Genomic DNA, 57,671 nt, shown 5'->3' on the forward strand with positions numbered 1-57,671 from the left:
GCACATCGCCAGGAGAGAGCACTTGACAGTTAAAATAGTAAACTCCGCCGAAGGATGGGTTTTTCACGTTAGATAACACTACCTCGACTGCGCTACCTGCTGGCACTGGCTCTTGAGGAAAAATATTAATCAGTTTACCTTCTTTGTCCCACTTCACCTCAGAAAGCGGAACTGCTTTGCCTTTGACTCGGACTTCAATTTTTTTCTGGTCAAAAGTTCCTTTGTAATAATCAGGGTAGGTAATGGCAAATTGACCAACTGCCAATTTCATTCTTTTGGCTGGAATCCTTAATATGTATCTATCCCAACCATTTGCTTGTCCACCAAAATCTAACCTAAAGGGCAGCTGATTTTCGGATTTTACGCCGCTAAACAGCGTAAATCCAGGTAAGCTTTGTGCCAAAGTCAAGGCTGGTAATCCAGTAACCAAAAAGCTAGTCACGGCTAAAGCAGAAAGTAAACGTCGCATAATCGGGCTTCCTCTACCAAAATATAAATCTGTTATCTAAAATAACTGTGTGTTAGTATTCTTTACTAAACTTTACTATTGGCTTCCTGACAATGGACGTTTAATTTCCAAAAAAAGTGCCATTCTATCTGAATTTTAGGCAACAGTAAAATTACTTAGTGTAAAAAAAACGGATATTGAATTTACTTCATTACCCTTATATAGCCATGATTTGATTACTAAGTTGGTCAAATTTGAACTAGATATAAACACAGTTGGGGGTTGGATTGTGTTTCCAAATATGTATAAGTGTATCTAAATTTGAGAATTTTGTTATAAAAATTGATCCATGTCATTAGCGATCGCCAGTTAAGTTGGGCTAAATTGATTAAAATAAGTTGGATTGGAATCGAAGTTGTAATCATTAAAATTTGATTGGGAAATTATCAAGGTTTCAAAATTCGGTCAATATTACTCTATAAGAAAGGAATACCAAAATTTCTCAATCCCGAAAACAAGCTAAAGATAAAGATGCAAAATTTGGGAATCAATTTAGGATGTGCAATACGTAACCCTGTTTGCAACTATCTGAAAATATGACATCTGCGAGCGGCAAAGTGAGGCTTTGCCTGGAGAGCTAAGAGTGGGAGAGGAAAGATTCAAGGTTCAATCTACAAGTAAAATTCATGGCTGATGTTCCTGCCTAAGTACTATAAGTGCGGGACACGCATCATCTGGACAATCGCTTACTTGGCAGAACATTAGGTATTTATCTTCAGGAGATTTCATGAGAATAGCAGTTGCTAAAGAAATTGAAGTTTGTGAACGTCGTGTGGCATTAATTCCTGACACAGTTGCTCGATTGGTAAAACAAGGTTTGGAAGTTTGGGTAGAAGCAGGTGCAGGAGAGCGATCTTTTTTCAGTGATCCTGACTATGAAGCAGCAGGAGCCACAATAATCAGCGATACTGCCAAATTATGGGGTGAAACAGATATTCTACTGAAAGTCAGTCCACCGCAAGAACGAGAAGATGGACGCTCAGAAATTGACTTGTTAAAGGAAGGGGCTGTTTTAGTCAGTTTCCTCAATCCCTTGGGAAATCCCGTTGTAGCCCAGCAACTAGCAAATCGGAAAGTCACAGCTTTGAGTATGGAGATGATCCCCCGTACCACCAGAGCGCAAAGTATGGATGCTTTGTCCTCGCAAGCTTCATTAGCAGGTTACAAAGCAGTATTAATTGCGGCAGCTGCATTACCGAAATACTTCCCGATGTTAACCACAGCCGCAGGTACGATCGCTCCAGCGAAAGTATTTATTATGGGCGCTGGGGTCGCCGGATTGCAAGCGATCGCCACCGCCAGACGTTTGGGAGCAGTGGTAGAAGCCTTTGATATTCGTCCCGCCGTCAAAGAAGAAGTGCAAAGCTTAGGGGCAAAATTCGTTGAAGTCAAATTAGACGAAGAAACCGTTGCTGCTGGCGGTTACGCCAAGGAAATTTCTGAGGCTAGCAAACAACGTACCCAAGAAGTTGTCGCTGAACACATTAAGAATTCTGATGTAGTGATCACTACAGCCCAAGTGCCTGGGAGACAAGCACCACGGCTCGTTACAGAAGAAATGGTGGCACAAATGAAACCAGGTTCAGTGATTGTGGATTTAGCTGCTGAACAGGGTGGTAACTGCGCCTGTACCGAACCAGGTAAAGATATTGTGTGGAATGGCGTAACAATTATCGGTCCCATCAATCTCCCATCATCAATGCCAATTCACGCCAGCCAATTGTATGCCAAGAACGTAACGTCGTTGATGCAACTGCTAATTAAAGACAAAGCTTTGCAGGTAGACTTTGGCGACGACATCGTTGATGCAGCTTGCGTTACCCATGCGGGTGAAATTCGCAATCAACGAGTGCGGGATGCGCTACAAGCATCGAATACTCAACAACCGGCGGTTAATTAGGGAATGGGAGATGAGGGGGTAAGGGGACAAAGAGAATAACCAATGCCCCATGCCCAATGCCCAATGCCCCATTCCCATTTACACAAGGAGTTTTGATTTCATGACAGAGGCATTACTTGCTGCTTTGTTTGTATTTGTATTGGCATCTTTTATTGGCTTTGAAGTCATCAATAAAATTCCACCGACTCTACACACACCTTTGATGTCAGGCTCAAACGCGATTTCTGGGATTGCAGTACTGGGAGCAATAGTTGCTGCTGGTGCGAGAGACACGAGTGTGTCAGTAATTCTCGGCTTGATTGCTGTAGTATTAGCAACAGTCAACGTTGTGGGTGGTTTTTTAGTGACAGACAGAATGTTGCAAATGTTCAAGAAGAAGGAGATTAAGGCGTGAGCGACTTTTTACCAACTGGCATTCAGCTGACGTACTTAGTCGCTGCATCGTTATTCATTCTGGGCTTGAAAAAGCTGGGATCGCCCGCTACAGCGCGGAACGGTAATCTCGTAGCGGCTGTGGGTATGCTACTAGCAATTGTGGCGACAATGCTCGATCAGCATGTGTTGAACTACGAGATGATATTGTTGGGCTTGGCGATTGGATCGGGAATTGGTGCGATCGTTGCCTACAAAGTCCAAATGACGGAAATGCCCCAAATGGTGGGTTTACTCAACGGTTTGGGCGGTGCGGCTTCGGCATTAGTCGCGGTTGCTGAATTCTGGCGGTTATTAGATAGCTCTCAGACGATACCGCTAGATGTCAACATTTCCATGCTATTGGACGTGTTAATTGGTGGCGTTACCTTCACAGGTAGTTTTCTTGCCTTTGCCAAATTGCAAGGTTTAATTAGCGGTTCCCCGATTACATTTCCATTCCAGCAACCATTTAACCTCTTGCTTCTGGGTGCTTATTTGGTAGGTAGTGCCTATTTAATCATCACACCAGATAGCTTACCCATATTCTTGGGAGTGGTTGGGGTTTCATTGGTGCTGGGTGTGATGTTCGTCATCCCCATTGGTGGCGGCGATATGCCAGTAGTAATCTCACTGTTGAACTCGTTGTCAGGTGTGGCGGCGGCGGCGGCTGGGTTCGTGGTGATGAACAATATGTTAATCATCGCTGGTGCTTTGGTAGGAGCATCTGGCTTAATCCTTACTGAGATTATGTGTAAGGCGATGAACCGCTCCTTATTTAGTGTGCTATTCAGCGCTTTTGGCACAGGTTCTAGTTCTGGTGGTGCTGCTGCTAGTGGTGGTGCAACTGATCAAACTGTCCGCAGCATTGATCCTGAAGAAGGGGCGATGATGTTGGGTTATGCCCGTTCTGTGGTAATTGTACCTGGTTATGGTATGGCAGTTGCCCAAGCGCAACACAGTGTGCGGGAATTGTCAGATCAGTTAGAAAAAATGGGCGTTGATGTCAAGTATGCCATTCACCCTGTTGCTGGGAGAATGCCGGGGCACATGAATGTGTTGCTGGCGGAGGCAAATGTGCCTTATACCCAGTTGTACGACATGGATGATATAAATCCCCAGTTTGAACAAGCTGATGTGGCTTTAGTAATTGGGGCAAATGATGTGGTAAATCCTGCGGCGCGGAGTGATGCAAATAGCCCGATTTATGGTATGCCGATTTTGGAAGTAGATCGGGCGAAGCAGACGATTGTAATTAAGCGCGGGATGAGTACGGGTTTTGCCGGTGTAGATAATGAGTTGTTCTACAAGGATAAAACTACGATGCTTTTTGGTGGCGCTAAGGATATGGTGTCGAAGTTGGTTTCGGAAGTGAAGCAACTGTAAGAGAAACGAACGGCAGAGGCACAGAGAACGCAAAAAGTAGAGACGTGAAATTTCGCGTCTCTACTTTTTTAAGAATGTCAAGCTATCCCACTTTTCCACTGTTGGCTTATACAACCAATAATCCAGCTTGACATCATCAACAAGCCCTCTAAGTTCGGGATCGGGCCAAATGTGAAGCCGATCCTCACATCCAACCTCTCTTGCGGCTGTTTCAATGTCATTCCATTGCCTTTTAAAGTATTCAGCCCATGACTTTTTATGCCTTATGGAATCCGTAAAATCCAAGCCTGCCGCTATCATACGTTTTCCATTACTTCCGCGAGCATTAATAGGCTCCCAAAATATAACTTCTGGATTGATACACATTATTTTTTCCAAATGTCTTTTGAAATCATCTAAAGTCATATTTGGAGGAGTAGGAGCAACTGCAACATACATTCTACACCCAGCTTTATGACCTGCCAGCATTGCTTTATAACGTTCTGAAGGAGGAGGAGCTTGAGGTTCAATCTGCCGACTGAGTTCATCATTTAGGTATGGTAAACTCATGCCAACGATCACATTGGTACGATTAAGAATATCAATATCATTTACCCATAACAGACCACGAGTAAGAATTCGGATTTTTTTCTTATATCTCGATAAAGCCTCAACAACACCCCGCGTAACATTTGCAGTCTGTTTAGTTTGATAAGGATCAGTACCAGAACAGACTAATACTACACCTTTTCCTGCTGGTGTTTCACGCCAAGACCTTTTACGACTAAGGATTTTTTCTAGTTGCTCAGGTATCTCTTCTCGAACAAATAAATACTGTCCCCAATCCATTTGAGGATCGCTTACTCCTTTTGAATGCAATTGTGCTTGTTTTGTCCTAATTGCAGGCGTAGAAGGTACATAACAGAATGTACATCCATGCAAACACCCTGATGCTACATTAACCACATAGTCACATAGCCCTTTTTTGTTAAGAGCGCTCTGTTGCAGAGGATTAACAATTTTTTCAACGCCTTTAACAATAGACATAGCACACACTTTTATTTATATAGTTTATTATTAGTATTAGAAATCCTCACATCCTTAGTTTGGTTATTTAAGATATGATAAAAAATATTTTAAAAAATTGAAAGCTGTTTATATTTAGTTAATTTGATTATATCACTTTTTCGTAAATCAACTTTACGCTCTTTTACTATTTCACCTTTTCTCCAAATCTCTATTTCTTTTTCATTTCTAAGTAGATTTATATAAATTGTATAATGCTCTTTACTAGCTGGGTTCCGTTCCATAGTTTGATGACAAAGCTCACGGAAAATAATTCCGTCTTGACTATTACGTATAATATTGCCGAGATGAGTATCCAACTTCTCTAAACAGAATTCCTCACTATTTTTGGTAATATCAAATTTCAATTCCAGTTGGTTTTCTTCATAAAAATCTACTGTTCTGAACCCATGTCCATACAATTCAAAATAATATTGATAATCTAAGTTATTTTCTTGCCAAAAACTTTCTTTCATTACTTCTAAAGCCCTAATGTTTTGAGAAAGATGCATGAGATAATATAAAACGCTAACATTACCTCTAGGAATCATTGAAAAAGTAAATACATATTCAGCCTTCCCTTTGTTTCTAAATAACCTCATGGATTCATTTCTAAGAGAACACTTACCTCCTGTTGTCTCAAAACTATTAAAATTATCAAATTTATAGTATTCTTCTGCCTCTAGCATTCTGTTAAATGTATCTTTTTCTTTTCCAGACTTACCAATAACAAATCTTTTGATAAAATCAATCATATACGTGTATAGTATTTCCGATCCTCTTAAATCATTAATTTTCCTAATACTTTGCATAGAAACATCAGTCCATCCAAAGGGATCTAGAAAAAAGAACGAGTGTCCTTTGCGAATATCGATTTTGAATATAATTTCATTTACCAAATTCTCAAATTCGCCACATATAAATTCACATTCTTCTACTAACTTTCCAACTTCACCTTTAAATTCATGTGCTTGCCCATTAACTAACTCGCCTAGACCAGCTTTTGGCATGGAATAATTTTTAAGACAAGCTAAATGTTCTCGATTATTATCTATAAAAATAAATTTAACATTTAAATCATACTGGCGTTTTGATTTTTTATAGCCTGCGCGAATAGCTTCTATAATTCTAATAGGTGAGCCTTGCCACTCTGTTTTATTATCCTGGTCATAATACATACCACCTCCACAAAATCCATCAACAAAAGTAAACGTTCTTTCTCCATATCTACCTTTGCCATAAAGTGTGTAAATAAGATTTTCAAGATATGTTTCAATAATTTGATGCTTGGCTTTGGTATGAGGATTTATATCAGGAACATGCTTTCCATCAGCACTCCAAGTTGCTTGTGATTCGCTCATGTTGATTGTCTCCACAGTAATATTCAATACTAATCTAAAATAAGTAGATTGAAAAGCGATCACACACGCCAAGTTCTCTAAAAAAAGTGATCGCCTGCAAAATCTCCAGCGTGCGATCGCCCTCTTCTTCCTCTGTTTTCTCTGCGCCTCTGTGGTTCGTTAAAAAAAAGCGATCACTAACTTTTTATTGAAATGCGATCGCTCTCTTCTGTTCCTCTGTTTTCTCTGCACCTCTGTGGTTCGTTAAAAAGAGCGTAGGCGAAGTCCGCCGAAGGCATCGCTAAATCTCACAGTGCGATCGCTCTACAATATTATTAAGACTGCGGTGTAACACTACACGGATCAACAACTACAATCGCAGAAAAAGGTTTAAAATCATCAATATTAAATGTAAGTAGATGCGTAATCTGGTGTGTTATCATGGCCGCAACTAAACGTGCATCATGCACCTGTTTTCCCATGACTTGGTATTTAACAATTAGAGATTCCCACTCACCAAAAATAGCACGTGTATCAAGGTGTAGTATAAATATATTATTGAGTTTATCAGTTTCTTCTAATGCTTGAGCCGTGGATAACCCTAAACCATTACTATTAATTGGTCTTGTAGCAACAGCCTAAAATCCAATGAGATTCTGTGGAATTATATATAATAATTCCCCTTGTCTCTTGAGCATCAATATCGCTCTTTGAGTATCAAAGTGCATTGGGCTATTCTTCTGCACCAAACGCACCAAAATATTAGTATCTACCAAATAGCTCATAACATTTCATCTTCTCTGGTGTAAATACTCTCTCGACTAATCGCGTCATCTGAAAGTGCTGGTGCCAAAGAAAAAGCAGGACTATTTATTAAATCTGTTAATATAGCCTCCCATTCTTCCTGATAAAAAAGCACAGTCATCGCCTGCAAAATCTCCACAGTGCGTTGGCGTAGCCTCTCGTAGCGTCTTGTAGAGAATGCATCGCCTATCTTTTCCTAACTAATTGTCCGTTTTATCGGTATTTCTATCCAGAACTCACAGCCATTCTCAGGTTCAGAAATACACTTGATATTACCGCCGTGTTTTTCCACAATAATTTGGTAGCTAATAGATAACCCTAAGCCAGTACCTTGTCCAGGTTGTTTAGTGGTAAAGAAAGGTTCAAAGATGCGCGATCGCACAATCTCTGGAATCCCACAACCATTGTCAGCAATCCAAATCAGAACAGTATTCCCTTGTATGGCTTCTGTACGTATCCAAATTTTAGGATTGTCAATTATTTTTCCACTAGTTGCTGAGTTTTCCAGTGCATCGATCGCGTTGTTGAGAATATTCATAAACACCTGATTCATCTGGGCTGCATAGCAGACTACTAGGGGCAATTCACCATATTGCTTAACTACCTCAATAGTAAAAGAATTAGTTTGTGGTTGCAGTCTATGTTGTAAAATTAGCAAAGTACTGTCGATACCTTCATGAAGATCAACGGGCTTCATTCCTGCTTCGTCAAGTCGAGAAAAACTTCGTAACGACAAGACTAATTGAGAGATCCGATCTGCCCCCATCTTCATCGAAGTAAGAATTTTGGGCAAGTCATCATTAATAAAATCTAAATCTAGTGCTGCTACTTGCTTTTTAATTTCCTCTGTTGTCTTAGGATACTGTTTCTGATAAAGGCGCAGTAATTTAAATAAATTTTCGGTATGTTCAGTAACATAAGTGATGTTGCCATAAATGAAACTAATCGGGTTATTAATTTCATGTGCTACACCAGCAACTAACTGCCCTAAGCCTGCCATTTTCTCACTTTGAATTAACTGGCTCTGAGTGTGCTGTAATTCTTTAAGAGTCTGGGTGATTTCTTCTTTTTGACGTTGAGTTTGTTCCAGTAATTCTGCTTGCTGAAGTCCTACGCCTAACTGAGTACCAATTTGCATCAACAAATCTACCTCATCTTCTTGCCAATCACGGGGTTTGATATTTTGATAAGCTGCTAGCAATCCCCAAAGTTTCTCACCCTGAAAAATCGGCACAATCATATATGCCCTAGCCTCCATTAGTTCAATCAGGGCAATATAAGAAATAGAATCATCGGTGCTGTAAATATCCTTAATCACAAGAGTTTTGCCATTAGCAAAATCCCCGCCTTGGGTTTCTTGCAAGTAATTACTTGCATAGGTGTAGCCCGTCGCAGACATTGCAGGTACAATTTCCTTTACTGGTGTCCAACCTTGGGCTAAAGACTCAGCAACAAATTCGCCACTCCAATCAGTCCCGAATCGATAGATTGTCACTCGGTCAACTTCCAATAGCCGTCGGACTTCTTCTGTACTGGTCGCAAAAATGGTGTCAATATCAAGAGAGTGGCGGATTTTCTCCACTGTTGCAGCTAAAGCCTTCTGTCTTTCGGTTGCTTTCCGTTCTCGTTGGGCGGCTTTAGCCAGTTTTTGGGCTTGCACCTGCATCTGTGTCAAGGATTCAGCTTGCTGTAATGCTACCCCCAATTGAACGCCAACTTGTGCTAGCAAGTTGATTTCTTCATCTTGCCAATAACGAGGCTGAGAGTTTTGATAAGCTACTAGTAATCCCCACAGCTTTTCACCCTGAGAAATTGGTACAAAAACTTCATTACGTGCATACTTACCCGCTTGTTTTCGTTGCACAAGAACGCGTTCTGTCACAGGCTGCGGCTTAACCATTGGTGTCCAGCCATCAACAATGGAATCAGCCACAAATTCTCCACTCCAATCAGGATAGAAGCGATAAATTGCGACTCGTTCCACTTCTAATAGCCGACGAACTTCTTGAGTAGTGGTTTTAAATATGGCTTCAATTTCAAGAGACTGACGAATTTTTTCTACTGTGTGCGCCAACGCCCTTTGCCTTTCAGCAGCTTTGCTGATATCTGCTGCTTGGATTTGCATTTGTTGGATAAATTCTGCTTGCTGCAAAGCCACACCTAGTTGGGTGCCCACTTGAGTAAGCAAGTAAACCTCATCTTTTTGCCAATCACGAGATCCAGCATTTTGGTACGCTGCTAGCAAGCCCCAAAGCTTCTGACCGTGGTAAATGGCAACGATCGCATAAGCTCTTGCTTGATATATCTCTAAAATTTTAATGTAGCAGTCACTAAAGCCTGAATTGTAAATATCATTACAAATTCGGTACACTTCACACTGAGTGAAGCTCCCACCCTCTGTATCTTGTAAATAGGTATCAGCGACTGGAGGTTTAGCTAAATCTTTGGCGCTACATTCGCTGACGTTCTCTTTCAATTCCGGCCGTTGCGACTGTTGATGTATGAGGGAAACCCAACCCTCTGCCACTGATTCAAACACGAATTCACCACTCCAATCGGGATTGAAGCGATAAATAGCCACGCGGTCAGCATTTAGCAGCTGTCTAAGTTCTGCAGTGGTTGTGTGGAAAATGCTTTCCAAATCTAGGGACTGGCGAATTTTCTCAATGGTGATGGCTATGGTTTTCTGCCATTGGGCTGCTTTTTCTCTGGCTTTTGCTTGAGCTAGTTCTGCTGATTGTAGTTTTACTTGTTCCAGGTAATCTGCTTGTTGTAAAGCAACTCCTAGATGTTCGGCGATTAATTGCACAAACTCAATTTCTGATGCTTCCCATTTTCGAGGACTACCACACTGATGAATACACAACAATCCCCATAAATCTTTACCTTTAATCAAGGGGGCAGTTATATTGGCACGTACTTGGAATTTTTCTAGAATTTGGATGTAGCAATCACTGGCATTAACTTGATAAATATCAGCTATTGCTCTAATTCGACCTTGCTGATAAAGTCCTGCGAACTCCTCATTAAAGCAATGGTCGCGCAGTTTGACTGCTAGTGCCGAATCCCATTCTGTTGCCACATCTTCATAGATAAATTCCCCTTCCCATGCCAAATCAGGATAAAAACGAAACACGCCAACCCGATCGCTTTTGAGAAGTTGGCGGACTTCAGTGACTGTAATTTTGAAGATAGTTTCTATGTCTAGAGACTCCCGAATACGGGCAATAACTCCAGATAAGGCTTTTTGTTGCTCATTCTGACGCAAGGAGCATGTTACATCTGAATGAGATTCTTGCCGTTCTGAATTTGGTTGTATGGGTTGAGTAGTAGAGGAGTTTTCCATTCCCAGTGGGACTTTAAATATTGAAAGTCTTCTATTTCATGATTCCCGTTGCGATCGCAAAGGTAACAGTTATTTCCTGGGCTATCATACAAAATAGTGTAGGGACACGATAGTATCGCGTCCCTACAAAAAGATTTTTCAATTACAAGAAAATTATCGCCGCTTGGGAGTGGCGCTGCGGGTGGTACGTTTTTCTTCATCTCGGCGACGGCGATCGCGCCAATCTGCCAGGGTCAAATAACCAATACCACCAGTGACTACTACGAGCAGCACTACAGCAAATAAAGCCAAAATATTCAAGAATGGACTTTCCACAATGCCTCTACAGTCCGTTACGTCCCCACACTACCATTGCAATTGACCAAGTGAACACAACTAACAGCGATACCCAACCTAGTGTCAAAATCTCCATAGTCCCATTTTTCAAATAATTACAAAAGGTTTCTAATATTTATCATACAGGGATTGGGCAGGCTGAGATTTTTTTATCAATGACATTGTAAGTTTTGCGTGCGAGCACAAAAAAGACACCAAACAAATTTTCTTGATACGCTAGTATTTTAAGCAACGATAAAGACGAATGTAAAAAAGTAGCGATCGCGCTTTCTGACTTAATGATTTGGGAATACTAGGGCTATGCGTATATATTTACAATCGAGCAACCCCTAATATCATGCCGACATTTTTCAACTATTCTTTTCACTCCAGCGGTTTTATTCCTCACGGACATTGTTATCTCTGGCAAACTGGATTAGTTTGGCTCCACATTATTTCTGATGCCACGATCGCTCTAGCCTATTATTCTATTCCCTTCTTACTGATTTACTTTATTTCCAAGCGTAAAGACGTTCCTTTCAATGGAGTCTTTTTGTTATTTGGTGCTTTTATTATTGCCTGCGGTACTGGACACTTGATGGATATTTGGACACTTTGGCATCCAGACTATTGGGTTGCAGGTAGTTTAAAAGCTTTAACTGCCATTATTTCGATATATACGGCATTTGCGTTATTTTATCTCATGCCTCAAGCTCTGACACTACCCAGTCCAGCCCAGTTAGAAGTTATTAATCGAGCGCTTTCAACTGAAATTGTCGAGCGCAAGCGCATCGAAAAAGAATTACGCTTTGCAGAAGAAGTTGCTCAAAACTCCAGCCAAGCCAAGAGTGAATTTCTTGCCAATATGAGTCATGAACTACGCACACCTCTTAACGGTATTCTGGGCTATACACAAATTCTCCAACGCACAGAGTCTTTGAGTGAAAAAGGACGCAAAGGAGTCAGCATCATTTATCAATGTGGTTCTCATCTTTTAACCCTAATTAATGATGTCCTGGATCTCTCCAAAATAGAAGCCCGGAAACTAGAATTGTATCCTGTTGATTTCTACTTGCCTGCCTTTATAGATAGCGTGACTGAAATTTGTCGCATCCGGGCAGAGCAAAAGGTGATCGCATTTCACGTCCAACTCGATTCTGATTTGCCAACGGGCATTCATACTGATGAAAAACGCTTGCGGCAAGTACTGATTAACTTGCTTAGTAATGCGATTAAATTTACTAATGAAGGCAGTGTCACCTTCATAGTTAAGGTCATTGCTCAACAATTAAATACTAATGGAAAAATTAACTACAAAATTCGCTTTGAGGTAATAGATACTGGTGCAGGGATAATCCCTGAACAAGCCCAGAAAATCTTCCAACCCTTTGAACAAGTGGGAAATCAAAAACGACAATCTGAAGGTACAGGCTTAGGATTAGCAATCAGCCAAAACATTGTTTTGTTGATGGGTGGTCAAATTCAAGTGCAAAGTACCTTATGCAAAGGTAGTACTTTCTGGTTTGAGGCAGAATTCCCGGAATCTAAAGACTGGGCAAAGGTTTCTAGAGTAGTTGAGCAAGGAACAATTATTGGTTATCAAGGACAAAGCCGCACCATTTTGATTGCGGATGACAAATGGGAAAATCGATCGGTAATTGTAAATTTACTAGAGCCAGTTGGGTTTACTGTTGTAGAAGCTAGTCAGGGTCAGGAAGGATGGGAAAAGGCTTTAGCCCACAAACCAGACTTGATTATCACTGACCTCGTGATGCCTATATTGAATGGATTTGAGTTGATCGAACGTTTGCGTCAATCTGAGCAATTTAAAGAGATTGCTGTCATCGCTTCCTCAGCCAGTGTGTTTGCAGCTGACCAGTACAAGAGTATTGATGTCGGTGCAAATGCATTTCTACCAAAGCCTGTAGAAGCTGAAACACTGCTAGAAATGCTACGACAATTTTTGCAACTAGAATGGATTTTTGACGGCAAGGTAAATGAAATCAAAAAAACCGATACAGATGCTTTGGATCGACCAAATGAGATGATTTATCCTGGCAAAGAGGTTTTACAAGAATTACTCGAGCTAACACAAGACGGCGATATTCAAAAAATTTTGGAACTAGCCGAGGAACTTTCTAAATCTGATGAGCATTTAAGCATTTTTACCCAGCAGATCGTCCAGCTTGCTAGTAATTTCCAACTTAAACGTTTGGAAACTTTTATTCAACAATATATCAATTAATTTGAGTTAAATTTCAATTGTTAATTCATCATGCCCAAGACCTCAGATGCTGGATTTATTTTGATTGTGGATGATAATCCAACAAATTTATCTGTGCTGTGTGAAGCGCTTAATAGTGAGGGTTTTCGTTTTCGGGTTGCAGTCGATGGAGAAAGTGCGATCGCTCAAGCTGAACGCAATCAACCAGAGTTGATTTTGCTGGATGTACAAATGCCCGGTATTGACGGATTTGAAACTTGTCGCCGCCTCAAAGCCAATCCTGTTACCCAAAACATTCCGATTATTTTCACCACTGCTTTAGCAGATACAGAGAGCAAAACGAAGGGATTTTCCCTTGGTGCAGTTGACTATATCCCTAAACCGTTTGCACAAGAGGAAGTCATTGCGAGAGTGCGCGTACATTTACAACTCAAACAATTGACTGAATCTTTGGAACAACAAGTTAGCGATCGCACCAAGGCTTTGCAAAAAGCTCAAGTCCAACTAGTGCAGCAAGAGAAACTATCAACACTCGGAGAGCTAATCGCTGGTATTGGCCATGAAATCAATAACCCTATCAACTTTATTTCCAGCAATATTCCACCCTTGCAAGAACATATTACAGCAGTAACCGAGTTGCTTCTACTATATGAACAAGAGTATCCAAACCCAACAGCCCAAATTACCAATACTATTAAAAACTTGGATCTAAACTTTGTTCTCGAAGATATGGGAAAAATCTTGAACTCACTCCAGATAGGAAGCGAAAGAATTCAAAACCTTTCTAATTCACTCCGCAACTTCTCTCGTTCAGATAGTGATGCCAAAATACCTGCTGATTTGCACCAAGGAATAGATAGTACACTGGTGATTTTACAACACCGCCTCAAGGCTAATGGCGATCGTCCTGGCATTGAAGTTATTAAAACTTATGGAATATTACCAGAGGTAAACTGCTATCTAGGGCAGATGAATCAAGTATTTATGAACATTTTAGCAAATGCAATTGATGCCCTTGATGAAGCTATAATAGAAGGCAAAATGAGCAATCTAATTCCTCAGATTAAAATTGCAACAGAAATAGATTCTGAACAATTGGTTATAATTCGGATTGCTGACAATGGGATTGGTATTCCTGAACGGCTTAAAAAACGCTTGTTTGAGCCGTTGTTTACCACAAAAACTGTTGGAAAAGGTACTGGACTTGGCTTGTCGATCGCATATCAAATAGTTGTAGAAAAACACAAAGGTGTTTTAGAAGTGAGTTCTCAACCTGGTATGGGAACCGAGTTTATCATCAAAATTCATACATGAGAACAATATTTAATTGATTACACAACTGCTTTAGCATTTATCATATTGGAGACTGGGAAAGAATTTTCCTAATACCCAATACTTAATTTATATATAGGGTGAACCCAACTTTAGATCCTCAATTAATGGCAGAACGCATAGAATCCCTCAAGGCTGGAATAATTGGGGGTTTATCTGTGTGTTTTAGCTTCGTGATCGCTAGTCTGTTGAATACTTTAGTACTGGCAAAGTATTTTCAGATACTCGCAAGTCTGCAAAGCGATCTTAACTGGCACTTGTGGGTAAGTGGTGCAGTTGCAACTTTTACTGGTTTCCTATTTGGTGTCACCTACCGCTATATCATCCGCTCCGATCCAAATCCTCAACTCAAAGCTGGTGGCGTGTTAGCCTTTGGCTTGGTGCGCGGATTAACTCAGATAGAACTTGGGTGGAATTCTCACAGCACAATTTGGCCTTTTTTGGTGTTGGCTTTTGAAAGTGTGTTGTGGTTTGGAATAGCTGCGATCGCTCTTGATCTCGCTATTCAATTCCGTTGGGTTAAACCTTTTTCATCAATCTAAATTCCCTTTCTCTAAGTTGTGAAGTTGTAGTCTTACAGCTAGCTGTAGTTCAAATAAATCAAAAAGGCTGTAAGCATCACATTTTTGTAATATAATAAATACAATGTGCTTACATAATTAATTGTTTTAGGAGGCAGGAGGCTCAGTTGGAACCCACGTTTAAAAACGTGGGATTGATGCAAGGACTGCTTTGTATCTCGTGGCACTTTCGGCTCGATACAATTCTTCTTTTAAACTGGGCTTTATACCCTGCATAAGCGAATTTTCATTCATACTTCTTTCCTCCTGCCTCCTGCCCTCTGCCTTCTGCCTTTTATTCTAATTGCTCAAAAAAATGTATAAATAATTACTAATTTTCATTATCATTACTCTATTACATAATATGAATACTAAAATATCCCACTATTATCTGATAGTCGATTTGGAAGCTACGTGCTGTGACAGTGGGACTATTCCCCGTCACGAAATGGAAATCATTGAAATCGGTGCTGTGATGCTCAATCGAACAACGTGGGAAATTGATTCAGAGTTTCAGCAATTCATCCAACCTGTGAGACATCCGCAACTGACAGTTTTTTGCACCGAATTGACTAGCATTCGGCAGCAAGATGTTAACGAAGCGCCAAAATTTTTAGAGGCAATTTCTCGCTTCAAAGAATGGATTAGTTTATTTCCCAACTATATTTTTTGTTCTTGGGGTAATTACGACAAAAAGCAATTTATTCAAGATTGCGCGTTTCATAAATTCCCTTATCCTTTTACTTCAGAACACATAAATATCAAAGATGAATTTTCAAAATATCTTGGCGTATCTAAAAAATTTGGCATGGCACAGGCTCTCAATGAGTTGGGGATAGAATTAAAAGGTATACACCATCGTGGTATTGATGATGCTCACAACATTGCAGCTATTTACAGACAGATGAAAAACAAAAAACTAAGCTGAATAATAGAAAACTTGTAGTAGCATAGCCCAGCTAAAACAGTGGATACAATCTAGCTATTATGGTGTAAACAAGATGTTCACACGGTCATACGAAACACCCATAGCACAATAAAAATTAAGAGTTGGATTGATAATTATTCTTCTTGGTCAAAGAGATTTTTTGGTTACATAGTTTGAATTATAGGTTTAAAAAATAAAACTTTAGCTATATCTATTTTTGCTTGAATTAACTGACAACTAAGGTAATATATATAAATAATATTTGGCTTAGTGTAACTGCAAAATAACAGTCTACGATCGGGTTAGAAGCTAATAATATTGATTTTGAGGCTACAATTTATGATCGGATTTTGGCGAAAAAAAATAGTTTTTTTCTTCACAACAATTGTGTTGACAATTCTGCTAATTTCTCATGAACCAGTACCAATAGCTGAGGCACAAACTTCTACACCAACAGTTGCTAGACCGTTTGCCACCGTAGCTTATCCTAATAGATCATTAAGTGCTTCTCCCGCACAGCTACCACCATTGCCTTATGCTTATGGGGCACTAGGAAAAGCGATAGATGCTGAAACGATGAAATTGCATCACGACGCACATCATGCTAGCTACGTCAAGAACTTAAATGATGCATTGAAGCAGTATCCAGATTTGCAAAAAAGAAGTGTTGAAGGTTTACTAGTGAATTTGAACAGCGTACCTGAAGATATTCGGACAAAGGTACGTAATAACGCTGGTGGTCATCTCAACCACACGATTTTTTGGCAACTGATGAGTCCCCAAGGTGGAGGACAACCATCAGGAGCGATCGCTCAAGAAATTAACCAAACTTTTGGCAGTTTTGATGCCTTTAAACAACAGTTTAACGCAGCGGGCGCAGCTCGTTTCGGTAGTGGTTGGGTTTGGTTAGTACGCAATCCTCAAAAGCAACTCCAGATTGTCACCACAGCAAATCAGGATAACCCGATTATGGAAGGTTCATATCCGATTATGGGTAACGATCTATGGGAACACGCTTATTACCTGAAATATCGCAACCGTCGAGCTGAGTATTTGGATAATTGGTGGAATGTGGTGAATTGGCCGCAGATTAACAGGCGATACCTTTCTTTCTCTATGGGACGCTCCCCGAACTGAACGCTACGCAAAGGGCTGGTAAACTACCCTATTTTCATCAGGTTTTACATACTATGCACATTATCCAGTCTAAATAGGTAGGCGTAAATCTTTATCGTTGGGATAAGGCAGGAGGTCACTGAGCAAAATGGCACTAAGAAAAGCCGAAACACTTGCGGTTTAAGTAGTTTGCAATTGCTTGCTTAATTTTCACTCAAACACGAATACATCATCCCGAATGATGCCCCACGTCCGACCTATGCTAGTCAGTGCAAAGCGTTGACTGCTGCCAAAAAAGACTTTCCTGAACTAAAAAAGGTACAATCTCAAGTTTTGCAACAAACCCTAAAACGTCTTGAGGTTGCATTTGTGGCAATGTGGGAACGCAATCACGGCTTTCCCAGATAAATTCATTGGAATCCCCGAATTTCTAATTCGGGGAGTGTCAATCCTCCACTTTTCAAGAGACTTAAAAGCTGTAGTGCTTATTCCGCATAGTTTAGAGCTTTTCTTAGTGCCATTCGCCTCTGGCTGGAAATGCACATCATTGCGGCAGAACCGCAAATCTTGAGGCGGAGCCTCAACGACGGGCATTCCCAGTCTCCGACTGGAAACGAGACAATATCTAAAAGCTCATTTCTAGGATGACTTTCACATTAAGTTGACACCAATGCTTTTCTACGAGACGCTTTGCGTAGCTTGCTTCCACGTTCGCGTAGCGTCCCGTAGGGAAGTGGTACGGCAAGCTCAGGGCATCGTAGTGAACATCGTAGACATTGCTGGAAACTAGCGCTCTAACTTTTCGCTAAATCCCCTTATGTAACATAATTACGAATGACGGATTTTTAAAGATCGGTGTTTGTTACGGACTATCCATAGTAGAACAATTAGCAATACAAGCGCTTTGATCGTTGATGGCTCCATTACCTTTTTCACTTCGGTGGGGGTTTGAGGAGTAACATTACACGGAACTTCAATGATCTGTGTGTGATCGGAACCATTACCACTAGGAGTGAGATCGCATTCGCCTTTACTGGTCAGAGACAAAGGTGCATTTTCTGGAGAAACAGGTGTAGGTGGTTGAGCTGGAGAAACAGGTGGTTGAGCTGAAGAAACAGATGGTTGAGCTGAAGAACTATCGCCACTCAGTAGTAGAAGCAGAATTAAACCAAGACCCCCAACGCCGATTATTGGCCAAAGTGGAAAGGAATTAGAACTGTCTGGTACCAAGACATCTCCCGTAGAGCCAGGGAAAGCATCAAAAGCTATTGTTTCTCCATCCAAGGCTAGTGGATTGTCACTCAGCAAAGTATCTCCCGCGATATCTTCTCCTAATATCTGATTAAATTCCGCTGGAATCGCATTGTTGGGGCGTCCGAGTTCCCCACCTTCTTCGGAGTATGGAAAGGATAGTACTTCAAAAATCTTCTGTTGGAGTTGGTTCTGATCTCCAGAACTCAACGCATCCAAGCCTGTAGAGATTTTATCTAAATAAAAATTTGTCATCTCTGGCGATAGACCTAGAGACTGAATCTGCTCTTGAATGTTAGAAATTTTTGAGGCTTCTTCAAACAGCAATCGTCCGTATGACAATTTTAGGTCTAGTAATCCATTACGAAGGCTAACAGAGTCATTGACTCCTGAATATGGCGCCCAGTAAAACTGTTTGGTTACAAGTCCAAGTCCTTCTACTGGATTGCGACCAAAAGGTTGTCCAAGAAGATATTGAGATCCATCCATGATTGCGGGAGATGCGTTTCTCCAAAATGAAGCGTAAGGCACCGCAGAGAGATTAGGATTATTGCCGTAGAAGCTAGCGAAATTCTGGAAGTTTTTCTCCCCACCGGCTGCTCGGATCAGAAGGTTTTGATAACTAGTCCCATTGTTTAACTCCACTAATCGTTGGATTACCGATCCAGTCTTATTGCAGGTCAGACCAAATCCCACATCACATCCAGGAATGACTCGCATCTTGCTCAAATTCTGGTTATTAATTTGGTACTGGAGATACTCAGACTCCAGTCCTTGTTGGATGCCATAGCGTCCAACATTTAGCTGTGCAAAAGCAGACTGACACGTAGTGAGTACTACTGCAACAGATGAAAATGCGATCGCTGCAAAGCGAACTACCTTCGGCATCGCAATTCTTTGAACAATTGATTTAGACAAGATGCACCTCCACTAAACGACAGCAATTTAATTGGGCATGGGGCATTGGGGATTGGGCATTGAGAAGAGACAAGGTAGACAAGGAAGAGGGGGGAGACAAGGGAGAGGCTTGTTCAATAATTCCCCCTTGTCCCCTTGTCTCCCCATTCCCCAGTCCCCATTCCCCAATTCAACTCTTAGGTAAATAAATGTTGATCGTGATTCCCGTTCCTTTAAGGTTTCCTGATGAGAGTGTGTGATATAAAACCATCGCCCGGTTTGGTTGGTCAAAAAGATACCCACGACGTGTAGGTTTGATCTTCCCTTCCTTGACTAAGGAAACGAAGGCTTGTAGATATCTACGTATACCTTGACGGTTCTCTTTGGTAGTATTCGTATGATGCTCAATCAGCATCATAAAGAAGTCCAAGCTACGATTTTCCTGCCCTTGAATCAGACTGCCCTCATCTAGGAAAGAACTTGCTATAAGCCTGCTATTAACTTGTTTGACCTTAAATAAAGTAAAGTAACGTCCTTCTTTTTTAGGATCGTTCGCATAACAGACCCAGGAACCCTCTTTATTTTGTGTAAAACCCTGTTCAGCAAGGTAAGAAAGCAAAGAATTACTTGCTTTAGTTTGTGGTGGAGGTAATAAATCTTCAATGGGATCTAAAGAGCAAATCCTCTGTGTTGTTTTCCGTGGATAAACAGCAGGAGTCTGCTGGGTATTGACGCGAAAGGGCTTGTCATCAGACATTGCCATGCTAGACATTGCAGCCAACGCAGATACTTGGAGAACGATCGCTCCAAACAAACGAACTATGATATTCATGTTTTTCCTGTTACTCTTACTGACTTTGTGAATAATCGAATTTTCACTAGATCGAGATTGATCTAGCAGTCCTAAATTATTTGTTAAATTTAAGTGTTTGCCTGATTTGATCGAGGGTAGCTTAAGTTTTCACTAATCAAATAGGACTTTTATATATAGGTAACTAAGCACAAAGAGAATCAATATCTAAATAAAACACACAATGTTAATGTCTTCTTGACAAGACAAATTCGGCTTTTTGATATTTTTACATATACAAAAAACTATTGACATTGTGTCAAAACTTTTCTATTTCCTCTTGTCTAATTTTTTGCCATCCTAAGAGGGTTGTATGCCTTTCTCGCTGGCTATGATGATTCCTAAAAAAGAGCTTTAGTTAGCTCTTTAGTACCTTATATAAGCAGAGTTTCAAAAGCTCTGTGCTTTGCACATTAGGGCTTTTGTTGATTTCCTGGATAGGTTGAATAATTTTTTGTTTTTTGGAGGTAGCACACCTAACTAGCTGTTTCAGCATGGTTACAAATTGATGTATAAAATAATATCTCCCTGACAGTAAGATAATATTACCATGAGCTTGATACATGCAACAGTATTGTGGACAGTTGTCAAAGTTGTACACTGGGAATCGTAACTACCTCTTCATTAAATTTCATAGCAAATAGGTGAGAGGCAAGCTTAATCTATTTACACACTATTAGTATTTAAGAACTTAATACTATTGTTAGTAAAGCACTAATGGTATGTCTTAAATATAACTTTAATTGAAATAAAACACGTATAACTAATAGATTGCGATCGCTAACCCAAGTTTTTAATTATCCTGTCAGACGATGTCTATAATGGGCTACGCCTATGCCCCAAACAAAGTTAAGTTAGATTACAAGTATAAAATTTGCGATTTAGCATGCTGTTACTATTGTTGCCACAGACCTTATAAGCCTGTAAGACAGAGATTTACGACTTCTCTAATACCAATTCAAAAAATATTTGCGACAGATAGGGCATCCAAAATAAAATCATAGCCTCAACATTATCAACCTGAATAATGTTGAGGCTATCAGCATGACAAGCGACAAATTCTGTCAAGAATTGTTGATAAACAGAACTTACGCATTGACAGGTAAGACAAAAAGTGCGTAAGTTCTAAATTAGTTAATTCAATTTAATTTATTACAAAGCACTGCGGCTAGTTAACGCATTCCACAAGAAGACTGCAACAATTGCACCCAGAACTGCCACTGCAATACCCGGAATACTCAAAGAGGGAGCCGCTAGAGCAAAGCTTCCTGTACTGAAGAATACACCCAAACTACCACCAATAAAAGCACCAACGATTCCTAATAAAATTGTTGCTAAAATTCCGCCGCCTTGATGACCGGGGTAGATAGCCTTTGCGATCGCACCAGCAATTAGACCTAAAACAATCCAAGCAAGAATATTCATTGTTTTTATTTGATAAACATTTTTTAGTGACAAATACACAATAGCAATCCAAATATTGACATTCAATCTACCAACAGAAGCAATGATCAATAGCCTTGAGGATGAACGCTATTACTTCTCGTGATGAACTCCCTTTATTGAGATGGATAATAAAAAAAGCTCCTAGTAGGTCTGAAACCAGGAGCTAATAAATTCATTGCTTGATAATTGCAGTACATGCATTTTTAATAATTGTTCTCATCTACTTGAAGAATTAAGCTCAGGTTTGAAAGCAGATACTTTTGTAGGTTCGCACTTAAGTTTACTCAACTTGTAGAATTCTGGTGCTGTAAGAGGTTTGCGCTTAGGGATTGGCGTAGCATTTGTCGTAAAGGGCAATTACCTGTACTTGCATTAATGTTAAACAATAAAACCAACTGCTTTACCAATTTATCGTTCTTGCATTTCTTGCTGACGCATGGGCATAGCGTCAATTTGCTCAAAAATTGCTGTCGCTTGCACTGGTGTCGTTTCTTGGCGCTTAACACCACCATCTTTGCCGATCAAGATGACGCGAAAATTTTCTTTATCAACCCCAAAGCGATTTCGCAAATTGGCAGCAGAAGACTCATCTATTAACTGTCCGTTGGCATAGCTTTTATCTGTTGCCAAAACTTGAACGAGAACTAAATCTCGGTCTTTAAAATCGTTTTGGTGCTGGTTAAATACCTGCATCTGTTGCTGATAGCGATGATTATCAACAGATGGTGCAAAGATTAGTAGCACACGGTTTTGCCATTTTTGGGAACTGAGGTTAAATGAAGACATTTTGATAGTATGGGTTGAACCTTGGACAGTACCAGCAATGATAACGGGCGATAGGGCTATAGATGCGGTGATCGTCAGGGCGATTAATACTGAGTTATTCACTTTGGGGCTTGTTAGGCTCATAATATAGACTATGACATGAACGAGGTTTGATGAAATGTCAGAAGCTTTTCCAGACTCTTCTCAACTGCAACAGTGGCATGAAGGTATTGAAATGGCTAACCACAATAACATTTTCTGTCATTGTCGTAGTTGTAGCTATGAATGGGTGGACTCTGTGATTAATGCAGTCTGTAGTAAATGCGGCAGCAAAGATATTGAACATATCTCGTGCTGGCAGTTTCCAGATGATTGAATGAGATCCAGATATGTAGCTGATAAAATAGCGATCGCTACTTTTGACATTTCCTCTGAGAATTCTGGGTGATTACTTTGTTAAGCTGCGGTAATATCTGCTTGTGCATCTAAAGCGGAATTTGAAAAAATACTCCAGTACTCAGAGGGATCAACGGTTAACAGTACTCATGTCAGGATAGCGTTCACCTGCTGCGACATTTTTTGGTGCAACTGTTTCCAGTCGATTCAAATCTTGTTTAGTCAGGATAATTTCGGTAGCTGCAATATTCTCCTCCAAGTAAGTACGGCGTTTTGTACCAGGTATTGGGACAATATCTTCTCCTTGAGCGAATAGCCATGCTAAAGCAAGCTGACTAGAAGTTACTCCTTTTTCGCTAGCGATCGCTTTGACTTGCTCTACTAATTGCAAGTTTTTATAAAAATTCTCACCTTGAAAGCGAGGAGAATTTCTTCGATAGTCATCAGGTGCAAGATCGTCAGGGCTAGCGATCGCACCTGATAAAAATCCTCTTCCTAATGGGCTATAGGGAACAAACCCAATTCCTAATTCCCGCACAGTAGGTAAAATTTCATCCTCTGGCTCTCGACTCCAAAGAGAGTATTCTGTTTGCAGTGCGGTAATCGGGTGAACTGCTACAGCCCGTCGAATTGTCGCCGGAGCAGCTTCCGAAAGCCCCAAATAACGCACTTTTCCCAGCTTTACTAACTCTGCCATTGCCCCGACAGTATCTTCAATGGGGACAGTTGGATCTACGCGATGTTGATAATAGAGGTCAATCACTTCCACTCCCAGACGTTTTAGCGAGGCATCACAAGCTTGATGTACATATTCTGGTCTGCCATTAACCCCTTTAAAACCACCATCTTCAGTACGGACATTGCCAAATTTAGTTGCTAAAACTACTCGATCTCGGCGATCTTTAATTGCTCTGCCTACTAGTTGCTCGTTGGTAAAGGGCCCATACATATCAGCAGTATCAAGAAAATTCACTCCAAGTTCTAATGCTCGATGAATTGTCGCGATCGCTTCAATTTCATCACGACCACTATAGAACTCAGACATTCCCATACAACCAAGTCCGATAGTTGAAACTTCTAACCCTTGTTTGCCTAGCTTTCTGGTTCTCATAAAATAATTTCCTACTCAGTAATTGGTCTTAGAATATTACCCCTTTCAGCATTATCCCTTTCCCTTCCACCAAGTCATCTATTATTAGAAGTATTTACTGATATACAGCAGAATTGAGAGTTCAGAATGGGCTACGCCTTGCTGCGCTAACAGGAGTAAAACACGCTTTATTCTTGGGTAACAGACGAATCGTTGTGTACCTCACCAACTTGAAATCTGCTGTAAATACATTTTTACTATGTGTTTTCTAGTGAATTACTAGCCAGTTGTAGCGTTCGCGCAGCGTCTCGTAGAGAAGCGATGACCAAGCGCTGTGAATTGGCTGCTGAGTTATTTTACAGCGTTGGGTCAACAACTGGCGATTTGTCGTTGTTCTGTTCTGTTGATATCTCATTTAAACTGCAAAATACAGAGTTGTAATGCCAAATTGCCAGAACCTTTGAATATGGTATCGTCACTTCAACTTGTTCTTAGAGGAGAAGTGGATAGAGTTGATGGCAGTTTGGTCAAATACCTCCACCAATTCAAGAGATAACTTTTAGCGAAAGTTCGTTAAGCACGCACAATAATGGTCGGTTGTTACATACACCAGTCTGATTGTTATTCGTCAGAATGTAATGGTGCAATGTATTGCACTCTTACAAAAGCTAAATTTAGAGGTAAACTATGTTTCCTTTTTGGGGTAATCCATGTTATGGAAGCGAACCCATTTCGCACAAAGCTAGCTTAGAGCGGAAATTAAAATTCTTGATTTGGCTGCGAGATGATTTAGAGTCCAGACTGGCTGGTATTAATGCTTCTATTGATACCATTCGTCAGCAAATAGAACGTTCAAACTCATCTACTTAGAACTTAGCTGATACAGCAATTCATCTCATCGCCTCCTTATTGGCTAGGTGATGAGATGAATTGCAACTGAGTTGACGACTATTAAGGTGATTTCTGATGAAAAAAATACCTATGTTGACGAGTTTCGACACTTCGACTACGGCTCCATCGAGCAAAGTCGAAGTAGTCGAAACCAAGAGCTATGGTAAATTTCTTATTAGAATTCACCTAACCAGTCAACTTAATAACACCTTGGCTCACTAGAGATTCAAGCTGAGAATGATGCTGTGTTTGGTCTCGTAGCAACTTGAGTTGCTCGTAACTGAGAATGTGTAATCCTGGCCGGACAACATAACCTTCAATGGTAATGCTTTGTGGCTGCTGGCTGTCGGTGCGGTTGTAGTTAATTGAAGGCATATTTACAAAGGGCAAGTCAGAACTGATTAGTAGAAGAGAGTTTGATTCTTCACTCTCTTACAGCTTCACACAAGTTTCTCTTAAAGGGTGACTAAGGGTTGCGTTTGGCTTCCTGTATTGAAAGAAACTATGGAAGTTATCGCCAAAAATATATAAAAAACTTTAGTTAATTAATCAGTCCGTTATAACTAATAATTGATTGCTGACTTGATTAGAAGGGGTTTCCTTTTTCTTTTCTTTGTCGTTGCAATGCTTCTTCGTACCACTCTAATTCATCCAAAAATTGACTGACTCTTTTGGTTAAAGCAGCTTCCTGTGAAACACCTGCTTTATTCAGTGAGTCTCCAATTTTAGAAATAGCAAAAATGCTGGAAATAGTGGGCATTCCCATCTCTGACAGAAAAGCGCGTAACTGGATGGCTGCCCGCACTCCTCCAAAGCTACCAGCCGAGTAGCAAACAATACCAGCAGGACGGAAAAAATATTCTTCTAGATAGTGATCCATTAGATTGCTCAATCCTGGTTGAATCGAATGGTTGTACTCTCCTGCAACAATTACAAAACCGTCTGCGGTTCGGATATGCTCTGCCAGCTCTTCCATCTTTGCAGGAGCCTGACCTTTGCCATATTCTTTATACATCCGATCTAAGATGGCAAAGTCATACTCCTTTGCATCCGCAAAAATCACCTGATGGTTTCTTTGGTTAAGCTGGTCAATCATGAATCTAGCAGCTTTGATGCCTTGGCGATCGCTCCTGTAGGAACCATAGAAGACTATTGTTTTGAATTTCACGATCAATGATTTTTAACAACTAAATAGTTTTCAGCCTAGCGATACCACCAGCAACTAATCACACACCACAGATTCGCACCCGCCTCCAATTCTTTTAGCCTTGAGCAGCACCAGTTTTTACAACCTTTTGCAATTTTTGGGGAATGTCTTGTGTGGTGATATCAATGACTGGTGTATATACATCATTATTATCGGTGATTGATACCCAATCAGCGAACAGTGAAAAGTTTACAGTCAACACAAAGTCTCAAACTCCGACTCTCCACTTATAACTGATAACTGATTTACCCACTGTCCCAAAATTAACTCACGACGATCCTGTGGGTCAACAAACCGATAGACACACTTCCTTCCGGTTTTCCTTCGATCCAACCCAAAAAGTCCAGCTTCAAATCGACTTTTCTCAATAATTTTTGTGCGATGCCTACAACGGGCTAAGCTTACGCTTTAGCTATTTTACTGTCAAGTCAATCTCTGTGATTAATAGGCGTGAGCTTTGTCAGGCCATATAGCGCTTCTCGTTTGTATGCAATAGATTTTGACCTCTCTCCTAAAAGGAGAGAGGCTTTGAGGCTTACTCCCCTTCCCTGCAAGGGAAGGGGCTGGCGGTTAGGTCGGTATTTTACGCAGTTGAGAACCGCTATAATCTACACCGCTAACAGCCAATCTAGACACCACAGACATACACCTTCAAAGTTAACCTAGACCAGACCTGCCACAGACCTAGGACTCATTTGCAGTAAGGCTCACCATCAAAAATTGGGATATTTTACAAAAATATTTTTCAACGGTGATTTAAGTACAACATTTGGGAACAATTTATGGAACTCAGATTTTTGTGGGTACTTAGGTGATTTCTAAGTATCTACAAAAAGAAGATAAACCTGTTTAAAACGCAGCCTGAGTTTCCCCAAAAGAGAATAAATCACCAAACTTGCAATATCTATAAAAATGCTTAATTCTGAAATTAAAAAAGACCTTCGCCATAATTTTACTGTCAATGTTATTGAAAGTGGATTTTTTGGTTTTGGGAGTGGTTTTGCTTCATTTTTCACGATTCTTCCGCTATTTGTTAGTACTCTTACTGATTCTGCATTACTCATCGGTCTGATCCCAGCTATTCCACGCTTAGGCTGGCAACTACCTCAGCTATTAACAGCTAATAAAGTAGCTCGTCTACAGTGTTACAAACCAACTGTAATGTCGTCGACAATTCATCAGAAGCTTCCTTTTTTGGGATTAGCACTAGTGGCTCTATTACAACTACAACTCAATCACCAAACTATTTTACTGTTGACATTTGCCATACTCATTTGGCAAGGACTAGGTAGCGGGTTTAGCGCTACTGCTTGGCAAAGTATGGTTGCTAAAATTGTTCCCTCCAGAAAGCTTGGTATTTTTTACGGTACTTTAGCAGCATCTGGTAATCTAATGAGTATTTGTGGTGCTGCGATCGCTGGTTTACTGCTTAAAGAAATTGCTCAACCATTTAACTTTGCTCTGTGTTTTTTGTGTGCCAGTTTGGCAATGGCTCTATCTTGGTTTTTTATGTCTAGGACGCGAGAGCCAGTAAGCATCACATCATCAGCCTTTGAAACTAGACGTGAATTTTGGGACAGTCTGATTGTGATTCTCCGCTGTGATGAGAATTTCCGTTGCTTTGTGACTGCACGTATGATCTCACAGTTAGGACTGATGCCACTTCCTTTCTATACACTCTATGCAGTACATCAATATGGAATGGGAGAAGCATCTGTTGGGTTAATTACGACTCTATTGATGGTTACACAAACTATTGCTGGATTGGTTTTGGGTTGGTTTGGCGATCGCACAGGTTACAAGTTGATTTTACAAATTGGTTGTGTCGCCTGTGCGTTCAGTTCGGTTTTAGCTTGTTTGGCATCAAATGCCAACTGGTTTTACTTGGTATTTATAGGAGAGGGAATAGGTATGATAGCTCTGCAAAATATTGCTGCGGTAATGACCTTAGAGTTTGGCAACCAACACCAACGACCAGCCTATATTGGTCTTGGTAATACCCTTATTGCCCCTGCTAGTATCCTTGCTCCCCTACTAGGTGGATGGATAGTGGAGAATATTGACTATAGAACTACCTTCTTGGTAGCAGCTATCGGTGCATTATTTACAGCACTGCTTTTGCACGTAGGAGTAAGCGATCCACGCTATCTTGAACAAGATTTTAGTAACGATTCAGTTAATGTTTTGCCTGAGTAGTAAGCATTTGATATTAATTTGTAATCCCTAATGTGAATGCGCTAGGTTGCTGTAGGCTCATGTACCTGTCACTAACACACCCCTACCGAAGAGTTGTTAATTAATAAAAAGCAGGAGGCAGAGGGAATATTTTTTATTAATAGTTATTTTTGCCAATCTACATTGTTTACCAACTAACCCAGCATTTTTTTACCCCCATAAGACTGTCTAAATCATTCTTGGGAGTGAAAGATGGATGATTCTAACTATGGTATGAAGCTAAAAGCAGTTAACAAAGCATTGCAAGGTTTAGGCTCATGATATTCATGCCTCATAATTTTCTACTTGTATGGCTGTTTCAACTGCTGTCCGTTGGGGTACTTGGCGGGGGGATCTACATTCTCTATGAGTGGTATGAACGAGAACTTGTAGGAACGCCCTACTTAGTAGCTGGATTAGTAATGTTTCTGTGGTCTTTTGGCGGTCGTTTTATCAGTTTGCCATTGCTGCGCCGTCCTGGAGCCGAGGAACCCAAGTTTATGCGTAGCAAAACCGTGCAGCGCTTGCCACGTCCAGATGGGAGCGTGTTGCAGGTAGAGTTTTTTGGCCCTGAAGATGGTCAACCAATTATCTTGTCACACGGTTGGGGGCCAAACAGTACTGTATGGTATTATGCCAAACGACAACTAAGCGATCGCTTCCGAGTAATTGTTTGGGATCTACCAGGGTTAGGAAAATCTGCTAAACCGAAAAACAACGATCACTCTATAGAAAAATATGCCCGTGACTTGGAAGCTGTTGTCGCCATAGCAGGGAATAAACCTGTTATCTTGTTGGGACACAGCATGGGCGGCATGATTAACCTGACATTCTGTCGCCTGTTTCCAGAGCAATTGGGGAGTCGAGTGGCTGGCTTAATTCTTGTAGATACTACTTACACCAATCCGGTAAAAACTTGTATCTTTAGCAATCTGGTACGTAAATTGCAGAAACCCCTACTCGAACCTGTGTTGTACCTGACTATCGTGCTGTGGCCGATTTTTTGGTTGATGACTTGGCTCTCGTATTTGAATGGTTCGCTGTACATCACCGTCGAACTATCTGGATTTACAGGTACTGAAACACGGGGTCAACTAAGTTTTGCAGGTCTATTATCAGCATTGGGTTCGCCTGGTGTTCTGGCTCGTGGCACACTGGCAATGTTCAACTTTGACGAAACAGACACACTTGTAACTATTAATGTTCCTGTGTTGGTTGTTTGCGGCGGTTCAGATATAGCGACAAAACCTGTGGCGAGCGATCGCATGAAAGCAGAATTACCTTACTCTGAAAGAGTCACCCTAAAACCAGGTGGACACATGGCATTGATGGAACAAAACCAGCAGTTTTCTGAGGTTGTCAGGAGCTTTTCTGCTAGCTGCTTATAGCTGGGTCATCCTTTGCTTGTTCACGAACCTTGTTATATCATTTCCAAAAAAAATTTGCAACAAATGAAATCGCCTGTTGGGGCGTACAGCTAACTGTACGCCCCCACTAGCAACCTGTTTAAGAGCTAAGTGTACTTAGTAACTTTTGGTTGGTTCCAAAGTAGAGTTCGCTCAATTCTTCCAAAGAAACATCGGTCTGCGATTCTGGATTATGGAAGTAGGGGTGGATAGGAAGGAGTTCAGCACGAGGGCGAGTTTCCGGTGAAGACAGAATTTGCTCAAGCAAAGACAGGTAGTTTTCAGCAGTAGATTCCCAAGTGTACGTTTTCAACACCCGTTGCTGACCAGCTTGGGCAAAATACTCCCACTCCTGAGCATCACATAGCAACCGCTCCAAGCCCCGTGCAATATCAGCAGGATCTTCTGGATCGACGAGTACGCCATATTCCCGATCTCCCTGTCGCAAGCTCTCGCTAGGACCACCGTTCTTGGTTGCTACCACTGGTAAACCTGCTACTGCTGCTTCTAAGGGAGCAAGCCCAAAGGGTTCGTAGAGTGCGGTCAGCGCAAATACTGAGCGGCGTTTAACCATAAACCTATAGGTTGCTGCCAGTGACTCTTGAGACTGATGTAACAAGCCAAATGCACTGATTTTGCCCCACAAGTCGTTTTCTTTGACCGCTTCCCGAATAGGGGCTAATACTTCTTCAGTCATTTCGTCGCTAGCCTCTTCTCGTAAAGGATTGTCCAGTGCCCCTGTAATTAGCACCAAGTTAGCTCGTTCCTGAAGTGTTGGACTGATTGCGAAGGCTTGCACTAGCCCCAATATGTTTTTTTTCAGTTCTAATCGACTGGATGCTAAGATGACGGGCAAATCTCGACGGTTTTCTGCAATGTCCCGTGCCAATTGCTCCTGAACGAATTGGTAGCTAGCCTCCTCATTTTCAGAACGCGCCTTTGCACCGAAAATTGAGAAATCTGCTCCCGGTGGAATCACTGCAAAGCGGTTATCTTTGTCTACATCCACTGCACTAGTATATACTCGATGAGAATACTGTTCAAAGCGTTCTTGTCGTGTACTGGTGATATTAATGGCCGAGCGATTCATGCTCAGGCGTTCGGCTAAAATGCGATATCTGAAATTAAATTGCTCGTCTATTCCTGTGAGATTTTCTGGGGTGGCTTCGAGTTTGTCCATCTTTTGAGCGCCGAGAGAATGAGCAGTAAAGGTAAAAGGTATGCCTGTCTTCTCTTCAATTAGAACGCCACACAGCCCTCCATCAGCGTAGTGAGCAGTCATAGCATCGGGTAAGCTACCTTCCTGTTGATAAAATTTCAAGATGTTAGATACCCAATTAGCTACCAGATGAGGCCATAACAACTCTTTAGAGAGAAATTCTTTTGGCCCAGCTGGTAAGCGGATAATGCGGACGTTATCGATCCCTGAATAAGTGTCAATCGCTTGGGCAAACTCTGGCCACTCCGGGTCAATAATTTGACGGGTGATAATATCAACTTTATGACCCATTTGAGCTATGGCTATAGCGACTTGCTTAACGTAAATTAGCTGACCCCCAAAATCTGGGTGTTTCGTTATGTGACTATTGCCTGAATCAAAATTGCCTTGAGGGTTGAGAAATCCAATGTGCATTGCCCACTTCCTAAATACAGGTTGATTTCTACTAGAGATTTTGCCTGAAGATGGCAGCATAACAGCTTAGTGAGCTTGTTAAAAACTCTCAAGGCTGAAAAATGCAGGCAGTGAGACTGTAGATAAATACCATCAAAAAGTAAGTCAAAGGGCTTTTATTGATTCCCTTTAGCTTAAACTCAACCAATACAGTCATTTTCCTAATGCTTAAGTTAATCACTACTGCGGTTCGCGCACATATACCGAATGACATAAATGGTAATGTGATGTTTTTCCTTAAATGATTTATCAAACTACCTGGTCGTAATCCATTAGACTTACGGAGAATAGTTTGACGAATAGCTCAAAGCAAAACATTGTCATAAATCTTACAAATCTGTTACTGTATGTCAGTATAAAAGCTAAGATGCTCTGCATATCTGAGGTTGACTACTTAGAATTAGCAACTGAGAGTCAGACGAGGCGGCAGAATGAAAAGCTTGAAACCCTGATAGACTATATACTTTTAAAACTAATCCCTCTGGGAAAATTACATGAAGTTTCTAAGTATTCCTAAATATTGGATCAACTTTTGTCTGGTTTGGGCTGTGATTGTTCATCTGTTTTTCCTAGTAGCTGAGATGTTTTTGTGGCAAACCTCTTTCGTGCAAGAAACATTGCTTGGAGGTTTCACAATCGCGCAGAAAGCCGAAATCCTTGCCCACAATGTAGGTCTCTACAATGGCTTTCTCAGTGCTGGTGCGCTCTGGGGATTACTAGCGATGAATCCTAAGATACCAAAAGTCAAGCCTGCGGTCTTTATTCTGGTGTGTGCATTTGTCGCGGGAATCTACGGCAGCATTAGTTTAGGACGCTCAACAGCTTTTCTACTTCAGTCATTGCCTGGCATTATTGCTCTACCCCTCATCTGGTTGGATAACCATGAAGAACAGCAATGAATTACCTCAGTGAAATCAGCCAGCTTGAAATTTGAAGTGTCAAGATGAATCTGACTCGCTAGGATGGCATTAGAATTTTCTAGCATTTGAGTATGACCAAGCAAGATACTCCACTTACGGGAGAGGCGCTGATTAAAGAAGTCTGTCGGCGGATTCGAGTAGCCCGCAGCTATTGGGATGCTCACAACAATGCTGCTTGTCGGGGCGAACGCGATCGCGCCTTAGCCCTTTACAACACCCTGACTAAGGAACAAAAAGACCAGATTCCGCAAGTGTTGCGGGTATGGTTGCGTTATCGGAGTGAGAAATATTTTGGCGCACATAGAACGCCGCCAAAGTCAGCACGAAAATCAAAATATATCTAATTTATAGTTACCCACCTGAAGACCAGCGTATAGGCAACAGTGTGCCCACGCTAAAAACCACAGCTAACCCACCCATACAAAACATTCCCCAAGTTACTAAACCTTCCAACGGATTTACGACACGCGCAGTGCTTATGGGTTGTTTAGGATTGTAACGTATCACCACCATGTGACCGTTGCTGGAGTGGTAGGACTCATAATTGCCTATAAAGCAAGTGCGTTTACTGTTGGCTAGAAACTCGATAACTGGCGCATAGGTTTCTTTTTGCTCATTGTTGTTCGTACTGGTGCGATCGCGGCGACTGATGCTGTCTACCACCGTACCACGTGTTTCGTTTAGCGTTGCACCTTCGTGGGCGATTATGTTACGTACCCAAAAACCGCCCCCAATCAACAGCAATCCAATGACCAGACCAATACTTGCGCTTAGTTTGTCGTCAAAAGTATTTTGGTGAGGTTTGAAATTCATGGGTTTGAGGATGGCACAACAATAAATTTCATCACAGCATCTCGACTACAGCTTACATTTGAAACATTTCTATTTGGCACTACTAACCTTATAACTACGTCAACTATCTTGCAGCTAAATTACTGCATCAGTTTTTCTGATGTAGTAATTTAACGTTTATATGGTATTAAATATAACCAATTAACCTCATTTAGTAAGCAGAAGTAATGATAACTCAGTTTTGGGAAAAAAGTAGAAAAATTAATGCAACTCTAACTAACTTACTATTTAAGCCTGTACACAGACGAGTACTACTCGGTCAGCTACACGTAGCGAGTCAAGAGACATCGCCGTGGCTTTTAAGAAAGCGTCTGTTGCCATTATTATGTCTGATATCATTCTTTCTGGTATTGTTACTAAACAGCTTTGCCCCTGCCGTTGCCCAACTACCTCCTCAACCTCGTCAGGAAATTCGGGGAGTGTGGTTAAGTGGTAACGATTTTAGCGTTTTTAGAAATCGTTCACAGGTGCAAGCAGCTATGAGCCAACTGCGGCAGTTAAACTTTAATACTGTTTATCCCGTAGTTTGGAATGATGGTTATACACAATATCCCAGCGCCATCATGCAGAAAATGGATATTCCCTTTTTCTTCAAGGGAATAGATGGACAAGATGTAATTGCAGACATTATCACTCAAGCCCGCAGACAAGGATTACTAGCAATACCGTGGTTTGAATTTGGTTTCATGGTTCCTCTAACTTCGGAACTCGCATCACAGCATCCAGATTGGCTAACACAAAAAGGGGATGGAACTCAAACTTCAATTAGTGCCGCGGGTGAAGTAGCGTGGTTGAATCCCTTTCACCCCGAAGTGCAAAATTTTATCAGGGAACTTGTCGTGGAAGTTATCACTAAATACGATGCTGATGGCGTTCAATTTGACGACCATACGAGTTTACCTGTGGATTTTGGTTACGATAAGTACACGATAAGTCTATATACTCAAGAAACTGGCAATCCTCCTCCACCCAATCCCCAAGCCCAAGCATGGATAAAATGGCGGGCAGATAAAATTACTGCCTTTATGGTAGACCTTTACCAAACCGTGAAAGCCAGAAAACCGAATGCTATTTTTTCAGTTGCTCCTAATTACTATAATTTCGCCTATAAAATGCAACTGCAAGATTGGCTCAACTGGGTACGGTTGGGTATTGTCGATGAGTTGGTGATGCAGGTGTACCGTAATGATGTGGAAAGTTTTATCGCTCAAATTACCCGCCCAGAAATTTTAGAAACCCAACAAATCATCCCAACTGGTATTGGTATTATGGCGGGGTTACGAAATCGCCCAGTTGCCATACCACAAATCCAATCTCAGGTAGAAGCAGCGCAACAACGCGGTTTAGGTATCGGCTTTTTCTACTACGAAAGCCTTTGGGATATTGCCCCTGAACCAGCAGCGCAACGCCAGTCTGCATTTGCGGCTCTTTTCCCAAATTCAGCATTGCGCGATATTTCGCAAAATACACCCCGCAAGCCAACTTTTAACACCATAAGCTTACCTTTATATCCAAAACCTTCCCTTGGGCAACGTGTTCGCGGCTATTTTTTAGAAGTTGCGATCGCAAATGGTCAACCAAAACGTATTTTATTAGATACAGGGTCAGCAGGGCTAAGAGTTCCCAAAGAGTTTTTAGGTAATTCTCCGATCCAAAGAACAGGTCAAAATATCAAGGAAGTATTAAGTGATGGTACTATCCTGGAAGGAGAATTAGTTTACACTAATGTCCGGTTTGGTTTGATTCCCACTGCCGAACCTATTCCCGTACAGGTTGTTACTAGTCGCCAATGTACTGCCCAAAAACCTAAATGTTCAGCAAATAGTGGTGTACCATTTTCTGGAATTATCGGTGTTAACTATTTTGAAAAATCACTTCCCTATAACCCGTTGAGAAAATTACCAGGTAATCTGAGTAATGGATTTATCGTCGTTGGCAATGGTGGTAGTAACAACAATAGCAGCCTAATTCTCGGTTTAACTGCTGAGAATCAAGCAGGTTTCAAAATGGCTTCTTGGAGTCAGCAACCCGAAATTAATGGTGTACCCGGTAAAAGATGGGATTCTCGACTAAGCAAAGTTTGTTTAACTCTTGCTGGGAGTTCGGCGAAAAATTCGTGTAATAGCAGAGCGATCGCTGATACTGGAACTATTAATGGTTTGACTGAATTCAAGTCAGCTTCTACAGCAGGTAAACTCAAACCAGGAGTATTAGGGTCAGCAAATGCTGTGAAAGTAGGAATTAATGGCATTTTTGATTACAGTTTGACACCAGGAACCCGTGATGGATTTAATCGCTGGAATTTGAGTATCTCACCACAAGCAGAACTGACTATATTTGTAAATCCTGGAATTGCCTTGTTTGATAAATACGATGTACTCTTTGACCAAGTTAATGGTAAACAGGGTTTTCGCAGTCGGCGGTAAGAAGAATCCCCAGATGCTTAAAATTGGTGACTTCGTTAAACGGAATAGTAGGTATGAGGGGTACTGTTACCGAAGAGAGTAAAAAAGGCAAGATAAGCACTTTTTTAAATCTACTTTTCTGAGCGATCGCATAGTGAAAAAGCAGGGGAGCAGGGAGCAGGGGAGAAAAACCACCCACAAGGGGTGGGGCTTCAACCTCGGCATATTTGGAGCTGGGGTGCTTTCGCCTACGAGGGGCGAGGTTTGTACCTTTCCCCCTGCCCCCTGCCTCTTCATAAAACCCTCTGGGGATAAAGTAATTCTGTCTATTAAGATAGTTTAAATAGAAAATCCCAGTAGAAATCTGTAGACTAAATGATCTCTATCATCTACTCCGAAAAATTCCTTCAGCATGAAACAGGGTATATGCACCCTGAGCAGCCAGAACGACTAACTGCAATTGTAGATAGGTTAAGCAGCTCAACAATAGCAGACCAAATCCAATGGTTAAATCCTTCCACTTCTAGAAATGTAATCAAAGAGATTGAACGAGTTCATTCCACCAAATACATTGAGCAAGTTCGCTCCTATTCTGCAAGAGGTTGGGGTTGTTTTGAGTCAACACAGATTTCTCCCCAAAGCTTTGAAGTTGCCTGCCTTGCTGTGAATGCTTGGTTGGATGCGGTTGATACTGTTTTGCAGGTGGGAAAACCGAGCTTTGTTCTGGCCAGACCACCAGGACACCACGCACTTAAAGATGAAGGGATGGGATTTTGCATTTTCTGTAATGCCGCGATCGCTGCTCTTTACGCTTTAGAAATAGGACAAATCAAGCGAGTTGGAATTCTTGATTGGGATGTACATCACGGTAACGGAACACAAGCAGCCGTGGAAAATATGCCCAACATTGCTTTTTGTTCAATTCATCAATCACCAGGCTATCCACACACAGGAAAATCTGATGAACATGGTAAATTTAACAACGTATTGAATTTTCCAATAGCTCCAGCTAGTTTAATACAAGACTACTGTAATTTATTTGAACAAAGGGTTGTTCCCTTTTTCAAAGATTTCCATCCAGATATGTTGATTGTTAGTGCAGGATATGATGCCAACCAGGTGGATTTACTTTCTAAAATAAATTTACAGCCCCATGATTACGCCATCTTGACTGATTATTGCTTAGAGATTACACCGCGAATTATTTTTGGTTTAGAGGGAGGTTATGAACTAGAAAGTCTTTCTATCTCTGTTCTTGAGACAGTCAAACAGTGTTTAAACTTTTTCCTTTTAGATGCATAAAAATTTGACTGACACAAGCATGTATTATTGTGGATTTTAGTTAATTGAAAAAGTGAGATACTCTCCTTACAATATTACAATTATTATCAGCTAACCACAACTTCTAAATAATCATGTTTTATTTTCCAACCATAGGACTGTTACAATACCTATTGCATAAGCAATGATATCCTTCCAATCAAATACACTTCCCAAGGCAACAGCCAGAATCTTGTATTTTTGCAATTTTAAGTTATTTACAAAATTAAAATATTGAAAAATCTCGATAGTACAAGAAAAGGCAAAAACTGATAAAGCGACGAGGGATGAATGTATATTCCAAAAAGCTTTGATAAAGCAATAAATTAGTATAACTACTAAAGCATCACCAATAAAAGGACGAATGAAACTATCATTGACAAAAACAGCAATACATACTTCTATTAAAAATAATATAATTGTCAGGTAAAAATATCTTTTGTTGAAGATAAACATGGCAATCAATAACGCTCAAAAAATACCTGCTTTGACTATCAACCTCTTTAATTTTTGATAGACTTTGTTGAAAATTATATTATTACTGAGTAAGTTTCTAAATGACAATGGGATATAAAACTCTTTGTATACCAATAAACTTCTCTGTTTTGCCTTTCCTTTAGCAATTTCTGTCTTCACGTTTCCGTGTTTTGCGCAGCCTGTAGCAACTTCCGTCTTCCCTGTAAGAGCTTCTGTCTTCACGTTTCCGTGTTTTGCGCAGCCTGTAGCAACTTCCGTCTTCCCTGTAAGAGCTTCTGTCTTCACGTTTCCGTGTTTTGCGCAGCCTGTAGCAACTTCCGTCTTCCCTGTAAGAGCTTCTGCCTTCACGTTTCCGTGTTTTGCGCAGCCTGTAACAACTTCTGCCTTCACGTTATCAGAAACAGATTTGTGTTATGTGACAATACGCTTGGGTTAAGGGTTATTGGTGTAGATAATTGGTCTTTCAAGACGCGATAAATCGCATCTCTACATCTGGATTTTGGGCTATTCCTGATAGACATTTACTTGCACTGTAAGATTTAATCGGATAATCTGAGCAATCGAGATTGTTTTTCAAAAAAAACCAATGAACAAATTCATACTGAGTTTGCTTTCTTCTCCTGTCCTGATTAGCTCTCTTCTCTCTATGGGAGTAATGCTGAATCACGCACAAGCTATGGAGCCAGAACCAGGAGCCAAAACCACAGACCGTCTATCTTGTATACGCAATAAACATAAAGTGGGTTTAGTATGTGCCAGGGCTTCCGTATTGGCTCAAATTCCTAACTATCAGCGTGAAATAGAGTTTTCTCAAGAAGATGCTCCCATGCTGGAGTTCAATGATGAAGAAAGCAATGTGGCAATCGACTTATTTGGCTGTGATTGTCCTGCTTGTATAAATTCTTTACGTCAGATGCGCGGGGCGATACCCTTGGTATATTAGTAAATCATTGATCTTTGAAGAGGCGATAAATCGCGTCTCTACATCAGGGTTTTGGGTTTATATTAACTGTATTGGTTTATAAACAACATCCGCAAACTTTTCTAAGGACATAAGATTGTTATGCCCTCACTGCGTGTTTTATTCAAAATCAAACTAACCTAAATTGCTAGTTAATGCTCCTAACTGATGATTAACTCGATTTTTCGACTCGCAAACCAAAGTATGTCAAAACAAGTTCGCTTGAGCCACTATTGATAACTTCGTGTACTTCTCCCGGTTCGATGGCTACGCAGTTTCCTGGAAGCAGAGGGTATTCTGTACCATCAATATGAATTACTCCCGAACCAGCTTCTACAAAAAATACCTCGCACATATCTTGATGCGCGTGTGCTACTGCGGTTTGTCCAGGAGCAAAACGTGCTTGAGAAAAGTTAGTTAGGTGAGGTAAATCGCCGAAGCGTAACATCACCTTTTTCTTGATTTCGGCATTGTGAGAAACTGACTCTTCAGGCAAGTCTTTAAGGGAAGTGGTAATCATTCGGGTCTTAAATCGTTAGATAATTCCACAATACCCCTAGACCCATCAATCCTGACTCGTTGACCATCTTGCAGCAGCCATGTAGCACCACGAACATCCATTACTGCGGGAATTCCATACTCCCGAGCAACGATCGCACCGTGAGAAAGCCTTCCTCCAGCTTCGGCAATTAATCCTCCAGCCCTTAATAACAAAGGGGCCCAGCCGGAATCTGTGTAAGGCACTACCAGAATCGTATCTCGATCGATATCTGGAATGTCTTGTAAATTTCGCAACACTTTCACTCTACCTTCGGCTTGCCCATGACTGGCTCCAATACCTTGTAAAATTTGGTCAGAGTAGAGTTCAGAGGGAGCTAACGGGTGAGGAGGTGTATGGCCGTAGACTAAAAGAGGTATTTGAATAATTTCGCTATCTTGCAGAAATTGCGATCGCCTAAATTCCACTAACTCATCTAACTGCTCTATGAAGCTGGAATCTTCATCCACAATTAGACGCCGCACTTCATCAAAGTTGAGAAAAAAGATATCGCCTGTTTTTCTGAGTAAACCAGACTTTAACCAAATCTTCTCTAAAGCCACAAAACTCCAACGTAATTCAGCTAAAAGCCGGGAATAAACTTCGGTGACTCGTCCTTTGATATCTACACGCCGTTGCACAAAAGAGCGTTTGCGCTTACCAGCAAAGATACTATTAATTGCGTCTTTAGCACCTGCTTGTGGTTCGTTCCCCTGCATTAGCTGCACAAACATCTGCTGAATCATCTGGGGATTTTCCCGCCAAGTGGGAACGGAGATATCGGTTCCTACTTCACTTAAGTAGCCGTAATCCTGAAGCAATTCGTTAAATTCTTGGAGGATCTTCTCTCCTTCGGGGGTTTGCTTTAATTGTTCAAAAACTTGCTGTGGCTCAAACTCAACCAATACCTGCTTGGCATCTGTAGCGATCGCACTGAGCGATCGCAATGCCGCTACCTCTGGAGTGACGCTATGATCGATTTGCCCATCCTTTACCCGAAAAATCGCCTGTCTCAGGGCAGCACTCAAGGGAGCTAAAATGCTGTAATACGTCCCATGACGCAGCAACTCCAGAATAAAATCAATTCTTGTCAACAGCTTCGGTGCTTCCAAGTTATCTATATCTTCCTGCGCCAACTGCGACAACCCAGGAATGAACCGTTTGTGATAATCTTCCTTGAAGTCCTTTTCTAAACTTAATTCCCGCTTTAGCAACTTCCCTAGTCCTGGCAAATTTTCCCAAGTTGACTGCAAGGAGGGTTTGCTTAATTTAGCTCCTCTAGTTAAAAATTCCAGACTTTCTGGCGGCAGTCCCATACGGATAAAAATATCTCCTAAGAGGGACGCATTAAAGTAGGCTCTGGAATAGTGCAGAGTTGCCGTTTTGGCGAAATCTAACCCCAAAGCGCGATCGCCTAAAACTAAAGTAAAAAATTCTCCCCAAACTCCACAAGTTAAGGGACGATTGATTGACCATGTTAAGGGGTGAATTACTCCGGGAATCACTTCAGCAGCGATTTTACGTGTCCACATGGGCAACAGAGTGGTGATCGGTCGAGATTGCAACACCCAAAGCGTTTGCCCATCGTAACTCCACTCGATATCTTGAGGAGTGCCATGATAACGTTTTTCAAGTCGATAAGCTAAGTATGCAACTTGCTTAATTAATGATTGTGGTACCCGTCCTTGACCCTCTAATTGTACAGAGTAAGAATTTTCTGTTTCAACGACAAAAGCGCGATATTGTTCTGGTGTGACTTTTCCCGAAACGACTTGCGTCGGGCTGCCTGGAAGGGCTTCAATAATGATCGCATCGCCTTGCTGGGTAATGGGATCGCGGCTGAAAGCGACGCCAGAATATACACTCTGGACTTGTTGTTGAATCAAAACAGCCATTGCTGTATCATTTAAGCCGCGATCGCGCCGATATTGGATAGCAGATGGATGATTGTAGGAAGCTTGAACTTGAGCGATCGCTGACTGTAATGCCTCTGGACTAGTAACATTTACAACTGTTTCATACTGTCCAGCAGCAGAAGCGTGTTCTGAGTCTTCTCCAATAGCGGAGGAACGCACCACCAAGGGAGATAATTCTGATGGCTGGAGAAATTCTGTTAACCCTTCTGGATTGTCGATAGGTGCTAGTACCCATCCCTTCGGGACTGGATAGCCCCAGCGCTTAATTTGAGATAATGTTGCCGCCTTTTCACCGACTATGGCAGCATTCAACTCTTCATCTAGAGAAACCATTGTGCGATCGCCGCGTAAAAATTCCAACATCGCTTGCGATTCTGTTTGTGCCTCTTGGGCTGGCAGTTTCATATCATCAGGAATTTTGGTGTAAATCCAACCCATTAAACCAGCTAAGGCCACAGCAGCAAATATTCTGGGAATATCGCTCAGGTGCAGAAGTGCCACAAACAAAGGAAAAAGCAGCAAAACCCCAAATTTGACTACCTTTCTTGATTGCAGAATTGTAAAAGTAATACCTGCAAAGAAAGATACAAATATCGCTACCAGGGGATCGTGTACGACAAATCCCCAGACAACATTTGTCGTACCTGCTCCTCTGCCTATCCAGTATCTACCGATTACCAGAGCGATCAGGGCAACCAATTCCCAAAACGATCCATCTGGGAAGAAAATGCGGGTGAGTAAGACTGCCGCAATTCCTTTAAAAGCTTCTGACAAGACTGCCAGAATTCCAACAATTTTACCGCCATGATAAAAGGCAGCTGATACACTAATGTTTCCTGTACCAACTTGTGATAACTGCTTCCGCTTCAGGGCGTAAGTTATCCATGCAATCAGGGGTAATCCGCCCAAAAGGGGGCAGATAATTAAAATAACGAAAACACCCCAAGGTTCAAACATTCTGGATTTTGGATTTTAGATTTAAATTTTCCATCTAAAACCTCAAATCTAAAATCTAAAGTTTTTCTGAAATTTTTGATGGTTATAAAGGGGGCTTTTATCAAAGAGAATTCAGGAGTCAGGAGTCAGGAGTCAGGAGTCAGAATGATGGCTAGGAAATGAACACAGGGGTTTAAAAACAATCCAAATTATAGATTTTAGAGGTCTACAATCAGCTAGTGGTTTGAATCGCCCAAGGAAAAGCATTCTGAATTCTGGATTCTGGATTCTGTATTCTTCTTCAATTACTAGTTGCTAAATGGACACTTGGCTAAGACGGAAACCGTTTTTGCCAGTGTCCTTCTAGACTACTAATGGTTTTAGTTTAGCGCATAGGCAGCTTGTAGCGCCCAGATGACGAGAGCAGCGATCGATCCCAGAAGCAACACGGTAGAGATAGTGACTACTTTTGGGGAATCTGCTCCCTTAAATTTCATAATTCCGCGATTTAAGTCGGACACAGCTTTGTAATCCTCTGTTGTTGGAGCATGAAATATTTGTCCGTTTTGATTGTAGTCCTTCTCTTTGCGGATGATGTTAAATTCACTTTAAAAATTTAGGAGCAGGAAGAAGCAGGGAGCAGGGGGCAAGGGGGACAAGGGAACAATGAAAATAACCTTGCCCAATGCCCAATCCCCAATGCCCAATCCCCCAGTATCATTGAAAAGCAACTCAGTATAAGAGGGTGTGAGTAGGTGAAAATAGCACTGAGCGTAATTTTGGCGGTGGTTGTGGGATTGTTTGTGGTAATCGAGATCGGACTGCGATCGCTGTTTGGTTTTGGTAATCCTCTAATTTATATTGGCGATGAGCAGATTGGTTATTTGTTGGCTCCGAACCAACGTACCCGTCGTTTTGGTAATCGCATTGAAATTAATGAATATTCTATGCGAGGTAGTCCGATAAAAAAGCTACCTGCACCTACTGGGCTGCGAATTCTCCTCTTAGGTGATTCTATTGCTAATGGTGGCTGGTGGACAGATCAGACTAATACAATATCTAGTTTGATGATGCGTTCTCTACCATCATCCACTAATAGTAATTATTCTGAAGTAGAAGTGCTAAATGCTTCAGCTAACTCTTGGGGGCCAAGGAATGAATTAGCTTATTTAGAGAAATTTGGCACTTTTAACGCGCAAGCAGTGGTGTTATTAATTAATACCGATGATTTGTTTGCAACTCCTCCTACTTCTTTACCAGTAGGACGCGATCGCAATTATCCCGATCGTAAACCTCCTCTGGCATTAGTGGAAGTGTGGCAGCGTTATATCGTCAAGCAAAAGCCAATTCCTGAACTACAAGCTGTACAAAATGAACCAGGCGATCGCGTGGGGATTAATTTGGAGGCGATCGCTAAAATTCAAGCCTTGACTCGCCAAACCAACAGCAAATTTCTGCTTGTGATGACTCCCTTACTACGAGAAATTGGTGAACCAGGCCCCCGCGATTACGAAATCAAAGCACGTCAGCGCTTGAGCGATTTTACCAAAGCACAGCAAATTAACTATATAGACTTTTTACCGAGCTTCAATTCAACTACCAACCCCCAAGGTTTGTTTCACGATCACATTCACCTCAACTTGCAAGGTAATAAATTTGTCAGTGAAGTTATGGAGCGATCGCTTTTGGAAATACTGGGAGAGGCCTCACTTCATAACTAATATTCATGCTTTAGCTAGATTTCTGAGTATCTCTAACCAAATTATTTAACTCTTCCTGCATTTGACTTTGAACTATTTCATAACAAGCATTCACATAATTACGATCTCTAGCTGCATCTTGACCGTATCTTTCAAAAATAATTGGATGACAGATACGAGTGTGAATTTGCACAGGTAAAGGAATATTTGGCAGAGGGCCAATAGACAAGCCCCAAGGCAAACCTAAGTAAATTGGGAAAACACCAGGGTCTATTTGATATAACCACGGCAATCCCCACTGATGCAATTGTTTGACGAAATCATAGCAATCACATAAGACTATTAAGCTATCATGAGCGCCTACTGAGATTACAGGAATAATCGGAACTTCTTGTTTTAAAGCCAGCTTGACAAAGCCCTGATGACCAGCAAAATGAATTTTATGGCGTTGGCTATGAGGACGAAACATATCATATTGTCCTCCAGGATATACCAGAACGCTAGCACCTCGATCGAAAGCCGCACTAGCCATTTTGGGATGTGCAACAATTGCTCCGAATTTCTGGGCTAATCCTGCTATTTCTGGACTCACTTTCCAAGCAAAAGGGTGCATTAGACCATACACTAAACGCTCGGTTCCAAATCTCGAAAACCAATCGTACATCATCATTATTAAATCTGGAGAAGCCATTCCTCCATTATGAGAGCCAACCAGTAGTACTTTCCCTTTTGTTGGTATGTGATGCCATCCATCAGTTTTTACTTGAAAGTAATAACGGTAAAACCATTCCCATACAGGCATTAGTAATTCAATAAACTGAGCATCTCGCTGTGTTAATGAATGATGAATATTTTTCGAGAATTCTGATGTTAAGCAATTGCCAGCGCTGACAGAAATTTTATCTACCTGTTTTGGAAATTCCATAATTAGTCGCCCATCTTCCATCACTCTTGCAAGTATCTCTGCAACTGCTCTAAATTTCAATGCCCCAAAATTTTCTTCACTTTCTCAACAAGATTGATACTAGTCTTGGTGGTTTATTTTTATCTTGTTCGTGCCACCACTCTTGGAAGTCTTCAAGTAGGAAGCCATGAACTTTAGCTGTGTTAAAAAAGTCTGATAAATGATGCACAAATGCAGGAATTTTAATAAACTCTTGCTGTCTTTGAAAATTAGCTTTTGTTCCTTGATATTGCTTAAATGGATGAAGCTCACAGATGAAAAAGTATCCTCCTTTGACTAATACACGAAATGCTTCTGAAAATATCAAGCTGAGGTCTTCGATATGTTCTAGAACAAGATTACAAGTGACCAAATCGGCAGATTCATTGCGACAAGTCCATTGCTTGGTAATGTCTTCTGTAATAAACACCACATTAGCAGACCTCACTTTCTCTTTCGCCTTTTCGATCATCTGTGCTGAAAAATCGATCGCACAAACTTTCAGAGCAATTTGTGAAAGCAAAAGCGTATTTTTACCTGTGCCACAGCCAATTTCCACGACTGATTTACACCTCAAACCCATCAAGGTTTCTCTGGTGACGGTTTGATCGAGATCGCGCGTCAGATTTTCGTCAGCATCGTATGTGGCTGACCAATTATCGTATGCTGCTTGAATACTCATATAGCTTCATTTTGCCAAGCAAAGGGTATCAGTACGTATTCATCATTCCTTATTTCACCGTGCGATCGCAGAGTGCGAGCGTGAGTGCTGCCGCAAATGCTGCTATTGTCCGAACATGGTTCCAGAACGTCCAATTAGTCAGGTATTTAGCCCATAGGTTCGCGCCTTCAGTGCTATCGGGTTTGGCGATCGCTAAGGCATCATTCAGCGGCACATTGAACGCGATCGTCACTAGAACGGTGCCAATGAGATACAGGAGGCTACCGACAAGCAAGTAGGCAGCGCCAGGTTGATCCCACTTTAACACCGAGGAAACCGCTAGAAAAATGCAAGCCAAAGCCGTTCCGAAGAGTGCGACCATGAACAACGGATTGATCGCAGTGATATTAATGGATTGCATGGCGATAATGCCCTCCTTTGGCTGGAGTCGTGCAAGAGCATTCATCACGAAAGTTGAGAAGGCAAAGAAGACGCCAGCCACCAGCCCGCAGCCTAGTGCTGTAAAAAGCGTCAAAGGGAAGCGCAAATTGTCAATAATTACCATAAAGCCTCCTGTTAATTACTACGCAACGCCTTATTCGCAGATTGTGTTATGTCACAATACAGTTCAGTTAAGGGTTATTGCTGTAGATGATTGGTCTTTCAAGACGCGATAAATCACGTCTCTACATCTGGGTTTTGGGCTTATTTGATTGGACATGATATTATTTTATTTGCTATTGCTCCCACAACCACTCTTGCTACTTTGTTGCGACGCAAGCAGTTTGTTTTACAAGCGATCGCACTGCTTGCGACAATGTATTTACAACCTTTTGACACCTACGATCCACAGACTACATTACTGGAAATCTGAAACAAATATCTTAGCTGTATAGCTTGGTAAGTCAGTGACTAAACCATCCTCTCCAGATTTCACTTCTTGATTACTAACCCAATCTCGCCAATACTCAGCAGTTGGGAAGCCTGAAATTTTATATTGATTTAGATTTTGGTCGGAAAAATTTGCCACGACGACGACATGAGAATTCTGCTCATCCCAACGGGTGTAAGCCAGCACTTTCTCAGCTGCATTTTCGTAGAAAAACTTAATATTGTCACTTTGCAAAGCTGGAGTTTGCTGGCGTAGAGCAATCAGCTTTTGATAATACTCAAATAAATCATGATTCTGGTCGCTTGACAATAAAGACCAATTAATCTTGCGCGGCTTAGTCACATCTTCGCTTTTTTGCTGGTATTCGCCAAACTCTTCTCCCATCCACAGCATCGGTACACCCATCGCTGTCATTAACAAAGCTGCTGCTAACTTGGCTCGTTCAAATGCGGCTGCGTCAAAGATGCCGCAATTGCCTAATTCTCGTAATACACGTTCGCGATCGTGGGTTGCCAAATAATTAATTACATTGGTTGCGATCGCATAACCCTGCTGTTTGGGATCTAAAATCTCCTTGAGTTGTTCTAATTCAATTGATTTCCCACAAATATATGGAATTAGAAAGTACCGAAAACTCTCATGCCAACAAGCATCTAATGGCCCATCTGGCTGGACTACAGTATTTGTATCGGGAATGTGTTCAGCAATGTTGTAAAACTGTTTGGGTGCGGCATAATTTTTCGCTTGCTTAGTCAGCCAGTTGAGAAATTCAAAGTTAGCCAATTGCCGCACTGCATCAAAGCGAATTCCATCAATGTGATACTCCTGAATCCAAAATTTTACCACATCGCCGATGTATTCCCATGCAGGTTTAATATTTAAGTTTTTGTCGTAATTATCATAGTTAAACTCTGGTCCCCAGTAATTATCCGGGTCTTCAGGATAATGTTTGTGTTCATAGTACCAGTAATTTCGGTCAATTAGTATTAAAGGGCATTCTTCATCTGTGTGGTTATAAATTCCATCCATAAAGACGCGAATGCCTCTACCATGACACTCGTCAACTAACCGCTTTAAATCTTCTGTTGAACCGTAACTAGATTCTGTAGCAAAGAAGTGGCGAACTTTATAGCCCCAGTTATAATCACCAGGGTACTCATTAACTGGCATTAATTCAATTGCATTAATTCCCAATTCGCAAAGATAATCTAACTTAGCAATTATTCCTAGATATTTGCCTTGCTCGTTAGAGTCAACTTCATCACCAGTAAAATCAGCAACGTGCATTTCATATATGACTAATTCCCGGTTATCAGGCAACAGTATTTCATCGTGTTGCCAAATGTAAGCATCAACAATGCGTTGACCATCTTGAATTCGTACTATGCTGTATTTTTCTATTTCATTAACATCTGTCGCTTTAGGATCAATGACATCTATCCATTCATCAAGTGCAAAATTTGGGCTTTTGGTTTGAATGCGAAATTTATATTGATAAACGCCGTCTTCCAGCTTAATTTTCGTGCGAAAATAACCATCTTCACCTTTTGACATTGGAATTTCTTTCCAATCTGAAAAAGACCCAATTAAAGCTGCTCCTTTGTTGCGAGGAGCAAATAATATAAATTCAGTTAAATTTGCCATTTTCACACTTTTAAATTTTAGCTAGTTACAGTCACTAAAATTATTGTGTAATATAAAAGAATTTGCAGCTTCTCTCTTAAGTATTATCAATATTTTCCTAATGTGCTGGACTTCAACCAGATATTGCGATCATTATCATTAGTAGGTGTGCAATGACTATCTAAATCATAACTAATTATGCGGACATGATATGATAGTTTTGCTCAATGGTCTCTGGGTTTTATTTCTCAAAACCCATTCCATGCGTTCTGGGATTAAATATTTATTTAAAGACAGTAAACGCAGTAACTTTTCCTGGCATCACATTACTCTATCTACTGGCTGATTTTAAAATACCTATCCTTAAAAGGTGGGTAGTGGGGAGTAAAGGAGCAGGGGAGAATGACGAATGACAAATGACAAATGACAAATGACAAATGACTATTTACCAATATCTTCATTCCAAAGTTCGGGGTTAGTTTCAATAAACTCACTCATCATTTGTTCGCATTCGTCAAGATTAAGATCGATAACGTCCACACCATGAGATACCATAAATTCTTTAGCACCAGGAAAAGTTCTGGATTCTCCAGCGATGACTTTTTTAATGCCAAATTGTACCACTGCCCCAGCGCATAGGTAACACGGCATTAAAGTTGAATAGAGTGTCGTCCCTCTATAGCTGCCAACTCTTCCAGCATTGCGGAGACAATCGATTTCGGCGTGGGTAACAGGATCGTCATCTTGCACACGTTTATTGTGTCCTCTGCCAAGAATTTTGCCATCCTTGACGAGAACCGAACCAATAGGAATTCCACCTTCTTGTCTGCCTTGTTTTGCTTCTTGAATTGCAGCTTCCATAAACTCATCCATATAATTCTCCTTTTATGACAAAACAATTCGTATTAATGGATCACGATGGCGGTGTAGATGATTATCTAGCAACTATGCTGCTGTTGACGATGGATCATATTGAACTCCTTGGTATTGTCGTCACTCCAGCAGATTGTTACGTTCAACCGGCTGTTAGCGCCACACGTAAAATTATAGATTTGATGGGATTTTCTCATATCCCGGTAGCAGAAAGCACTGTGCGCGGTATCAATCCATTTCCTACTCTCTATCGCCGTGATTCGTTTATCGTTGACCATCTCCCCATTCTCAATCAAAGGGAAACCATCACCACGCCATTGGTTGCCGAAACAGGTCAAGATTTCATGATACAGGTGTTACGGGAGGCATCAAGCCCCGTAACATTGATGGTAACTGGGCCATTGACCACGGTTGCAGTGGCTTTGGACAAAGCACCAGACATTGAAGCAAAGATTCACAAGATTGTGTGGATGGGGGGTGCGTTGAATGTTGGTGGCAATGTGGAAAAAAGCCTAGAAGCAGGACAAGATGGTTCCGCCGAATGGAATGTTTATTGGGACGCAATTTCAGCAGCGCGGGTGTGGCAAACCCAAATTGAAATTATTATGTGTCCTTTGGATTTAACTAACAATGTCCCAGTCACATCGGAGTTAGTATACAAAATGGGACGACAACGCCACTATCCCATCTCTGATTTAGCCGGACAATGTTATGCACTAGTTATCCCCCAAGATTATTATTTTTGGGATGTGTTGGCAACGGCTTATTTGGGACATCCAGAATTTTATCAACTGCGCGAATGGGAAACAGAAATTATCACCACTGGTCTTAGTCAGGGGCGTACTAAAGTAGTTCCTGGTGGTCGAAAGATTTATGCGATGGATAAAGTAGATAAAGATGCTTTTTATGATTACATCTTGCAGCAATGGGCTAGGTAAAAAACTAAAAAACTAGCTGGCGTGGATACTCAAACTTGTGCCTGCACAACAAAATCCTCAACTTGTCTGATTCGATGCCAATCAATGCAGCAACCCACAACTTCTCTTCCTCTTCGGAGAACTGCACCACTCCATTAACTTCCAAATCCTCGCTATATACCGTGAGCAACTGTCCATCTCGTAGCTCAATACTTTGATTCGCCAAGTCTTCGATTGTACCAATACAATTCAAACGCAAACGCCCTTTAGCATCAGCATTATGAAAATCTGCAAAAACTCTAGGGGTAATCATTATAGGCGATCCAAACTATAACTGCTATATTGCTGGATTAGGAACAGTAGGTGTAAGGAGTTGACTAATTTGTTGCGGGTTTAAACCCCTCAATGTTGCATGATGAGCACTTCTACCGGATGTTCGGATTACATCACCACCTGCTTGGCGAATCTCGCTATGCGTAACTATAAGAATCCTAATCATTTATGAGATAAAATAGCTGAAAGGCTTAAAAACTCGTACTTTTAATCTCCGTATTTTCTCAAGTTTGAATTTGGATTGCCATCTGCTATTTAGGTGTCGCCATTAAGTAAAGAAGTTTGTCATTAAAATGGAGATTCTGCAATTCAGGAGGTGGAGGAACAGGCGGTGGCCCTTCTATGATTACAGGAATAATTTCGGGGGAACGCAATCCATCAGAACCTTGTCTCTCAAGAGCATACAATACTTCTTTAAGCACCCACGGCGATTCTTTTGCAGCAGTAGACCAAAATAGTAGAAACAGATCGCACTCATCAATGTTGCGATAAAGTTCTTGCTCCCAGCGATCGCCAGGTTCTAAATTAAGGATATCTTGAAAAACTGTAATACCACTTACAGCTAGTCCCTGCACCCTTTTAAGAACTTCTATCCGATCTTTAGAAGAGTAAGATACGAATGCTTTTCTATAATGTCGAGCAACTTCTCCTACTAGCTGAGGGTCTTTGGATGTAGAAGATGCAGAAGGAATAATCGATAACTTGAATTTTAGATGACCAAGGGGAATTGTATTTTGGCTTACAGTAACAGTTCCAATGACTGTTTTCTGAGTGATATCAGCAGGAACCGTGACCCCAAATTGAATAGAATCTGCTCTACCATTCCAACTCAACTTTTGAATTGGATCATCTACTTCTAGTTTTGGAATGGACAGGTTAAAAGTTAGTTCACTTCCCCGTTTAATAGGTAATCCTAAACTTCTTGCTCCTAACTGTTTAGCATCAGGATCAAATTGTTGAGCATTCTGTTTGGCAAATTCAACTTGTTCAGGAAGATGAATAAAGACTTGGATAAGGAACATATCGCCTGGAGTTACAGAAGAAGGACTGAACACACTGCAATCCACCAAATCTTTCGTTATATCAGCAGGTTGTGAAGATCGTTCTTGAATAGTTGGGGTTTCTTGTAGTTGCGCTTTTAACTGCTTAATAACTTCTTCTTCATCCTTGATTTCGCTACTATCCCAACCCAACTCACTTACTGGAACATTACTATTGGCTTCTACGTTTAACTTAATGGATTTACTATCAAAACCGTCACCCAAAAACTTCAAGGCTTTACTAATATTTTCTAAGTTGATTTTAGCCGGTAACAGCTTCTTCCAAAAACTTGTAGAGCCTTGAGTCTGGGGTATCGGCGACCCTAGTAGTATAGGTGGTCTAGGTTGGAATAATACCTTGTCTGGTGGTTCATTTGATGTCGTTGGTCTAGGTTGGTATAGTACCACGTCTGGTAGTCCAGCTGATGTCGCGGGTCTTGGAGTGTATTCAGATAAATCCTGTAAAACAGATATCTTAATATACTTCTTACGGACAAACCATGTATCTTTGCCTTTGATAGACTTTTTTAAAGTAATTCTGTAATATTCTTCCTCCTCAGCATAAGAAATTACCTCCAAGACACTTTTGACTTGAATGAGAAGTTTTTCATCTTCAGCTAGTTCCGCTAACTCACTTGGACGAACTTTCAGGAAAGTATCAGCAGTTACTGTAAAGACAAACATAATAATTACTCTTAGATTATTACTAAAAATTTAGCAAATTTAAACCCAAAAAGAGAGCCGCTATAGTTCCTGCAACAGAAATTTCTCTTTGAATAATTTTATCTAAAACTGATTCTACGGGAATAAATACAATTTCAATTTCTTCTGTAATATCTAGTTGCTGCTCTCCAACCTTGCTTACATTTTCTGCTAAAAATAAATGTATTTGATTGGTGTCTTTACTCGGCTTATCGTATAGAGTTGCAATTTTTCTAAATTTTTGGGGAATATAACCAGTCTCTTCTCTCAGTTCTCTAATTGCCGCTACCTCTGCACTCTCTTTTGCAGGATCGAAATTCCCTGCTGGCAGTTCCAAGAAAAATTCACCTACGGCGTGTCTATATTGCCGGACAAAAATAATTTCTCTATTACTAGTGATAGGTAAAATCATTGCAACGTCAGGCTTAATACTGACAAAATAATCATCTATAATTTTACCATTCGGTAATTCTATTTCATCTTGCCTTACCTGACACCAAGGATTATCTAAAACCATTTTTGATTTTAAAATCTTCCATTTCTTTAAGTTGTTCATAAACTAAATAAAATGTATGTATAAAAAATTTGTAATGAATGTAAAAAAGTATAACAGATGCATCTGATAATCTAAACTTTAAACTTACACTGACTTTGGCACCAGCATAATATGTATAATAAATATGCAAATAAATGTAAATTTATTTACTGTAAACAAGAGATTTCCGTTGACTATTAGTCGGGGTACAACGGCACAGACAACAAATGTATGGGTGAGGATTTCACAAGATGATATCGAAGGGTGGGGGGAAGCATCGCCATTTGGTGTGGGTAATCATCGGCAATCAACTGATGCAATCAAAGACGCTCTAGAGCAAGTTGTGCCACTGTTAAAAACATTCAGCCCTTTACAACGTCAGGAAATTGAGCAAGTTTTAACACAAAACCAGGTTCCTTCTGCTGCAAGAGCTGCCTTAGATATGGCAATGCACGACTGGTTGGGTAAGCGCGTAGGATTACCCTTGTGGCAACTTTGGGGACTCGATCGCAATCAAATAGTACCGACTTCAGTCACAATTGGGATTAATTCACCTGAAGGCGCTAGGGCGAGAGCGCGAGACTGGTTAAAGTTTACAGATGTCCGCCTTTTTAAGGTGAAGCTAGGTAGTCCAGATGGCATAGATGCAGATCAAAAAATGCTCTTAGCGGTGCGAGAAGAAGCACCTGAACTAGAATTTTTTGTTGATGCCAACGGAGGTTGGAGTTTAGAAGATGCGATCGCCATGTGCAATTGGCTGGCTGATTTAGGTATAAAGTATGTAGAACAGCCATTGCCACGAGGGCAGGAAAAAAGTTTAGCAAAACTCAAAGAACACTCTCCCCTCCCCATCTTTGTCGATGAAAGTTGTTTCACCAGCGCTGATATTCCCGATTTGGCAAATTACGTGGATGGCATTAATATCAAACTAATGAAATCAGGGGGGCTAACAGAGGCAATGCGAATGGTACATACAGCACGAGCATATCGGTTGCAAGTAATGTTCGGTTGCTATTCTGACAGTTCGCTAGCTAATACAGCAGCATTACAGCTGGCCTCACTAGCTGATTATTTAGATTTAGACAGTCACCTTAACTTAATTGATGACCCTTTTACGGGTGCATTGCTAAAAGAAGGAAAAGTTTTGCCAAACGATTTACCAGGTTTGGGAGTACAACACAGTGCGTCTACCACTTAATCAACGAGTAGCTATCTTGCTACATGAAGGGACTATTGGGACTCACGGCAAAACAGGGCTAGCAATTTTACGTTACAGTGAAGCCCCAATTGTAGCCGTAATCGATCGCGAGTGTGCTGGTAAATCCCTACCAGAATTAACAGGTATCAAGCGTGATGTGTCGATTGTGGCATCGGTAGCCGCAGCCCTAGAGTACAAACCAGAAGTTTTAGTAATTGGTATTGCTCCAGGAGGTGGTGCTGTACCAGATGATTACTGGCTAGAAATCAAAGACGCTTTAGAAGCGGGAATGTCTCTGGTGAATGGATTACATACACCAATGGCAAGTATCCCAGAATTAAATGCACTGCTCAAACCTGGGCAACTAATTTGGGATGTGCGAAAAGAGCCGTCTAATATCAGTGTTGCTAGTGGAATAGCACGCACTCTCCCATGTCGGCGCATATTAACTGTAGGAACCGACATGGCGATCGGTAAAATGTCAACTAGCCTAGAGTTACATTGGGCATCAAAACTGCGGGGTTGGCGTTCTAAATTCCTCGCCACCGGTCAAACTGGGGTGATGTTAGAAGGAGACGGCGTGGCTTTAGATGCCGTGCGGGTAGATTTTGCAGCTGGTGCTGTGGAACAGATAGTTATGCGCTATGGCAAAAACTACGACATCTTGCATATTGAAGGACAAGGTTCGCTGCTACACCCTGGTTCAACGGCAACTCTACCCCTAATCCGTGGTTCGCAACCAACCCAACTGGTATTAGTACATCGGGCGGGACAAGTTCATGTACGTAATCATCCCCATGTAATAATTCCACCTTTACCAGAGGTGATTCGGCTTTATGAAACTGTTGCTAATGCTGGTGGTGCTTATGGAAGTGTTTCTGTAGTGGGTATAGCGCTGAACACAGCCCATTTAGATGAATCTGCGGCTCAGGAAAGCATCGCTCAAACAATAGCAGAAACGGGGCTACCTTGCACCGATGTAGTCCGCTTTGATGCCAATGTGCTTTTGGATGCGGTGATGAATAATTAGGTGCTGTGGAATGCTTTAACCCTGACCAGTTTTGAATTTTAAATTCCCTGAACGCGAACAGCGTCTCTAAGAGTTGGGCTGACTGCTACGCTAAACTTATAGCAATGAGACACTTGTTGCCATGTCTGTCGCCCAAGATTTAGAATCCCCAGAAAATGTTATATTTCCCCCAGGGGATTTATATAGTGACGAACCGCCTTTGGAAACTGACTTGCATCGGTTGCAAATGACACTGCTCATCCAATGTTTGGAGTGGCTGTGGCCAAATCGCAAAGATTTTTATGCATCGGGTAATCTCACCATCTACTACAGTCCACGCCAGCGCAAATCAGAAAATTTCCGGGGGCCAGATTTTTTTGTCGTACTGGGGACTGAACGCAAACCCCGTAAAAGTTGGGTTGTCTGGGAAGAAGATGGCAAATATCCCAATGTAATTATAGAAATTATCTCAGATAGCACAGGCGACACTGATAAAGGCTTAAAAAAACAAATTTACCAAGATATATTTCGCACACCAGATTACTTCTGGTTTGACCCAGAAACGTTAGAATTTTCAGGGTTCCATTTGCTGGATGGTGAATATCAACCGCTAGAACAAAATCCCCAAGGCTGGTTATGGAGTCAACAGCTAGGTTTATATTTAGGGGTTGTTCAAGAAAAATTACGCTTTTACACTCGTGAAGGAGAACTGATTCCCACACCGGAAGAAGTGGCACAACAGCAGAAACAACGTAGCGATCGCTTGGCAGCAAAACTGCGAGAATTAAATATAGATCCAGATACCATTTAACTTCCACGCTGTCTTGCTTGTGCCTGTTAGCTCGAATGCTATGGATCTTCAGGAAAAACCCATTTTGGCGGTTCCGTCATTTTTTTCCGCAGACGTTCTTGTGCCAACTCCAGCATTTTGTCTAAAGGAGTCTCTTGAATAAATTTTGCGGCTGACTCTCTAAACTCGATATTGGGGCATTTATTCCCTAAAACACACCCGTTAACACAGGCTACAGCGCAGTTAATCTTTTGCTCCACAGTAAATTCCTCTCTCTAAAAATTATGAGTTATAAGTTGTGAGTCATGATTTTCATCTCTAACTCTTCGCTCTTAACTCTTTACTATCAGGCATGACCTACAAGTAAATTTTACCTTGCCAGTTGGTATCTCATTAGTCTAAATACTTACCATTTAGAAAGTTATGAGTTATGAGTTATGAATTATGAGTTATGATTTTTACTCCTCACTCCTCACTCTTAATAAAGGGCGCTGATGTCAGAACTGTTTGCTACTACTGGAACTATAGCCGCGATCGCCACTGCTGTTGTCCCCCAACAGGGTAGTGTTGGCATTGTGCGGGTGTCCGGTTCTCAAGCAATGGCAATCGCCCAAAGTCTCTTTCATGCACCAGGGCGACAAGTTTGGGAAAGTCACCGGATTCTCTACGGTTACATTCGCCATCCCCAGACGCAACAAATAGTGGATGAAGCCTTGTTGCTGATTATGAAAGCACCCCGTTCTTACACCCGTGAAGATGTTGTAGAATTCCATTGCCACGGGGGAATTATGGCAGTGCAGCAGGTATTACAACTGTGTTTGGAAAGCGGCGCCAGACTAGCGCAACCTGGAGAATTTACTCTCCGCGCCTTTTTGAATGGACGATTGGATTTAACTCAAGCCGAAGGTATTGCTGATTTAGTGGGAGCTAAATCGCCCCAAGCGGCTCAAAGTGCCTTAGCTGGTTTACAAGGAAAATTAGCTCATCCAATTCGGCAGTTACGCGCTAACTGTTTGGATATCTTGGCAGAAATTGAAGCTCGAATTGATTTTGAGGAAGACCTTCCGCCGCTGGATGATAAAGCAATCATCTCAGCAATCGATAAAATTGCCGCAGAAATAACTAGGTTATTGGAAACCAAAGATCAAGGTGAGTTGCTACGCACTGGTTTAAAAGTGGCAATTGTTGGGCGTCCAAATGTGGGTAAGTCGAGCTTATTGAATGCTTGGAGCCGGAGCGATCGCGCCATTGTGACTGATTTACCTGGTACAACCCGCGATGTGGTGGAATCGCAGTTAGTTGTCGGGGGAATTCCCGTACAAGTGCTAGATACTGCGGGGATTCGGGAAACAACAGACCAAGTGGAAAAAATTGGCGTCGAGCGATCGCGTCGTGCCGCCAATGCAGCTGATTTAGTCTTGCTTACCATCGATGCTTCCGCAGGTTGGACAGAAGGCGATGAAGAAATTTATCAGCAGGTGCAACATCGTCCGTTGATTATAGTTATTAACAAAATCGATTTAGTAGAAGAAAGCGATAGGAAAATTTTTCAATCAAAAATCCAAAATCCAAAATCTAAAATTGTCACAGCCGCAGCCCAAAATCAAGGTATCGATGCTTTAGAAACAGCAATTTTAGAGATAGTTCAATCTGGAAAAGTGCAAGCAGTTGATATGGATTTAGCCATTAACCAAAGACAGGCAGCAGCCTTAACTCAAGCTAAAATATCTTTGGAAGAAGTACAAGCAACAATTGTTCAGCAGTTACCTCTTGATTTTTGGACAATTGACTTACGAGGTGCGATTCAAGCTTTAGGAGAAATTACCGGAGAAGAAGTAACAGAATCAGTTTTAGAGAGGATTTTTAGTAAGTTCTGTATCGGGAAATAAACAGCAAAATTGCCAATTTTAAAAGGAAGTAGCAACCTGGAATATGTAGAATTTCTGAAGGGGTGACAGACTGCATAAGAGACAATTTATAAAGTAAATCTTTAGACAACAAGACGACGCAGCATGATACAAGTCATGACAGCGTATATGGCAGCTTCACTCCCAACCACTTTCAACAACAGTCCCAGACCATTCATGAGAGACTAAGATAAAATTCCTTTTGTCAATCAGTTAAAATACTCAAAATAACCTTAATAAAAATTTTGACAGATCCCTTGCTGGTTCTAAAATGAAATTGGACTTCATCGCTGACACACCCTAGCTTATGCAAGACTTTAGACAAGAAATAAATGCCAGAGCTTCTATGGATTTGGAACAGCGAAGGACTTGGTATTCTCCTGTTGCGGATGTTTATTACAACGCAAGAGCACGCTATCCAAAGGAACTAATTGATCGGTCTGTGGCTTTAGCCCAACTTGACTCAGATGCGTCGATTCTTGAAATTGGTTGTGGTCCAGGAAATGCGACGGTGGCTTTTGCTCAATTTGGTTTTTCAATGACGTGTATTGAGCCAAACCAGGACTTTTGTCATTTGGCACAACACAACTGCGATCAATATCCAAAAGTTACAATTTGCAATACTTCATTTGAGGAGTGGGAACTAAAAGCAAAACAGTTCAATGCCGTTCTATCTGCTAATGCCTTTCACTGGATACCGCCAGAGATTAGATATACCAAGACAGCATCGGCAATGTGCGATAACGGTTTTCTTATTTTGCTATGGAATCTGACCCCAGAACCGAAATACGAAGTTTACCAAGCGATCGAAGAAGTGTATCAAGCTTATGCTCCCTCATTTGCCCGATATGATGGTGCGGAAGTTCAAGCGGAGATTTTGAGGGGGTTTGGACAAGAGATTTTAGACTCCAATTGTTTTAAAAA

The 57,671-nt window shown here is 41.2% G+C and carries 55 protein-coding genes (2 of these 55 running past the window's edge); 25 read left to right on the top strand and 30 right to left on the bottom strand.

The genetic code is table 11. The features are described from left to right. Positions 1–469 carry the 5' portion of a DUF2808 domain-containing protein gene (locus HWQ40_RS11500; protein ID WP_292777794.1) on the bottom strand. The gene continues 44 nt to the left of window position 1, outside the view, so only the first 469 of its 513 coding nucleotides appear in the window; its start codon is at positions 467–469; its stop codon lies off the left edge, out of view. 766 nt (positions 470–1,235) lie between these two features. On the opposite strand from HWQ40_RS11500, the gene HWQ40_RS11505 reads away from it, so the two are divergent. From HWQ40_RS11505 to HWQ40_RS11515, 3 genes are all read left to right on the top strand, one after another. Then, on the top strand, positions 1,236–2,408 hold the full coding sequence (locus tag HWQ40_RS11505) for a Re/Si-specific NAD(P)(+) transhydrogenase subunit alpha (RefSeq protein ID WP_292777796.1): 1,173 nt from the start codon (positions 1,236–1,238) through the stop codon (positions 2,406–2,408). A gap of 100 nt (positions 2,409–2,508) precedes the next feature. Then, entirely contained in the window at positions 2,509–2,802 is a 294-nt protein-coding gene (locus HWQ40_RS11510; RefSeq protein WP_100900811.1) for an NAD(P) transhydrogenase subunit alpha, read from the top strand. Then, the gene (locus HWQ40_RS11515; protein ID WP_292777799.1) at positions 2,799–4,205 is read left to right on the top strand and encodes an NAD(P)(+) transhydrogenase (Re/Si-specific) subunit beta; all 1,407 of its coding nucleotides are present in this window, start codon (positions 2,799–2,801) and stop codon (positions 4,203–4,205) included. The genes HWQ40_RS11510 and HWQ40_RS11515 overlap by 4 nt, the downstream gene beginning before the upstream one ends. A gap of 60 nt (positions 4,206–4,265) precedes the next feature. Here the strand turns inward: HWQ40_RS11515 and HWQ40_RS11520 are convergent, their stop codons facing one another. The 5 genes from HWQ40_RS11520 to petN all read right to left on the bottom strand — a co-directional run bounded on the left by HWQ40_RS11520 (position 4,266) and on the right by petN (position 11,151). Continuing rightward, positions 4,266–5,231, bottom strand: coding sequence for a radical SAM protein (locus HWQ40_RS11520; protein ID WP_292777801.1), 966 nt, complete (start codon positions 5,229–5,231; stop codon positions 4,266–4,268). An 89-nt stretch (positions 5,232–5,320) separates the two neighbouring features. Further along, on the bottom strand, positions 5,321–6,610 hold the full coding sequence (gene tcmP, locus HWQ40_RS11525; RefSeq protein ID WP_292777803.1) for a three-Cys-motif partner protein TcmP: 1,290 nt from the start codon (positions 6,608–6,610) through the stop codon (positions 5,321–5,323). A gap of 979 nt (positions 6,611–7,589) precedes the next feature. Next, the gene (locus tag HWQ40_RS11530; RefSeq protein WP_292777805.1) at positions 7,590–10,739 is read right to left on the bottom strand and encodes a GAF domain-containing protein; all 3,150 of its coding nucleotides are present in this window, start codon (positions 10,737–10,739) and stop codon (positions 7,590–7,592) included. Between the two features lie 153 nt (positions 10,740–10,892). Beyond that, a complete protein-coding gene (locus HWQ40_RS11535; protein WP_292777808.1) occupies positions 10,893–11,054 on the bottom strand; it encodes a hypothetical protein in 162 nt (53 codons plus the stop codon). Positions 11,055–11,061: 7 nt separating this feature from the next. Further along, a complete protein-coding gene (gene petN, locus HWQ40_RS11540; protein ID WP_012408302.1) occupies positions 11,062–11,151 on the bottom strand; it encodes a cytochrome b6-f complex subunit PetN in 90 nt (29 codons plus the stop codon). A 261-nt stretch (positions 11,152–11,412) separates the two neighbouring features. Here petN and HWQ40_RS11545 point away from each other — a divergent pair, with 261 nt between their 5' ends. The 5 genes from HWQ40_RS11545 to HWQ40_RS11565 all read left to right on the top strand — a co-directional run bounded on the left by HWQ40_RS11545 (position 11,413) and on the right by HWQ40_RS11565 (position 17,235). Next, positions 11,413–13,299 carry an ATP-binding protein gene (locus HWQ40_RS11545; RefSeq protein WP_292777811.1) on the top strand — a complete coding sequence of 629 codons (1,887 nt, stop codon included), beginning with the start codon at positions 11,413–11,415 and terminating at the stop codon, positions 13,297–13,299. Between the two features lie 30 nt (positions 13,300–13,329). Continuing rightward, a complete protein-coding gene (locus HWQ40_RS11550) occupies positions 13,330–14,592 on the top strand; it encodes a response regulator (RefSeq protein WP_292777813.1) in 1,263 nt (420 codons plus the stop codon). Between the two features lie 125 nt (positions 14,593–14,717). Continuing rightward, on the top strand, positions 14,718–15,152 hold the full coding sequence (locus tag HWQ40_RS11555) for a hypothetical protein (RefSeq protein ID WP_292778027.1): 435 nt from the start codon (positions 14,718–14,720) through the stop codon (positions 15,150–15,152). Positions 15,153–15,534: 382 nt separating this feature from the next. After that, entirely contained in the window at positions 15,535–16,098 is a 564-nt protein-coding gene (locus HWQ40_RS11560) for a 3'-5' exonuclease (RefSeq protein WP_292777815.1), read from the top strand. A gap of 339 nt (positions 16,099–16,437) precedes the next feature. Then, a complete protein-coding gene (locus HWQ40_RS11565; protein ID WP_292777817.1) occupies positions 16,438–17,235 on the top strand; it encodes a superoxide dismutase in 798 nt (265 codons plus the stop codon). Positions 17,236–18,042: 807 nt separating this feature from the next. Here the strand turns inward: HWQ40_RS11565 and HWQ40_RS11570 are convergent. The 4 genes from HWQ40_RS11570 to HWQ40_RS11585 all read right to left on the bottom strand — a co-directional run bounded on the left by HWQ40_RS11570 (position 18,043) and on the right by HWQ40_RS11585 (position 22,567). Next, on the bottom strand, positions 18,043–19,383 hold the full coding sequence (locus tag HWQ40_RS11570; RefSeq protein WP_292777819.1) for a hypothetical protein: 1,341 nt from the start codon (positions 19,381–19,383) through the stop codon (positions 18,043–18,045). A gap of 169 nt (positions 19,384–19,552) precedes the next feature. After that, the gene (locus HWQ40_RS11575) at positions 19,553–20,194 is read right to left on the bottom strand and encodes a hypothetical protein (protein WP_292777821.1); all 642 of its coding nucleotides are present in this window, start codon (positions 20,192–20,194) and stop codon (positions 19,553–19,555) included. 1,170 nt (positions 20,195–21,364) lie between these two features. Further along, a complete protein-coding gene (locus HWQ40_RS11580; protein ID WP_104909288.1) occupies positions 21,365–21,637 on the bottom strand; it encodes a GlsB/YeaQ/YmgE family stress response membrane protein in 273 nt (90 codons plus the stop codon). 429 nt (positions 21,638–22,066) lie between these two features. Continuing rightward, positions 22,067–22,567 (bottom strand): DUF4174 domain-containing protein, encoded by a 501-nt coding sequence (locus HWQ40_RS11585; RefSeq protein ID WP_292777824.1) that lies wholly within the window; start codon positions 22,565–22,567, stop codon positions 22,067–22,069. A 34-nt stretch (positions 22,568–22,601) separates the two neighbouring features. Between HWQ40_RS11585 and HWQ40_RS11590 the strand changes: the two genes are divergently transcribed. Beyond that, positions 22,602–22,799, top strand: coding sequence for a hypothetical protein (locus tag HWQ40_RS11590; protein WP_292777826.1), 198 nt, complete (start codon positions 22,602–22,604; stop codon positions 22,797–22,799). Positions 22,800–22,949: 150 nt separating this feature from the next. On the opposite strand, the gene HWQ40_RS11595 is transcribed toward HWQ40_RS11590, so the two are convergent. Then, a complete protein-coding gene (locus tag HWQ40_RS11595; RefSeq protein ID WP_292777829.1) occupies positions 22,950–23,930 on the bottom strand; it encodes an aldo/keto reductase in 981 nt (326 codons plus the stop codon). A gap of 247 nt (positions 23,931–24,177) precedes the next feature. Next, positions 24,178–24,324: a hypothetical protein gene (locus tag HWQ40_RS11600; RefSeq protein WP_292777831.1), complete on the bottom strand. Its 147-nt coding sequence runs from the start codon at positions 24,322–24,324 to the stop codon at positions 24,178–24,180. A gap of 272 nt (positions 24,325–24,596) precedes the next feature. Here HWQ40_RS11600 and HWQ40_RS11605 point away from each other — a divergent pair, with 272 nt between their 5' ends. Continuing rightward, on the top strand, positions 24,597–24,779 hold the full coding sequence (locus tag HWQ40_RS11605; protein ID WP_292777833.1) for a hypothetical protein: 183 nt from the start codon (positions 24,597–24,599) through the stop codon (positions 24,777–24,779). A 207-nt stretch (positions 24,780–24,986) separates the two neighbouring features. Here HWQ40_RS11605 and HWQ40_RS11610 read toward each other — a convergent pair whose 3' ends face one another. The 3 genes from HWQ40_RS11610 to HWQ40_RS11620 all read right to left on the bottom strand — a co-directional run bounded on the left by HWQ40_RS11610 (position 24,987) and on the right by HWQ40_RS11620 (position 26,209). Then, positions 24,987–25,175 carry a hypothetical protein gene (locus HWQ40_RS11610; protein ID WP_292777835.1) on the bottom strand — a complete coding sequence of 63 codons (189 nt, stop codon included), beginning with the start codon at positions 25,173–25,175 and terminating at the stop codon, positions 24,987–24,989. A 211-nt stretch (positions 25,176–25,386) separates the two neighbouring features. Then, entirely contained in the window at positions 25,387–25,968 is a 582-nt protein-coding gene (locus tag HWQ40_RS11615) for an NADPH-dependent FMN reductase (protein ID WP_292777837.1), read from the bottom strand. 94 nt (positions 25,969–26,062) lie between these two features. Then, a complete protein-coding gene (locus tag HWQ40_RS11620) occupies positions 26,063–26,209 on the bottom strand; it encodes a hypothetical protein (protein ID WP_292777839.1) in 147 nt (48 codons plus the stop codon). A 710-nt stretch (positions 26,210–26,919) separates the two neighbouring features. Between HWQ40_RS11620 and HWQ40_RS11625 the strand changes: the two genes are divergently transcribed. Continuing rightward, positions 26,920–28,203, top strand: a complete 1,284-nt coding sequence (locus HWQ40_RS11625; RefSeq protein WP_292777841.1) for an MFS transporter — start codon at positions 26,920–26,922, stop codon at positions 28,201–28,203. A 305-nt stretch (positions 28,204–28,508) separates the two neighbouring features. Beyond that, the gene (locus HWQ40_RS11630; protein WP_292777843.1) at positions 28,509–29,609 is read left to right on the top strand and encodes an alpha/beta hydrolase; all 1,101 of its coding nucleotides are present in this window, start codon (positions 28,509–28,511) and stop codon (positions 29,607–29,609) included. A gap of 118 nt (positions 29,610–29,727) precedes the next feature. On the opposite strand, the gene HWQ40_RS11635 is transcribed toward HWQ40_RS11630, so the two are convergent. Further along, a complete protein-coding gene (locus tag HWQ40_RS11635) occupies positions 29,728–31,320 on the bottom strand; it encodes a glycosyltransferase (RefSeq protein WP_292777845.1) in 1,593 nt (530 codons plus the stop codon). Between the two features lie 473 nt (positions 31,321–31,793). On the opposite strand from HWQ40_RS11635, the gene HWQ40_RS11640 reads away from it, so the two are divergent. Both HWQ40_RS11640 and HWQ40_RS11645 read left to right on the top strand, forming a co-directional pair. Further along, a complete protein-coding gene (locus tag HWQ40_RS11640; RefSeq protein WP_292777846.1) occupies positions 31,794–32,198 on the top strand; it encodes a DUF1304 domain-containing protein in 405 nt (134 codons plus the stop codon). 92 nt (positions 32,199–32,290) lie between these two features. After that, entirely contained in the window at positions 32,291–32,563 is a 273-nt protein-coding gene (locus tag HWQ40_RS11645; protein ID WP_292777848.1) for a Precorrin-3B methylase, read from the top strand. A gap of 7 nt (positions 32,564–32,570) precedes the next feature. Here HWQ40_RS11645 and HWQ40_RS11650 read toward each other — a convergent pair whose 3' ends face one another. Beyond that, positions 32,571–33,032: a DUF3592 domain-containing protein gene (locus HWQ40_RS11650; protein WP_292777850.1), complete on the bottom strand. Its 462-nt coding sequence runs from the start codon at positions 33,030–33,032 to the stop codon at positions 32,571–32,573. A 206-nt stretch (positions 33,033–33,238) separates the two neighbouring features. On the opposite strand from HWQ40_RS11650, the gene HWQ40_RS11655 reads away from it, so the two are divergent. After that, positions 33,239–35,497, top strand: a complete 2,259-nt coding sequence (locus HWQ40_RS11655; RefSeq protein WP_292777851.1) for a family 10 glycosylhydrolase — start codon at positions 33,239–33,241, stop codon at positions 35,495–35,497. A gap of 405 nt (positions 35,498–35,902) precedes the next feature. Further along, positions 35,903–36,778: a histone deacetylase gene (locus tag HWQ40_RS11660; protein WP_366933964.1), complete on the top strand. Its 876-nt coding sequence runs from the start codon at positions 35,903–35,905 to the stop codon at positions 36,776–36,778. Positions 36,779–36,889: 111 nt separating this feature from the next. Here the strand turns inward: HWQ40_RS11660 and HWQ40_RS11665 are convergent, their stop codons facing one another. Continuing rightward, entirely contained in the window at positions 36,890–37,252 is a 363-nt protein-coding gene (locus HWQ40_RS11665) for a DUF2809 domain-containing protein (RefSeq protein WP_292777855.1), read from the bottom strand. Positions 37,253–37,267: 15 nt separating this feature from the next. Then, a complete protein-coding gene (locus tag HWQ40_RS11670; RefSeq protein WP_292777858.1) occupies positions 37,268–37,663 on the bottom strand; it encodes a hypothetical protein in 396 nt (131 codons plus the stop codon). Positions 37,664–37,859: 196 nt separating this feature from the next. Here HWQ40_RS11670 and HWQ40_RS11675 point away from each other — a divergent pair, with 196 nt between their 5' ends. Beyond that, on the top strand, positions 37,860–38,216 hold the full coding sequence (locus tag HWQ40_RS11675; protein WP_094351372.1) for a hypothetical protein: 357 nt from the start codon (positions 37,860–37,862) through the stop codon (positions 38,214–38,216). Between the two features lie 190 nt (positions 38,217–38,406). On the opposite strand, the gene HWQ40_RS11680 is transcribed toward HWQ40_RS11675, so the two are convergent. Continuing rightward, positions 38,407–38,754, bottom strand: coding sequence for a cupin domain-containing protein (locus HWQ40_RS11680; protein ID WP_292777861.1), 348 nt, complete (start codon positions 38,752–38,754; stop codon positions 38,407–38,409). Further along, on the bottom strand, positions 38,751–41,645 hold the full coding sequence (locus tag HWQ40_RS11685; protein ID WP_292777864.1) for a glycerol-3-phosphate acyltransferase: 2,895 nt from the start codon (positions 41,643–41,645) through the stop codon (positions 38,751–38,753). The genes HWQ40_RS11680 and HWQ40_RS11685 overlap by 4 nt, the downstream gene beginning before the upstream one ends. 734 nt (positions 41,646–42,379) lie before the next feature. On the opposite strand from HWQ40_RS11685, the gene HWQ40_RS11690 reads away from it, so the two are divergent. Then, the gene (locus tag HWQ40_RS11690; RefSeq protein ID WP_292777866.1) at positions 42,380–43,345 is read left to right on the top strand and encodes an SGNH/GDSL hydrolase family protein; all 966 of its coding nucleotides are present in this window, start codon (positions 42,380–42,382) and stop codon (positions 43,343–43,345) included. A gap of 10 nt (positions 43,346–43,355) precedes the next feature. On the opposite strand, the gene HWQ40_RS11695 is transcribed toward HWQ40_RS11690, so the two are convergent. From HWQ40_RS11695 to HWQ40_RS35625, 3 genes are read right to left on the bottom strand one after another with little or no spacing between them, the layout of a single operon-like run. Beyond that, the gene (locus HWQ40_RS11695) at positions 43,356–44,309 is read right to left on the bottom strand and encodes a lysophospholipid acyltransferase family protein (RefSeq protein WP_292777868.1); all 954 of its coding nucleotides are present in this window, start codon (positions 44,307–44,309) and stop codon (positions 43,356–43,358) included. Between the two features lie 16 nt (positions 44,310–44,325). Beyond that, positions 44,326–44,949, bottom strand: coding sequence for a class I SAM-dependent methyltransferase (locus HWQ40_RS11700; RefSeq protein ID WP_292777870.1), 624 nt, complete (start codon positions 44,947–44,949; stop codon positions 44,326–44,328). A gap of 49 nt (positions 44,950–44,998) precedes the next feature. Then, positions 44,999–45,310, bottom strand: coding sequence for an anthrone oxygenase family protein (locus tag HWQ40_RS35625; RefSeq protein ID WP_366933965.1), 312 nt, complete (start codon positions 45,308–45,310; stop codon positions 44,999–45,001). Between the two features lie 273 nt (positions 45,311–45,583). Here HWQ40_RS35625 and HWQ40_RS11710 point away from each other — a divergent pair, with 273 nt between their 5' ends. Further along, on the top strand, positions 45,584–45,802 hold the full coding sequence (locus tag HWQ40_RS11710; protein ID WP_292777874.1) for a hypothetical protein: 219 nt from the start codon (positions 45,584–45,586) through the stop codon (positions 45,800–45,802). On the opposite strand, the gene HWQ40_RS11715 is transcribed toward HWQ40_RS11710, so the two are convergent. After that, a complete protein-coding gene (locus tag HWQ40_RS11715; protein ID WP_292777875.1) occupies positions 45,788–47,464 on the bottom strand; it encodes an alpha-amylase family glycosyl hydrolase in 1,677 nt (558 codons plus the stop codon). The two genes, HWQ40_RS11710 and HWQ40_RS11715, sit on opposite strands and share 15 nt — an antisense overlap. Positions 47,465–47,884: 420 nt before the next feature. Beyond that, on the bottom strand, positions 47,885–48,316 hold the full coding sequence (locus HWQ40_RS11720; protein ID WP_292777877.1) for a nucleoside deaminase: 432 nt from the start codon (positions 48,314–48,316) through the stop codon (positions 47,885–47,887). A gap of 14 nt (positions 48,317–48,330) precedes the next feature. On the opposite strand from HWQ40_RS11720, the gene HWQ40_RS11725 reads away from it, so the two are divergent. Beyond that, positions 48,331–49,254, top strand: a complete 924-nt coding sequence (locus HWQ40_RS11725; protein WP_292777879.1) for a nucleoside hydrolase — start codon at positions 48,331–48,333, stop codon at positions 49,252–49,254. Between the two features lie 4 nt (positions 49,255–49,258). On the opposite strand, the gene HWQ40_RS11730 is transcribed toward HWQ40_RS11725, so the two are convergent. From HWQ40_RS11730 to HWQ40_RS11740, 3 genes are all read right to left on the bottom strand, one after another. Next, complete coding sequence (locus tag HWQ40_RS11730; RefSeq protein ID WP_292777881.1) at positions 49,259–49,546, bottom strand: hypothetical protein; 288 nt, start codon at positions 49,544–49,546, stop codon at positions 49,259–49,261. Between the two features lie 271 nt (positions 49,547–49,817). After that, positions 49,818–51,290: a toll/interleukin-1 receptor domain-containing protein gene (locus HWQ40_RS11735; protein WP_292777884.1), complete on the bottom strand. Its 1,473-nt coding sequence runs from the start codon at positions 51,288–51,290 to the stop codon at positions 49,818–49,820. A gap of 22 nt (positions 51,291–51,312) precedes the next feature. Next, complete coding sequence (locus tag HWQ40_RS11740; RefSeq protein ID WP_292777886.1) at positions 51,313–51,864, bottom strand: NUDIX hydrolase; 552 nt, start codon at positions 51,862–51,864, stop codon at positions 51,313–51,315. A gap of 124 nt (positions 51,865–51,988) precedes the next feature. Here HWQ40_RS11740 and HWQ40_RS11745 point away from each other — a divergent pair, with 124 nt between their 5' ends. The 3 genes from HWQ40_RS11745 (at position 51,989) to HWQ40_RS11755 (ending at position 54,861) form a co-directional block, all read left to right on the top strand. Then, positions 51,989–53,041, top strand: a complete 1,053-nt coding sequence (locus HWQ40_RS11745; RefSeq protein ID WP_292777888.1) for a dipeptide epimerase — start codon at positions 51,989–51,991, stop codon at positions 53,039–53,041. After that, complete coding sequence (locus tag HWQ40_RS11750; RefSeq protein ID WP_292777889.1) at positions 53,025–54,071, top strand: DUF1611 domain-containing protein; 1,047 nt, start codon at positions 53,025–53,027, stop codon at positions 54,069–54,071. Before HWQ40_RS11745 ends, HWQ40_RS11750 begins: the two co-directional genes overlap by 17 nt. Before the next feature lie 121 nt (positions 54,072–54,192). Further along, positions 54,193–54,861 (top strand): Uma2 family endonuclease, encoded by a 669-nt coding sequence (locus HWQ40_RS11755; protein WP_292777890.1) that lies wholly within the window; start codon positions 54,193–54,195, stop codon positions 54,859–54,861. A 38-nt stretch (positions 54,862–54,899) separates the two neighbouring features. On the opposite strand, the gene HWQ40_RS11760 is transcribed toward HWQ40_RS11755, so the two are convergent. Continuing rightward, positions 54,900–55,100 carry a hypothetical protein gene (locus HWQ40_RS11760; RefSeq protein WP_292777892.1) on the bottom strand — a complete coding sequence of 67 codons (201 nt, stop codon included), beginning with the start codon at positions 55,098–55,100 and terminating at the stop codon, positions 54,900–54,902. 234 nt (positions 55,101–55,334) lie between these two features. On the opposite strand from HWQ40_RS11760, the gene mnmE reads away from it, so the two are divergent. Both mnmE and HWQ40_RS11770 read left to right on the top strand, forming a co-directional pair. Further along, a complete protein-coding gene (gene mnmE, locus HWQ40_RS11765; RefSeq protein WP_292777893.1) occupies positions 55,335–56,729 on the top strand; it encodes a tRNA uridine-5-carboxymethylaminomethyl(34) synthesis GTPase MnmE in 1,395 nt (464 codons plus the stop codon). A 325-nt stretch (positions 56,730–57,054) separates the two neighbouring features. Further along, on the top strand, positions 57,055–57,671 hold the 5' portion of the coding sequence (locus HWQ40_RS11770) for a class I SAM-dependent methyltransferase (protein WP_292777894.1). The gene runs 208 nt beyond the window's last position; the window shows 617 of its 825 coding nt (coding positions 1–617); it begins with the start codon at positions 57,055–57,057; its stop codon lies beyond the right edge, outside the window.

Source organism: Nostoc sp. NMS9 (genome assembly GCF_017114995.1).
GTDB lineage: Bacteria > Cyanobacteriota > Cyanobacteriia > Cyanobacteriales > Nostocaceae > Nostoc.

Bases quoted from the DNA above. Each gene is read 5' to 3' on its own strand.
- HWQ40_RS11505 (WP_292777796.1), top strand. From the start codon at position 1,236: ATGAGAATAGCAGTTGCTAAAGAAATTGAAGTTTGTGAACGTCGTGTG.
- HWQ40_RS11510 (WP_100900811.1), top strand. From the start codon at position 2,509: ATGACAGAGGCATTACTTGCTGCTTTGTTTGTATTTGTATTGGCATCT.
- HWQ40_RS11520 (WP_292777801.1), bottom strand. From the start codon at position 5,231: ATGTCTATTGTTAAAGGCGTTGAAAAAATTGTTAATCCTCTGCAACAG.
- tcmP (WP_292777803.1), bottom strand. From the start codon at position 6,610: ATGAGCGAATCACAAGCAACTTGGAGTGCTGATGGAAAGCATGTTCCT.
- HWQ40_RS11530 (WP_292777805.1), bottom strand. From the start codon at position 10,739: ATGGAAAACTCCTCTACTACTCAACCCATACAACCAAATTCAGAACGG.
- petN (WP_012408302.1), bottom strand. From the start codon at position 11,151: ATGGAGATTTTGACACTAGGTTGGGTATCGCTGTTAGTTGTGTTCACT.
- HWQ40_RS11545 (WP_292777811.1), top strand. From the start codon at position 11,413: ATGCCGACATTTTTCAACTATTCTTTTCACTCCAGCGGTTTTATTCCT.
- HWQ40_RS11550 (WP_292777813.1), top strand. From the start codon at position 13,330: ATGCCCAAGACCTCAGATGCTGGATTTATTTTGATTGTGGATGATAAT.
- HWQ40_RS11555 (WP_292778027.1), top strand. From the start codon at position 14,718: ATGGCAGAACGCATAGAATCCCTCAAGGCTGGAATAATTGGGGGTTTA.
- HWQ40_RS11560 (WP_292777815.1), top strand. From the start codon at position 15,535: ATGAATACTAAAATATCCCACTATTATCTGATAGTCGATTTGGAAGCT.
- HWQ40_RS11565 (WP_292777817.1), top strand. From the start codon at position 16,438: ATGATCGGATTTTGGCGAAAAAAAATAGTTTTTTTCTTCACAACAATT.
- HWQ40_RS11575 (WP_292777821.1), bottom strand. From the start codon at position 20,194: ATGAATATCATAGTTCGTTTGTTTGGAGCGATCGTTCTCCAAGTATCT.
- HWQ40_RS11580 (WP_104909288.1), bottom strand. From the start codon at position 21,637: ATGAATATTCTTGCTTGGATTGTTTTAGGTCTAATTGCTGGTGCGATC.
- HWQ40_RS11585 (WP_292777824.1), bottom strand. From the start codon at position 22,567: ATGAGCCTAACAAGCCCCAAAGTGAATAACTCAGTATTAATCGCCCTG.
- HWQ40_RS11590 (WP_292777826.1), top strand. From the start codon at position 22,602: ATGTCAGAAGCTTTTCCAGACTCTTCTCAACTGCAACAGTGGCATGAA.
- HWQ40_RS11595 (WP_292777829.1), bottom strand. From the start codon at position 23,930: ATGAGAACCAGAAAGCTAGGCAAACAAGGGTTAGAAGTTTCAACTATC.
- HWQ40_RS11600 (WP_292777831.1), bottom strand. From the start codon at position 24,324: ATGAGATATCAACAGAACAGAACAACGACAAATCGCCAGTTGTTGACC.
- HWQ40_RS11605 (WP_292777833.1), top strand. From the start codon at position 24,597: ATGTTTCCTTTTTGGGGTAATCCATGTTATGGAAGCGAACCCATTTCG.
- HWQ40_RS11610 (WP_292777835.1), bottom strand. From the start codon at position 25,175: ATGCCTTCAATTAACTACAACCGCACCGACAGCCAGCAGCCACAAAGC.
- HWQ40_RS11625 (WP_292777841.1), top strand. From the start codon at position 26,920: ATGCTTAATTCTGAAATTAAAAAAGACCTTCGCCATAATTTTACTGTC.
- HWQ40_RS11630 (WP_292777843.1), top strand. From the start codon at position 28,509: ATGCCTCATAATTTTCTACTTGTATGGCTGTTTCAACTGCTGTCCGTT.
- HWQ40_RS11635 (WP_292777845.1), bottom strand. From the start codon at position 31,320: ATGCTGCCATCTTCAGGCAAAATCTCTAGTAGAAATCAACCTGTATTT.
- HWQ40_RS11640 (WP_292777846.1), top strand. From the start codon at position 31,794: ATGAAGTTTCTAAGTATTCCTAAATATTGGATCAACTTTTGTCTGGTT.
- HWQ40_RS11645 (WP_292777848.1), top strand. From the start codon at position 32,291: ATGACCAAGCAAGATACTCCACTTACGGGAGAGGCGCTGATTAAAGAA.
- HWQ40_RS11650 (WP_292777850.1), bottom strand. From the start codon at position 33,032: ATGAATTTCAAACCTCACCAAAATACTTTTGACGACAAACTAAGCGCA.
- HWQ40_RS11655 (WP_292777851.1), top strand. From the start codon at position 33,239: ATGATAACTCAGTTTTGGGAAAAAAGTAGAAAAATTAATGCAACTCTA.
- HWQ40_RS11660 (WP_366933964.1), top strand. From the start codon at position 35,903: ATGCACCCTGAGCAGCCAGAACGACTAACTGCAATTGTAGATAGGTTA.
- HWQ40_RS11665 (WP_292777855.1), bottom strand. From the start codon at position 37,252: ATGTTTATCTTCAACAAAAGATATTTTTACCTGACAATTATATTATTT.
- HWQ40_RS11675 (WP_094351372.1), top strand. From the start codon at position 37,860: ATGAACAAATTCATACTGAGTTTGCTTTCTTCTCCTGTCCTGATTAGC.
- HWQ40_RS11680 (WP_292777861.1), bottom strand. From the start codon at position 38,754: ATGATTACCACTTCCCTTAAAGACTTGCCTGAAGAGTCAGTTTCTCAC.
- HWQ40_RS11685 (WP_292777864.1), bottom strand. From the start codon at position 41,645: ATGTTTGAACCTTGGGGTGTTTTCGTTATTTTAATTATCTGCCCCCTT.
- HWQ40_RS11700 (WP_292777870.1), bottom strand. From the start codon at position 44,949: ATGAGTATTCAAGCAGCATACGATAATTGGTCAGCCACATACGATGCT.
- HWQ40_RS35625 (WP_366933965.1), bottom strand. From the start codon at position 45,310: ATGGTCGCACTCTTCGGAACGGCTTTGGCTTGCATTTTTCTAGCGGTT.
- HWQ40_RS11715 (WP_292777875.1), bottom strand. From the start codon at position 47,464: ATGGCAAATTTAACTGAATTTATATTATTTGCTCCTCGCAACAAAGGA.
- HWQ40_RS11720 (WP_292777877.1), bottom strand. From the start codon at position 48,316: ATGGATGAGTTTATGGAAGCTGCAATTCAAGAAGCAAAACAAGGCAGA.
- HWQ40_RS11725 (WP_292777879.1), top strand. From the start codon at position 48,331: ATGACAAAACAATTCGTATTAATGGATCACGATGGCGGTGTAGATGAT.
- HWQ40_RS11730 (WP_292777881.1), bottom strand. From the start codon at position 49,546: ATGATTACCCCTAGAGTTTTTGCAGATTTTCATAATGCTGATGCTAAA.
- HWQ40_RS11735 (WP_292777884.1), bottom strand. From the start codon at position 51,290: ATGTTTGTCTTTACAGTAACTGCTGATACTTTCCTGAAAGTTCGTCCA.
- HWQ40_RS11740 (WP_292777886.1), bottom strand. From the start codon at position 51,864: ATGAACAACTTAAAGAAATGGAAGATTTTAAAATCAAAAATGGTTTTA.
- HWQ40_RS11745 (WP_292777888.1), top strand. From the start codon at position 51,989: ATGCAAATAAATGTAAATTTATTTACTGTAAACAAGAGATTTCCGTTG.
- HWQ40_RS11755 (WP_292777890.1), top strand. From the start codon at position 54,193: ATGTCTGTCGCCCAAGATTTAGAATCCCCAGAAAATGTTATATTTCCC.
- mnmE (WP_292777893.1), top strand. From the start codon at position 55,335: ATGTCAGAACTGTTTGCTACTACTGGAACTATAGCCGCGATCGCCACT.